58 protein-coding genes and 1 riboswitch (2 of these 59 running past the window's edge) are annotated in these 54,649 nt (G+C 66.8%); of the genes, 34 read left to right on the top strand and 24 right to left on the bottom strand.

Annotated elements, in window-relative coordinates; translation table 11 throughout:
* Positions 1-132: the end of a sulfur oxidation c-type cytochrome SoxA gene (gene soxA / locus EV667_RS10525; RefSeq protein WP_131835310.1), read on the top strand. 645 nt of this gene lie to the left of the window's left edge; the window shows 132 of its 777 coding nt (coding positions 646-777); its start codon lies beyond the left edge, outside the window; it ends in the stop codon at positions 130-132.
* Positions 133-164: 32 nt separating this feature from the next.
* On the opposite strand, the gene EV667_RS10520 is transcribed toward soxA, so the two are convergent.
* Positions 165-1,697: a HAMP domain-containing sensor histidine kinase gene (locus tag EV667_RS10520; RefSeq protein ID WP_131835309.1), complete on the bottom strand. Its 1,533-nt coding sequence runs from the start codon at positions 1,695-1,697 to the stop codon at positions 165-167.
* On the bottom strand, positions 1,694-2,413 hold the full coding sequence (locus tag EV667_RS10515) for a response regulator (protein ID WP_131835308.1): 720 nt from the start codon (positions 2,411-2,413) through the stop codon (positions 1,694-1,696). The genes EV667_RS10520 and EV667_RS10515 overlap by 4 nt, the downstream gene beginning before the upstream one ends.
* A gap of 280 nt (positions 2,414-2,693) precedes the next feature.
* Between EV667_RS10515 and EV667_RS10510 the strand changes: the two genes are divergently transcribed.
* The 8 genes from EV667_RS10510 (at position 2,694) to EV667_RS10475 (ending at position 9,560) form a co-directional block, all read left to right on the top strand.
* The gene (locus EV667_RS10510) at positions 2,694-2,969 is read left to right on the top strand and encodes a hypothetical protein (protein WP_131835307.1); all 276 of its coding nucleotides are present in this window, start codon (positions 2,694-2,696) and stop codon (positions 2,967-2,969) included.
* A gap of 145 nt (positions 2,970-3,114) precedes the next feature.
* Positions 3,115-3,432, top strand: a complete 318-nt coding sequence (locus EV667_RS10505) for a hypothetical protein (protein ID WP_245516101.1) — start codon at positions 3,115-3,117, stop codon at positions 3,430-3,432.
* A 93-nt stretch (positions 3,433-3,525) separates the two neighbouring features.
* Positions 3,526-3,978, top strand: a complete 453-nt coding sequence (locus tag EV667_RS10500) for a cache domain-containing protein (protein WP_131835306.1) — start codon at positions 3,526-3,528, stop codon at positions 3,976-3,978.
* 79 nt (positions 3,979-4,057) lie between these two features.
* Positions 4,058-5,524 carry an amidase gene (locus tag EV667_RS10495; RefSeq protein ID WP_131835305.1) on the top strand — a complete coding sequence of 489 codons (1,467 nt, stop codon included), beginning with the start codon at positions 4,058-4,060 and terminating at the stop codon, positions 5,522-5,524.
* Between the two features lie 121 nt (positions 5,525-5,645).
* Positions 5,646-6,776, top strand: coding sequence for an ABC transporter ATP-binding protein (locus EV667_RS10490; protein ID WP_131835304.1), 1,131 nt, complete (start codon positions 5,646-5,648; stop codon positions 6,774-6,776).
* A gap of 3 nt (positions 6,777-6,779) precedes the next feature.
* Positions 6,780-7,703 carry an ABC transporter permease gene (locus EV667_RS10485; protein WP_131835303.1) on the top strand — a complete coding sequence of 308 codons (924 nt, stop codon included), beginning with the start codon at positions 6,780-6,782 and terminating at the stop codon, positions 7,701-7,703.
* Complete coding sequence (locus EV667_RS10480) at positions 7,696-8,499, top strand: ABC transporter permease (protein WP_165901595.1); 804 nt, start codon at positions 7,696-7,698, stop codon at positions 8,497-8,499. The genes EV667_RS10485 and EV667_RS10480 overlap by 8 nt, the downstream gene beginning before the upstream one ends.
* A gap of 26 nt (positions 8,500-8,525) precedes the next feature.
* On the top strand, positions 8,526-9,560 hold the full coding sequence (locus EV667_RS10475; protein ID WP_131835301.1) for an ABC transporter substrate-binding protein: 1,035 nt from the start codon (positions 8,526-8,528) through the stop codon (positions 9,558-9,560).
* Between the two features lie 210 nt (positions 9,561-9,770).
* On the opposite strand, the gene EV667_RS10470 is transcribed toward EV667_RS10475, so the two are convergent.
* From EV667_RS10470 to EV667_RS10450, 5 genes are read right to left on the bottom strand one after another with little or no spacing between them, the layout of a single operon-like run.
* Positions 9,771-11,285 (bottom strand): ABC transporter substrate-binding protein, encoded by a 1,515-nt coding sequence (locus EV667_RS10470; protein ID WP_131835300.1) that lies wholly within the window; start codon positions 11,283-11,285, stop codon positions 9,771-9,773.
* A 19-nt stretch (positions 11,286-11,304) separates the two neighbouring features.
* Entirely contained in the window at positions 11,305-12,987 is a 1,683-nt protein-coding gene (locus tag EV667_RS10465) for a dipeptide ABC transporter ATP-binding protein (protein WP_131835299.1), read from the bottom strand.
* The gene (locus EV667_RS10460) at positions 12,984-13,781 is read right to left on the bottom strand and encodes an ABC transporter permease (protein ID WP_131836307.1); all 798 of its coding nucleotides are present in this window, start codon (positions 13,779-13,781) and stop codon (positions 12,984-12,986) included. Before EV667_RS10460 ends, EV667_RS10465 begins: the two co-directional genes overlap by 4 nt.
* 23 nt (positions 13,782-13,804) lie before the next feature.
* Positions 13,805-14,743, bottom strand: a complete 939-nt coding sequence (locus tag EV667_RS10455; protein WP_131835298.1) for an ABC transporter permease — start codon at positions 14,741-14,743, stop codon at positions 13,805-13,807.
* Between the two features lie 2 nt (positions 14,744-14,745).
* A complete protein-coding gene (locus EV667_RS10450; RefSeq protein ID WP_131835297.1) occupies positions 14,746-15,633 on the bottom strand; it encodes a proline iminopeptidase-family hydrolase in 888 nt (295 codons plus the stop codon).
* Positions 15,634-15,748: 115 nt separating this feature from the next.
* Between EV667_RS10450 and EV667_RS10445 the strand changes: the two genes are divergently transcribed.
* The 5 genes from EV667_RS10445 to EV667_RS10425 all read left to right on the top strand — a co-directional run bounded on the left by EV667_RS10445 (position 15,749) and on the right by EV667_RS10425 (position 20,084).
* Positions 15,749-16,510 carry a helix-turn-helix transcriptional regulator gene (locus tag EV667_RS10445; protein WP_131835296.1) on the top strand — a complete coding sequence of 254 codons (762 nt, stop codon included), beginning with the start codon at positions 15,749-15,751 and terminating at the stop codon, positions 16,508-16,510.
* Between the two features lie 102 nt (positions 16,511-16,612).
* Positions 16,613-17,551 carry a proline iminopeptidase-family hydrolase gene (locus EV667_RS10440; RefSeq protein WP_131835295.1) on the top strand — a complete coding sequence of 313 codons (939 nt, stop codon included), beginning with the start codon at positions 16,613-16,615 and terminating at the stop codon, positions 17,549-17,551.
* Between the two features lie 96 nt (positions 17,552-17,647).
* Positions 17,648-18,778: an acyl-CoA dehydrogenase family protein gene (locus tag EV667_RS10435; protein WP_131835294.1), complete on the top strand. Its 1,131-nt coding sequence runs from the start codon at positions 17,648-17,650 to the stop codon at positions 18,776-18,778.
* Complete coding sequence (locus tag EV667_RS10430) at positions 18,775-19,512, top strand: PIG-L deacetylase family protein (RefSeq protein WP_131835293.1); 738 nt, start codon at positions 18,775-18,777, stop codon at positions 19,510-19,512. Before EV667_RS10435 ends, EV667_RS10430 begins: the two co-directional genes overlap by 4 nt.
* A complete protein-coding gene (locus tag EV667_RS10425) occupies positions 19,509-20,084 on the top strand; it encodes a class I SAM-dependent DNA methyltransferase (protein WP_131835292.1) in 576 nt (191 codons plus the stop codon). Before EV667_RS10430 ends, EV667_RS10425 begins: the two co-directional genes overlap by 4 nt.
* Here the strand turns inward: EV667_RS10425 and EV667_RS10420 are convergent.
* Together EV667_RS10420 and phnX are read right to left on the bottom strand one after the other, a co-directional pair.
* A complete protein-coding gene (locus EV667_RS10420; RefSeq protein WP_131835291.1) occupies positions 19,974-21,221 on the bottom strand; it encodes a glycosyltransferase family 2 protein in 1,248 nt (415 codons plus the stop codon). The two genes, EV667_RS10425 and EV667_RS10420, sit on opposite strands and share 111 nt — an antisense overlap.
* An 89-nt stretch (positions 21,222-21,310) precedes the next feature.
* A complete protein-coding gene (gene phnX / locus EV667_RS10415) occupies positions 21,311-22,129 on the bottom strand; it encodes a phosphonoacetaldehyde hydrolase (protein ID WP_131835290.1) in 819 nt (272 codons plus the stop codon).
* A gap of 188 nt (positions 22,130-22,317) precedes the next feature.
* On the opposite strand from phnX, the gene EV667_RS10410 reads away from it, so the two are divergent.
* The 4 genes from EV667_RS10410 (at position 22,318) to EV667_RS10395 (ending at position 25,250) form a co-directional block, all read left to right on the top strand.
* Positions 22,318-22,593 carry a metal/formaldehyde-sensitive transcriptional repressor gene (locus EV667_RS10410; RefSeq protein WP_131835289.1) on the top strand — a complete coding sequence of 92 codons (276 nt, stop codon included), beginning with the start codon at positions 22,318-22,320 and terminating at the stop codon, positions 22,591-22,593.
* Positions 22,594-22,602: 9 nt separating this feature from the next.
* Positions 22,603-23,604: a CDF family Co(II)/Ni(II) efflux transporter DmeF gene (gene dmeF / locus EV667_RS10405; protein WP_131835288.1), complete on the top strand. Its 1,002-nt coding sequence runs from the start codon at positions 22,603-22,605 to the stop codon at positions 23,602-23,604.
* 161 nt (positions 23,605-23,765) lie between these two features.
* A complete protein-coding gene (locus EV667_RS10400) occupies positions 23,766-24,794 on the top strand; it encodes a L,D-transpeptidase family protein (protein WP_131835287.1) in 1,029 nt (342 codons plus the stop codon).
* A gap of 72 nt (positions 24,795-24,866) precedes the next feature.
* Entirely contained in the window at positions 24,867-25,250 is a 384-nt protein-coding gene (locus EV667_RS10395; RefSeq protein ID WP_245516099.1) for a hypothetical protein, read from the top strand.
* A gap of 56 nt (positions 25,251-25,306) precedes the next feature.
* Here EV667_RS10395 and eutC read toward each other — a convergent pair whose 3' ends face one another.
* Both eutC and EV667_RS10385 read right to left on the bottom strand, forming a co-directional pair.
* The gene (eutC, locus tag EV667_RS10390) at positions 25,307-26,134 is read right to left on the bottom strand and encodes an ethanolamine ammonia-lyase subunit EutC (protein WP_131835286.1); all 828 of its coding nucleotides are present in this window, start codon (positions 26,132-26,134) and stop codon (positions 25,307-25,309) included.
* Positions 26,131-27,519 (bottom strand): ethanolamine ammonia-lyase subunit EutB, encoded by a 1,389-nt coding sequence (locus EV667_RS10385; RefSeq protein ID WP_131835285.1) that lies wholly within the window; start codon positions 27,517-27,519, stop codon positions 26,131-26,133. Before EV667_RS10385 ends, eutC begins: the two co-directional genes overlap by 4 nt.
* A gap of 178 nt (positions 27,520-27,697) precedes the next feature.
* On the opposite strand from EV667_RS10385, the gene EV667_RS10380 reads away from it, so the two are divergent.
* From EV667_RS10380 to EV667_RS10365, 5 genes are all read left to right on the top strand, one after another.
* Positions 27,698-28,441 (top strand): alpha/beta fold hydrolase, encoded by a 744-nt coding sequence (locus tag EV667_RS10380; RefSeq protein WP_131835284.1) that lies wholly within the window; start codon positions 27,698-27,700, stop codon positions 28,439-28,441.
* 122 nt (positions 28,442-28,563) lie between these two features.
* Positions 28,564-29,619 carry an agmatinase gene (gene speB / locus EV667_RS10375; protein WP_131835283.1) on the top strand — a complete coding sequence of 352 codons (1,056 nt, stop codon included), beginning with the start codon at positions 28,564-28,566 and terminating at the stop codon, positions 29,617-29,619.
* Complete coding sequence (locus tag EV667_RS10370) at positions 29,619-30,419, top strand: carbon-nitrogen hydrolase family protein (protein ID WP_131835282.1); 801 nt, start codon at positions 29,619-29,621, stop codon at positions 30,417-30,419. The genes speB and EV667_RS10370 overlap by 1 nt, the downstream gene beginning before the upstream one ends.
* Positions 30,420-30,530: 111 nt before the next feature.
* Positions 30,531-30,674: a hypothetical protein gene (locus EV667_RS22565; RefSeq protein ID WP_165901594.1), complete on the top strand. Its 144-nt coding sequence runs from the start codon at positions 30,531-30,533 to the stop codon at positions 30,672-30,674.
* Positions 30,675-30,823: 149 nt separating this feature from the next.
* Entirely contained in the window at positions 30,824-32,173 is a 1,350-nt protein-coding gene (locus EV667_RS10365; protein WP_131835281.1) for an MFS transporter, read from the top strand.
* Positions 32,174-32,179: 6 nt separating this feature from the next.
* Here EV667_RS10365 and EV667_RS10360 read toward each other — a convergent pair whose 3' ends face one another.
* From EV667_RS10360 to kdpF, 6 genes are all read right to left on the bottom strand, one after another.
* Positions 32,180-32,863 carry a response regulator gene (locus EV667_RS10360; protein ID WP_131835280.1) on the bottom strand — a complete coding sequence of 228 codons (684 nt, stop codon included), beginning with the start codon at positions 32,861-32,863 and terminating at the stop codon, positions 32,180-32,182.
* Positions 32,860-35,556, bottom strand: a complete 2,697-nt coding sequence (locus tag EV667_RS10355; protein WP_131835279.1) for a sensor histidine kinase — start codon at positions 35,554-35,556, stop codon at positions 32,860-32,862. The genes EV667_RS10360 and EV667_RS10355 overlap by 4 nt, the downstream gene beginning before the upstream one ends.
* A gap of 13 nt (positions 35,557-35,569) precedes the next feature.
* Positions 35,570-36,151 (bottom strand): potassium-transporting ATPase subunit KdpC, encoded by a 582-nt coding sequence (gene kdpC / locus EV667_RS10350; RefSeq protein WP_131835278.1) that lies wholly within the window; start codon positions 36,149-36,151, stop codon positions 35,570-35,572.
* Between the two features lie 123 nt (positions 36,152-36,274).
* The gene (kdpB, locus tag EV667_RS10345; protein ID WP_131835277.1) at positions 36,275-38,341 is read right to left on the bottom strand and encodes a potassium-transporting ATPase subunit KdpB; all 2,067 of its coding nucleotides are present in this window, start codon (positions 38,339-38,341) and stop codon (positions 36,275-36,277) included.
* Positions 38,342-38,379: 38 nt separating this feature from the next.
* Positions 38,380-40,089 carry a potassium-transporting ATPase subunit KdpA gene (gene kdpA, locus EV667_RS10340; RefSeq protein WP_131835276.1) on the bottom strand — a complete coding sequence of 570 codons (1,710 nt, stop codon included), beginning with the start codon at positions 40,087-40,089 and terminating at the stop codon, positions 38,380-38,382.
* Positions 40,090-40,123: 34 nt separating this feature from the next.
* Entirely contained in the window at positions 40,124-40,240 is a 117-nt protein-coding gene (gene kdpF / locus EV667_RS10335) for a K(+)-transporting ATPase subunit F (protein WP_207907734.1), read from the bottom strand.
* A gap of 254 nt (positions 40,241-40,494) precedes the next feature.
* Between kdpF and zigA the strand changes: the two genes are divergently transcribed.
* Positions 40,495-41,709 carry a zinc metallochaperone GTPase ZigA gene (zigA, locus tag EV667_RS10330; protein ID WP_131835275.1) on the top strand — a complete coding sequence of 405 codons (1,215 nt, stop codon included), beginning with the start codon at positions 40,495-40,497 and terminating at the stop codon, positions 41,707-41,709.
* Positions 41,710-41,745: 36 nt separating this feature from the next.
* Here the strand turns inward: zigA and EV667_RS10325 are convergent, their stop codons facing one another.
* From EV667_RS10325 to EV667_RS10315, 3 genes are all read right to left on the bottom strand, one after another.
* A complete protein-coding gene (locus EV667_RS10325) occupies positions 41,746-42,879 on the bottom strand; it encodes a ribonucleotide-diphosphate reductase subunit beta (protein ID WP_131835274.1) in 1,134 nt (377 codons plus the stop codon).
* Positions 42,880-42,902: 23 nt separating this feature from the next.
* A complete protein-coding gene (locus EV667_RS10320; RefSeq protein ID WP_131835273.1) occupies positions 42,903-45,776 on the bottom strand; it encodes a ribonucleoside-diphosphate reductase subunit alpha in 2,874 nt (957 codons plus the stop codon).
* A gap of 109 nt (positions 45,777-45,885) precedes the next feature.
* Positions 45,886-46,099: riboswitch (cobalamin riboswitch) on the bottom strand.
* Between the two features lie 71 nt (positions 46,100-46,170).
* A complete protein-coding gene (locus EV667_RS10315; RefSeq protein WP_131835272.1) occupies positions 46,171-46,539 on the bottom strand; it encodes a response regulator in 369 nt (122 codons plus the stop codon).
* Positions 46,540-46,885: 346 nt separating this feature from the next.
* Here EV667_RS10315 and rpsU point away from each other — a divergent pair, with 346 nt between their 5' ends.
* The 4 genes from rpsU to EV667_RS10295 all read left to right on the top strand — a co-directional run bounded on the left by rpsU (position 46,886) and on the right by EV667_RS10295 (position 48,132).
* Positions 46,886-47,167, top strand: a complete 282-nt coding sequence (gene rpsU, locus EV667_RS10310) for a 30S ribosomal protein S21 (RefSeq protein WP_131836304.1) — start codon at positions 46,886-46,888, stop codon at positions 47,165-47,167.
* A 185-nt stretch (positions 47,168-47,352) separates the two neighbouring features.
* Positions 47,353-47,562, top strand: coding sequence for a cold-shock protein (locus tag EV667_RS10305; protein WP_018390742.1), 210 nt, complete (start codon positions 47,353-47,355; stop codon positions 47,560-47,562).
* 111 nt (positions 47,563-47,673) lie between these two features.
* Entirely contained in the window at positions 47,674-47,901 is a 228-nt protein-coding gene (locus EV667_RS10300) for a hypothetical protein (protein ID WP_131835271.1), read from the top strand.
* A gap of 18 nt (positions 47,902-47,919) precedes the next feature.
* Positions 47,920-48,132, top strand: a complete 213-nt coding sequence (locus EV667_RS10295) for a hypothetical protein (protein WP_245516098.1) — start codon at positions 47,920-47,922, stop codon at positions 48,130-48,132.
* A 28-nt stretch (positions 48,133-48,160) separates the two neighbouring features.
* On the opposite strand, the gene EV667_RS10290 is transcribed toward EV667_RS10295, so the two are convergent.
* Positions 48,161-48,757: a TetR/AcrR family transcriptional regulator gene (locus tag EV667_RS10290; RefSeq protein WP_131835270.1), complete on the bottom strand. Its 597-nt coding sequence runs from the start codon at positions 48,755-48,757 to the stop codon at positions 48,161-48,163.
* 142 nt (positions 48,758-48,899) lie between these two features.
* Here EV667_RS10290 and EV667_RS10285 point away from each other — a divergent pair, with 142 nt between their 5' ends.
* Positions 48,900-49,304 (top strand): RidA family protein, encoded by a 405-nt coding sequence (locus tag EV667_RS10285; protein WP_131835269.1) that lies wholly within the window; start codon positions 48,900-48,902, stop codon positions 49,302-49,304.
* 13 nt (positions 49,305-49,317) lie between these two features.
* Here the strand turns inward: EV667_RS10285 and EV667_RS10280 are convergent, their stop codons facing one another.
* On the bottom strand, positions 49,318-49,617 hold the full coding sequence (locus EV667_RS10280; RefSeq protein ID WP_131835268.1) for a DUF6916 family protein: 300 nt from the start codon (positions 49,615-49,617) through the stop codon (positions 49,318-49,320).
* A 128-nt stretch (positions 49,618-49,745) separates the two neighbouring features.
* Between EV667_RS10280 and EV667_RS10275 the strand changes: the two genes are divergently transcribed.
* From EV667_RS10275 to EV667_RS10265, 3 genes are read left to right on the top strand one after another with little or no spacing between them, the layout of a single operon-like run.
* The gene (locus tag EV667_RS10275; RefSeq protein ID WP_131835267.1) at positions 49,746-50,027 is read left to right on the top strand and encodes a PqqD family protein; all 282 of its coding nucleotides are present in this window, start codon (positions 49,746-49,748) and stop codon (positions 50,025-50,027) included.
* Between the two features lie 14 nt (positions 50,028-50,041).
* Positions 50,042-50,944, top strand: coding sequence for a hypothetical protein (locus EV667_RS10270; RefSeq protein ID WP_131835266.1), 903 nt, complete (start codon positions 50,042-50,044; stop codon positions 50,942-50,944).
* The gene (locus tag EV667_RS10265; RefSeq protein ID WP_131835265.1) at positions 50,941-51,777 is read left to right on the top strand and encodes a sulfotransferase domain-containing protein; all 837 of its coding nucleotides are present in this window, start codon (positions 50,941-50,943) and stop codon (positions 51,775-51,777) included. The genes EV667_RS10270 and EV667_RS10265 overlap by 4 nt, the downstream gene beginning before the upstream one ends.
* Positions 51,778-51,816: 39 nt before the next feature.
* On the opposite strand, the gene EV667_RS10260 is transcribed toward EV667_RS10265, so the two are convergent.
* Both EV667_RS10260 and EV667_RS10255 read right to left on the bottom strand, forming a co-directional pair.
* On the bottom strand, positions 51,817-53,589 hold the full coding sequence (locus EV667_RS10260) for an asparagine synthetase B family protein (RefSeq protein WP_245516097.1): 1,773 nt from the start codon (positions 53,587-53,589) through the stop codon (positions 51,817-51,819).
* Positions 53,590-53,700: 111 nt separating this feature from the next.
* Positions 53,701-54,042 carry a hypothetical protein gene (locus EV667_RS10255; RefSeq protein WP_165901592.1) on the bottom strand — a complete coding sequence of 114 codons (342 nt, stop codon included), beginning with the start codon at positions 54,040-54,042 and terminating at the stop codon, positions 53,701-53,703.
* Between the two features lie 38 nt (positions 54,043-54,080).
* Between EV667_RS10255 and EV667_RS10250 the strand changes: the two genes are divergently transcribed.
* Both EV667_RS10250 and EV667_RS10245 read left to right on the top strand, forming a co-directional pair.
* Positions 54,081-54,632, top strand: coding sequence for a phage tail protein (locus EV667_RS10250; protein ID WP_165901591.1), 552 nt, complete (start codon positions 54,081-54,083; stop codon positions 54,630-54,632).
* Positions 54,633-54,642: 10 nt separating this feature from the next.
* On the top strand, positions 54,643-54,649 hold the 5' end (the start) of the coding sequence (locus EV667_RS10245; RefSeq protein WP_131835261.1) for a phage tail protein. Its footprint extends 545 nt past the window's final position; 7 of the gene's 552 nt are visible here — the first part of the coding sequence; it begins with the start codon at positions 54,643-54,645; its stop codon lies beyond the right edge, outside the window.

Genomic DNA, 54,649 nt, shown 5'->3' with positions numbered 1-54,649 from the left:
ATGCGCAACTGCATGATCGGGGTGCGCGCGGAACCCTTTGCCTCGGGCTCCGAGGAGTTCATCGCGCTGGAGCTCTACCTCATGCAACGCGCCGCCGGCATGGCAATCGAGACGCCGGGCGTGCGCCCGTAAACGCCCGCCACAGGCTCAGGTGCAGGTGCAGCTCACTCCGCCGGAGTCCGAGCGCCGATGGGAAGACCGGCCCGGCGCCGGGCGCGCACCGGCCCTTTCGCTTCCGGGCCGGGACTCTGGGCATGCGGCAGGCTGATGGTGGCGCGCAGCCCCTGCCCGGTATTGGTGAGGGTGATGTCGCCGCCATGATGGCGCACCATGTTGCGCGAGATCGACAAGCCGAGGCCGATGCCCCCCGTCTCGCGGTTGCGCGAGCGCTCCATGCGGAAGAACGGCTCGAAGACCTTCTCGGCGATGTCGGAGGGGATCCCCGGCCCGTCGTCCTCGATCACGATCTCGATCGCCTGAGGTGTCGCGCGCAACGCGACACGGGCACGCTCGCCATAGCGCACCGCGTTCTCCACCAGATTGCGCACCGCGCGCTTCAGCGCGTCCGGCCGGCAGCGATAGCTGATCTTCGGCCCCTCGACGCAGGAGATCTCGTAGCCCAGCTCGACGAGGTCGTCGCACAGGCTGCCCACCAGCGCGGTGAGGTCGACATTGCGCGTGACCTCCTCGGTCGCCTGCTCGCGCGAGAAGGCCAGCGTCGCCTCAGTCATGGCGCGCAGCTCGTCCAGCGTGTCGAACATCTTCTCGCGGGTCTCGTCGTCGGAGACGAACTCCGCTCGCAGCCGCAGCGAGGTGATCGGCGTGCGCAGGTCATGCCCGATCGCCGCCAGCATGCGGGTGCGGTCCTCGACAAAGCGCTGCAGCCGCGACTGCATGAGGTTGAATGCCGCTGCCGTGTGGCGGAGGTCGTCGGGCCCCTTTTCCAGCAAAGGCGCGACGCTCTCGCCCCGGCCCAGCGCCTCGGCCGCCGCCGCGAGGCGCCGCATCGGCTTGGTCATGGTGCGGGCGATGAAGGCCGCGCATAGCGACAAGATGAAGGCCGTCACCCCCAGCGAAATCAACGAGCGGGCGGAGAGCATGCTGTTCGCCATCTTCTTGGAGAAGGCGCTGTTCAGCCAGGACCCGTCCTTCAGCTGCACGGCGAGACCCATGCCGGTGGCATCGCCCCAATACATGAACTTGGCTGCCCGCGAGAGCGGCCAGGCATGCGCCGGCAGGTCGAGCCATGTGGAATAGGGCGCGCCGCTCGAGGGCACCGGCGCGGCGACGGTGATGCTCGCCGGCTGCGGTGCGGGCACCGGGTCTGCCGTCGTCTCCCTCACCCCCTGTTCGGTACCCGCCAGATTGGCCAGAGTCGGCAGGGGCTCGGCGAGCCGGCCCTTGGCGTCCTGCCGCCAGCTCTCGACGTCGCCGGGGAAATTCGGCGTCACCCAGAAGCGCGTATAGCTGGTGCCGCTGGCTTGCAGGATGTCGTGCTGCACGTTGGGCGGGGTGGTTTCGAGCACCTGCGCGACCGATGCGCTCCGGCTGAGGAACTCGACCTTGGCCGCGCGCAGCAGCACGCCGCCCATCTCGTCGGTGAACAGCAGGAAGCTGATGCCCTGCGACACCGCGAGCGCCAGAAGCATCACGGCGACGAAGCGAGCCGTCAGGCTGCGGTTCCATACCCCGATCATTGGCCTTCCACCTCCGACGAGAAGCTGTAGCCGCCGCCCCAATGCGTCTTGATCAATGCCGGCGATTTGGGGTCGGTTTCGATCTTCTTGCGCAACCGGCTCACTTGGTTGTCGATCGCGCGGTCGAACGGCTCGGCGCTGCGCCCTACCGTGAGGTCGAGCAACTGGTCGCGGCTCAGCACCAGCCCGGCATGGTCGAGGAACACGCTCAGCAGCCGGAACTCGGCCGTGCTTAGCGGCACGGTCAGCCCGTCCTGGTCGATCAGCTCGCGCCGCCCGACATTGAGCGCCCAGCGGTCGAAGCGCAGTTCCTTGGCCTTAAGCTGGCCGCGCTGCGGCGGCAGGCTCTGCACCCGCCGCAGCACCGCCTTGATGCGGGCGAGCAGTTCGCGCGGGTTGAACGGCTTGGAGAGATAGTCGTCGGCGCCCAGTTCCAGCCCGACGATGCGGTCCGTCTCCTCCGCCATCGCAGTGAGCATGATGACGGGCAGGCTGGTGGATTCGCGCAGGTACCGGCAGAGCGAGAGTCCGTCCTCGCCCGGCATCATCACGTCGAGCACCACGAGATCGAAGGCGTTGCGCTCCAGCAGGCGACGGAAGGCGGCGGCGCTCTCGGCCAGCGACGTGCGGTAGCCGTGCCGATGCAGATATTTGCCGACCAGATCGCGAATGTCGCGATGGTCGTCGACGATGGCGATGTGCGGTACGGCGTCCATGCGAAAGCTCCCGCCTTTTACATACCGCCATCACCCTTTTCGCGCTGGGAAAAATTGTAACAAAGCGTATTGGGCCAATCTGCTGCGACAGGCAGAGACAATTGCCGCCCTTTCTCGAAGAAGTTTTGCGACAACTCCCCCCTATGTTGGCTCCATCGGACGACGGCAAGCCGACGCCGCGTCAGACACCCGAGTAACCGCAAATACTCGTTCAATCTATATACATTCTCCTGCGCACCGAATTGTCGGAACAGGAGATTACCCAACAGGAGAGACCATTATGACCGCGATCAACTGGAAGATGACCCTCACCGCCGCCGTCCTTTCCCTTTCCGCCGCTGGCCTCGTCAACACCGCGCTGGCCGAAGGACGGGACCCGGTGGAGAAGGCCGGCTATGACGCCGCCGTCCGCAGCGCCAGCGAGGCGCGGGCCAATGGCGGTGCCGGCGCGCCGGTGATCGAGGGCCGCAACACCTATATCCAGCAGCCCTCGACCCAGAATGTCGAGCCCTACATCCAGCGCCAGATCGAGCAGAATGCGCGCTCCACGCGCTGAGAGCTTCCTCGCCTGTGAGAGCAGGGGCGCGGGACGCAAGGTCCGCGCCCCTTCGCGCGTGCGACGCCTTCTCTCCCCCTTGCCTCGGAGTCGCACGTTCCTACATCTCCGGCGCGGGCCGAAATTGGCCGCATGGGGAATGAGTATGTCGTCGCGTTACGTTCGCCTTGATCCGGAAACCGTTCGTCTCCTCGACCGATGTATCGCCCAGGCCCAGGAGGCCGCCGCAAGGCTGAATCGCGACGGGGTCGACGAGGCCATGCGGACGCGACTCGCCTCCGCCCTGATGGAGGCGATCAGTCTTGGCGAGAGGGACGAGGGGCGGCTGGTTGCGTTCGCCCTGCAGGTGCTGCCGGCCTATCGCGAGCGGCTTGCCAGACCCTCCCCGCCACCATTGGCTGAGGCGCCGGGGCGCGCCTTCAGCGATGACCGCGTGCCGAAGCCGGTAACAAATCGCCTTTAGTCGAATTTTCTGACGGCATTTTCCCTCGTCGAAGAGTGATGAAACCCGGTGGAAGGTGGTTTAGACTTGAGGTGTGACGCAGGGGATCCACCGATGTTTCGCACCTCATTTCCGGCGATAATGCTGTCCTTCGCCCTGCTCGGTGCCCATGGCACGATGGCCAAGGCCTCGGGGACGGCTGATGAAGCCCGGTCGATGCTGGAGCGCGCCGTCATTGCCGTGAAGGCCGACCAAGCCCGCGCGCTGGCGGCCTTCAACGCCGGGCTGGACGGCTTTCGCGACCGCGACCTCTATGTGTTCTGCAACAAGCTCGACGGCGTCACCGTTGCCCATGCCCGTCCCGGTATGCTGGGCGCCAATCTCAACGACGAGAAGGACCCCAGCGGCAAGGAGTTCGGCAAGGAAATGCTCAGCCATGCCAGGGAAGGAGAGGTTCATGCCGTCTCCTACGCCGTGCCACGCCCCGGCGGTGGCCAGCCGGTGCCAAAAGAGAGCTATGTGACGCGGATCGGCGATCTGGTCTGCGGCGTCGGCTATTACAAGTAGCCGGCCGCCAGGCGGCCCTTGCATCCCGTGCGGCTAGGAGGCGATACATTCCTGCCCCCGTGGTAGCGGACAGCGCCTCATGAGTCTCAGCGAGCTTTACGACGTGAGCGACGCCGTCGCCCTTGCCGGCCATGTGGCGAAGGGGGACGTGAGCCCCGGAGAATTGCTCGACGAGGCGCTGCGGCGCGTCGCGGCACTCAATCCTGAGATCAACGCCGTAACCATGCTGCAGGAGGATGTAGCGCGCCGTCTGATCGCGCAGGGCCTGCCCGACGGGCCGCTGAAGGGTGTGCCCTTCCTCCTCAAGGACCTCGGCGCCGAGGCCATCGACTTTCCCACCAATAATGGCTCGCGCCTGTTCGCCAACACCCACTACGCCAAGGATTCGGCGATCTATGCCCGGCTCAAGGCGGCGGGCCTCGTCACTTTCGGCCGCACCACCTCGCCGGAGGGCGGCGTCGGCCCGACCACCGAGGCGGCGGTCTATGGCGGGCCGACGCGCAACCCCTGGAGCCTCGCCCACACGCCCGGCGGCTCGTCCGGTGGCGCCGCAGCGGCCGTCGCAGCGGGCATCCTGCCGGCCGCGCACGGCTCGGATGGCGGTGGCTCGGTGCGGATTCCGGCCTCGTCCTGCGGCCTGTTCGGCTTCAAGGCCACCCGCGCCCGCACCCCCGACGGGCCTTATGTCGGCGAGGGCTGGGCCGGCATGGCGATTGACGGCTTTCTGACCCGTTCGGTGCGCGACACGGCCGTTCTGCTCGACGCGACGCAAGGCCCTGACCTCGGCGCCCCCTATGCCGCCCCGCCGCTGGAGGCCTCGTTCGGCGCAGCGCTGGCCCGGCGGGACGGCCCGCTCACCATCGCCTTCACCACGACCACTCTCACCGGAGAGCCGATCGCGCCCGAATGCCGGGCGGCGGTGGAATCGGCGGCGCGGCTGCTGGAGGGTCTCGGCCACCGCTTGGTGGAGGCGCGCCCGGACGCCGACACGGCAGGCATGATGGCTGCCTGGACGAAGATTGTCGGCTGCGGCACGGCTTTGACCATCGAGACCGCGGTGCGCCGGCGCGGCCGGCCGCTGGGCGACGGCGAAATCGAGAGCGTCGCCCGCTCCGCCCTCGACTATGCCCGCACGGTCAGCGGTGCCGACTATCTGGAAGCCGTCAACAAGATGCATGCCTATGGGCGGGAGATGGCGGCGTTCTTCGAGCGTGCCGATATCCTTCTCACCGCCACGCTCGCCGAGCCGCCGGCGCTTCTGGGGCGCTTCGACCATGTCGGCCGCGACTACCTCGACTACCGGATGGGACCGGACGGGGTGTTCGCCTATTCGCCCTTCACCGCCGCCTTCAACGCCTCCGGGCAGCCGGCCGCCTCGCTGCCGCTGCACTGGACGCCGGATGGCCTTCCCGTCGGCATCCATCTCGCTGCCGCCTTCGGCCGTGACGAGGCGCTTCTCGGGCTGTGTGCGCGCATCGAGGAAGCCGCGCCCTGGGCCGGGCGCCGCCCGCCGATTGCCCGCAATCCGGACCGGCCAAAAATTTGATCACATTCGGCGCCGCCCGGCTTGCCGGATGATGGGGGCTCACATAGGCTACTGAAACACAACGCCGCAAGCGTTGTGTTCGCCGCCTTCGTAGGCGTACGGATCTAGCAACGGGTGAATAATGCCGGAGCCTGCCGCTGTACCGGACACCCGCATCGCTGTCGAATGCAGGGGTATCGTCAAGCAGTTTGGTGAGGGTCCCAATGCCTTGCGCGCGCTCGACGATGTCTCCGTTGCCATTCGCGAGAAGGAATTCTTCACGTTGCTGGGGCCTTCCGGTTGCGGAAAGACCACGCTGCTGCGGATGATCGCGGGATTTGAGTATCCCACCGAGGGCTCCATTCGGCTGCATGGCGAGGACATCGCCGGCCTGCCGCCCTTCAAGCGACCCATCAACACCGTCTTCCAGAGCTATGCGCTGTTCCCGCACCTCACCGTCTGGGAGAACGTGGCGTTCGGCCTTCAGATGCTGGGCCGGCCGAAAGCGGAGATCGCCGCGCGTGTCGCCGAGATGCTGAAGCTCGTCCATATGGAGGAGTTGGCGCAGCGGCGCACCGACCAGATTTCCGGCGGGCAGGGCCAGCGCGTCGCGCTCGCCCGCGCCCTCGCCCCGGCCCCCAAGGTGCTGCTGCTGGACGAGCCGCTGTCGGCGCTCGACTACAAGCTGCGCAAGGAAATGCAGATCGAGCTCAAGCGCATGCAGAGCGAGACCGGCATCACCTTCATCTTCGTCACCCACGACCAGGAAGAAGCCCTGACGATGTCCGACCGCATCGCCGTGATGTCGAAGGGCAAGGTGCTGCAGATCGGCACGCCCTGGGACATTTACGACAAGCCGGCCGAGCGTTTCGTCGCCGACTTTATCGGCGAGACCAATTTCCTTGCCACGACCTTGCTCGGCATCGAGGCCGGCATCGCGCGGGTGCGGCTACCCTCGGGGGTCGAGATGTCCGCTACCCTCGCCGAAGGCTATGTGCCTTCAGGTGCGGCGACGCTGGTCGTGCGGCCCGAGCACGCACGGGTGGTTCCGGCGGGCGGGCCGACGGCGGATCAACCGTCCGGCCAACTGTCCGGCACCGTCGAGAATGTGGTCTATTTCGGCACCGACACCCACATCCATGTGCGACTGGACGAAGGCTTTACCTTCATGGTGCGCCAGCAGAATTCGCGCAGCCAGTCCTGTGGCGTTACCGTTGGCGAGCGTGTCGGCATCGTGATTGCGCCAGATGCCGCGCAAGTGCTGCGGGATTGACCCATGGCCAGCGCTGCCGAGAACGCACGCCGGGATCAACAGGGGAAGATCCGCGCGCGCTGGCTGCTGTCGACGCCGGCGCTGCTCATCATCTTCATCGCCGCCATCGGGCCGCTCCTGGTGATGCTGGCCTATTCCTTCATGGCCAAGGGCGATTATGGCGACGTGAAGCCGGGCGAGTTCTCGCTCGACGGCTGGTTCTCGGTCTTTCTCCAGCGCGACATCTTCGACGACACACTCACCCTCGCCGACGCCCATCTGTCGATCCTCTGGCGCTCGCTGCGCCTGTCGGTGATCACGACGGTGCTGACCTTGGCGCTGGGTTTCCCGACCGCCTATTTCATCGCCACGCGGCCGCGCCACACCCGCGAGGTCTGGGTGTTCCTGGTGACGATTCCGTTCTGGACCAACCTGCTGATCCGCACCTTCGCGATGCAGCAGGTGATCCGCAATGAAGGCGTGCTCAACACCCTGCTGATGTGGCTTGGGGTCATCAACGAGCCGCTGCCGATCATGTACACCGACTGGGCGATCCTGTTCGGCATGGTCTATGTCTATCTGCCGCTGATGGTGCTGCCGCTCTATGCCAGCTTGGAAAAACTGGACTTCCGGCTGGTCGAGGCGGGGTACGACCTCTATGCCGGCCGGCTCGCCGTTCTGCGGCGCATCATCATTCCGCTGGTGAAGCCGGGCATCGTCGCCGGCTCGATCCTCGTCTTCATCCCCTCGCTTGGCGCCTATGTCATTCCGCGCGTGCTGGGCGGCGGTAAGAATCTGATGCTTGGCAACCTCATCGAGTTGCAATTCGGCGCCGGTCGCAACTGGCCGCTGGGTGCGGCGCTGTCAATCACGCTAATGGCGCTGGTGATGGTGGCCATGCTGTTCTACGTCCGCAATGCGTCGCGCGCGGGAGGTGGCCATGGCTAGAGCGCGCTTCGATATCCGCTCCCAGCCTGGATTTGGCACCATCGCGCTGTTCACCTTCGCGCTGCTCTATCTGCCGATAGTCACTCTGGTCGTCTACGCCTTCAACGCCAGCGACTCGCTGTCTTCCTGGGGCGGGTTCTCGCTGCACTGGTTCGCCGCCGCCGCACAGAATCAGGCGGTGCAGGACGCGGCGTGGCGCTCGCTCATCATAGCGGCGAGCGCGGCCACCATGGCGACTATTGCCGCGACCATGGCGGCGATCGCCACCACTCGCACCCCACCCTATCCCGGCCTCGGCTTCAAATACGCCTTCATCAACCTGCCCCTGATGGTGCCGGAAATCGTCACCGCCGTGGCGCTGCTGATCGTGTTCGCGCGGGTGAAGGTGTGGACCGGCTATTCGGGCCTCGGCTACCTCATTCTGGCGCACACCGCATTCTGCATCCCCTTCGCCTATCTGCCGATCCGCGCCCGGCTGGAGGGGATGGACCAGTCGCTGGAGCGCGCGGCGGCGGACCTCTACGCCCCGCCCTGGCAGGTGTTCCGCCGGGTGACGCTGCCGCTGCTGCGGCCGGGCATCATCGCCGGCTTCATGCTGGCCTTCGTCATCTCGCTGGACGACGTGGTGATCTCCGAATTCGTAAAGTCGGGCGGGCAGGACACCCTGCCGACCTACATGCTGGGCCAGTTGCGCCGCGCCGTGACCCCCGAGATCAACGCCATCGCCGCCGCCTTCCTGGCGCTTTCGGTGGTGCTGGTGACGATATTCTTCTTCATCAACCGCAAAGAAGCCTGAACCAACAGACCGGACGGAGTGGGACCATGACTTTGAAATCGACGACGCTCGGGGCGGCGCTTGCCCTGTTCGTAAGCGCGGGCGCGGCCTGCGCCGAGGGGCAGCTCAACATTTACAATTGGGGCGACTACACGAGCCCTGAGTTGATCAAGAAGTTCGAGGAGACGCACAAGGTCAAGGTGACGGTCACCGACTATGATTCCAACGACACCGCGCTCGCCAAGGTGCGGGCCGGCGGCCATGGCTTCGACATCGTGGTGCCGTCCGCCAACTACATCCCGATCTGGATCAAGGAAGGCCTACTTCTGGAGGCCCGGCCCGACCAGATGCCCAACTTCAAGAATATGGACGAGCGCTGGGTGAACGTCCCCTGGGACCCGGGCCGGCACTATTCGGTGCCGTGGCAGTGGGGCGTGAGCGGCATCGGCATCAACACGAAGGTGTACAGCGGCGACATCAACACCTCGGCGATCTTCCTGGACCCGCCGAAGGAACTGGTCGGCAAGATCAATGTCGAGCCGGAAATGAACGACGTGCTGTTCGCCACCATCCGCTATCTCGGCGGCGAGTGGTGCACCACGGATAAGGCGCTGCTGAAGCAGGTGCGCGACAAGCTGCTGGAGGCCAAGCCGAAATGGCTGGCCATGGATTATTCCGTCACCGAGAAGCTGCCCTCGGGCGACTATGCGGCGGTATATTACTGGAACGGCGCCATCCTGCGCGCGCGGCTGAAGAACCCGGACATCGCCTTCGGCTACCCGAAAGAGGGTTATCCGGTGTTCATGGACAGCGTGACCATCCTGAAAGACGCCAAGAATGTCGAGAATGCCAAGGCGTTCATGAACTTCATCATGGAGCCGGAGAACGCGGCGCTGATTTCGGCTTTCGCCAAATATGCCAACGGCATCAAGGGCTCGGAAGCCTTCTTCCCCGCCGACATGAAGGGCGCCCCCGAGCTGAACGTGCCGGCGGAATTCGAGAAGGCCGGCCAGTTCCTGGAAACCTGCTCGCCGGAAGTTTCCCAGCTCTATGCCCGCATCTGGACCGACATCAACAAGTGATGGCGGCTGTCCTCGCATGAGGGGAGGGCCAAACGGCCCTCCCCTTTTTTGCGCGGCGCGCCAGGTCGTGCAGAAGCCTGAGGGTCCTCGTGCCCTTAGAGCCTGCTTGGAAAATCGCTTGCGGGATCGTCCAGCAGGCGGGCGACGCGATCCCGGAATGGCCTGCGGCCAATCCAGGATGACGCCGACGGAAGAGTGTCAAACAGGCCTTCAGTTCTTCACCGTCTCCTCAAGGGAGAAGCGGCCGAGCGGGTTCTGGTGGAATTTGTCGATGTTCTTGCCGGTGACGTTGATATAGGGGCTGTAGTAGAGGTCGATCCAGTTGACGTCGCCCTTGGCCAGCTTTTGAAGCATCACATACATTGCCTCGCGCTTGGCCGGGTCGGTTTCGAGCCGCGCGGCTTCCACCAGCGCCTTGACCTCGTCGTTCTTGTAGCGGGTCATGTAGTTCATGTTGGTGTCGTGGCCGAGGACGAAAGTGGTCTTCTGGTCGACGTCGAGAATGTCGTTGGTCCAGTACATGACCGAAATGTCGTAATCGCCGTTCACCAGCATGTCCCAGCTCTGGCTGGGGTCGACCTTCTGCAGCGTCACACCCACGCCGGCCTTGGCCAGCTGCTGCTGCACGAGCACGGCGATCTGCTCGTCCGTCTCCTTGCCGGCATTGACGATGTAGTTCAGCGTGAGGTCGGAAGCGCCGGCGTCGGCCAGCATCTTCTTGGCCTTTGCCGGGTCATAGGGGCGCTGAAGATTTTCGGCGTAGTGATGGAGTGCGCCCTTCGGCACATAGGAATAGGCGACCTCGCCGAGCCCGAAGGTCGCCGCCTCCACGATCGCCTGCTTGTCGATCGCCATGTCCAGCGCCTCGCGGACCTCCTTCTTCGCCAGCGGGCCGTGCTCATGGTTGATGAGCATATGGTCCTCGCGGGTCGAGGGGTCGCTCATGACCTTGAGATCGGGGTTCGTCTTCAGCTCGGCGACGCGCGAGAACGGCACGGTGATGGCGGCATCGACCTCCCCGGCCTGGATCTTCAGCATGCGGGTGTTATCGTCGGGAATGACCAGCCATTCCACGCCGTCGAGGCTGACCTTGCCGGCGTCCCAGTAATTCGGGTTTTTCTTGAGGATGACCCGGTCGCCGCGCCGCCACTCGACCAGGCTGAAGGCGCCCGAGCCCACCGGCTTCTCGGCGAAGCTGTCGGCAGCCGCGCCTTCCACCAGCTTCTTCGGCAGCACCGAGGCGTTGGGCAGCGCCATCATCGACAGGAACGGCACCGACTTGCCCGTCAGCTTCACTACCAGCGTCTTGGGGTCGGCGGCGGTCGCGGTGTCGATGACCTTGAAGCTGTCGGACCAGAGCGAACCCTTGTCGTCGCGGATTCGGATCAGCGAGAAGGCGGCATCCTCGGCGGTGACGGGGGCGCCATCGGAGAATTTCGCGTCGCGCAGCTTGAAGGTGTAGGTCAGCCCGTCATCGGAAATGGTCCAGCTCTCGGCAAGGCCGGGCACCAACTTGGTGCCGCTGGCATCCACCCGCACCAGAACGTCGAACACGTTCGAGAACACCCAGTTATCGACATTCTGCGCCGACTTGATCGGGTCGAAAGTGGTGGAATCCTCGTTGCGGGCGATGGTGAGCACGCCGGCCGCGTGCGCGTAGCTCGCTGAGAGCGAAAGAAGCGCGGCAAAAGCCGCGAGGCGGGATTTGCGGAGAGCGGTTTTCACGGGTTTCTTCCTCTGGTTGTTAGCTTGCAAGCAGCCCAGGCGGCGCCAGCAGGCGCCGGTCCGGGTCGATATCGGGAATGGCGGCGATGAGCGCGGCGGTGTAGGCCTCGCGCGGTCGCTCGAAGACCTCGGCGCAGGGCCCCTCCTCGACGATGCGGCCGTGGTGCATCACCACCACCCGTTCGCAGAGATTGCGGACGATGGCGAGGTCATGGGCGATGAAGACCAGCGTGAGGTCCATGGTTCTCACCAGCCGCTGGAACAGCGCGACGATCTGCGCCTGGATGGTGACATCGAGCGCAGCGACGCATTCATCGGCGACGATCAGGCGGGGATCGACCGCCAGCGCCCGCGCGATGCCGGCGCGCTGGCACTGGCCGCCGGAAAGCTGGCGCGGGCGGCGTCCGGCATAGTCGGGATCGAGTTCGACCAGCCGCAGCAACTCGTCCACCCGTTTAGGGATGGCGGCGGGCGCCACCTTGCCCTGCACGCGCAGCACCTCGGCCAGCGTCTGGCCGATGGTGAGGCGCGGATTGAGCGAATTGAACGGGTCCTGAAACACCATGGCGGCCTGCTGCCGCATCTTCGTCAGCGTTGCCTCGCGCTGAAGGCGAAGGCTGGCGCCGTCGAAGGTGACATGCCCGTCGGAAATCGGGATGAGGCCGAGCATCGCCCGTGCAAGGGTCGACTTGCCCGAGCCGCTCTCGCCGACAATTCCCACCGTTTCGCCCGCCCGGATCTGCAGCGATACGCCGGCGACCGCGCTAAAGCTGCGGCGGCGCCCGAACACGCCGCCGGAGAGCGGGTAGCGGATGTGCAGATCGTCGATTTCCACCAGCGGACGGGCTGGGCCTGCGGGAAGGCGGGCCGCATCGACCTTGTCGTCCACCACATCGTTTGCCTCATCCGTCGGCATGGAGGGATGGCTTGATATGAGCGCCTTCGTGTAGCGGTGCTGGGGCCGGGCGAGGATGTCGCGCTTGTCCCCCACCTCCACCACCCGCCCCTGCCGCATCACCGCTATGCGGTCGCAGGTCTGGGCGACCACGCCGAGGTCATGGGTGATGAGGATGATGGACAGACCGCGACGCTCGCGTAGCTCCATGAGAAGACGCAGGATCTGCGCCTGGATAGTGACATCGAGCGCAGTGGTGGGCTCGTCGGCGATCAGCACTTTGGGATCGCAGGAGAGTGCCACCGCGATCATCGCGCGCTGTCGCATGCCGCCGGAGAATTCGTGGGGGTAGGCCGCGAACTGACGCGCCGGGTCGGTGAAACCTACCTGCCCCATCAGCGCGATTGCTTCTTCCTGTGCCGCGGCCCGGTTCAGCTTGCGGTGGAAGCGCAGCCCCTCGACGATCTGGTCGCCAACCCGCATCACCGGGTCGAGATGGCTCGACGGGTTCTGGAAGATCATGCCTATCTCGGCGCCGCGCACCGCCTGTATCTGCGCGTCGCCCAGTGCGAGGAGGTCGCGCCCGCCCATCCACACCTCGCCCCGGGTGACGGAAATGGCGCGTGACGGCAGAAGCTGCACCAATGAGCGGCAGAGCAGGCTCTTGCCCGATCCGCTCTCGCCGACGAGGCCGAGGATATCGCCCGGCGCGAGATCGAGCGATACGCGGTCGAGCAGGGTCTGCTCCCCCTCGCCATTGCGCACGACGACGGAGAGGTCGCGGACAGAAAGCAGCGGGGCGCTCATTCATGCACCCCCATGGCTTCGCCCAGCGCATCGCCGATCATCGAAAAGCCGAAGGCCAGCAGCACGATGGACAGGCCGGGAAACAGGGTGATCCACCATGCCTGCGACAGGAACGCCTGCCCTTCCGCCACCATGATCCCCCACTCGGCCGTGGGAGGCTGGACGCCGAGGCCGAGATAGGAGATCGCCGCCCCCGACAGCAGCACCAGCACTGCGTCCGACATGCAGAACACCAGCGATCCCGCCACCGAATTGGGCAGCAGATGACGGAACAGCACGCGCCTCCACGAAAAACCGAGGCTCACCGCCGCCACCGCATAGTCGGCGTTCTTCAGGACGAGAATCTGCGCCCGTATGAGCCGCGCATAGGATACCCAGCCGACCAACGCCATGGCGATGTAGAAGCTGGAAAGCCCCGGCCCGAGAATGGCGATGATGGAGAGCATCAACACGAGGAAGGGAAAGGCGAGGATGATGTCGATCAGCCGCATGAGTACCGCATCGACAACGCCGCCGAAGAAGCCGGCAATCGCGCCGATCACGGTGCCGATCACCAGCGGGAAGAACACCCCGATCACCGCCATCTGCAGGTCCACCCGCGCGCCGTAAATGATGCGCGAAAGGATGTCCCGGCCGAAATTGTCCGTGCCAAACGGGTGGGTCAGCGAGGGCGGCTGGATGCGGGCCGTGCCATCTTGGAAAATGGGGTCGTAGGGGGCGATCAGCGGCGCGGCGAGCGCGGCCAGCGCAAAGCCGCCGACAAGGACGAGCCCGGCGATGAGCGTGCGGTTCACCCGCTTGGCGCGCGCGCGCCCGCTCACAGCTTCACCCGCGGATCAACTGCCACGGTGGCGATGTCGGCGAGGAAATTGACCAGCACGGTGGCGCAGGCGAACACCATGGCGACGCCCTGCACCACCATGTAGTCGCGCGAAAAAATGGCGCGCACCAGCAGTTGCCCCATCCCCGGCAGGGCGAAGATGCTCTCGATCACCACCGTGCCGCCGATCAGCCAGCCGATATTCACCGCGAGAAGATTGATGGAGGGGGCGATGGAGTTTGGCAGCACATGGCGCCAGAACACGATGGACTCGGGCATGCCGCGCGCGCGCGCGGCTGTCGTCACATCTGATTTCAGCCAGTCCACCATGGCGGCGCGAAGTGAGCGGAGCAGCACGGTGGAAAGCGAGAGCGCGATGGTGAGCGAGGGCAGCGCCAGATGCGCCAGCTTGTCCCCCAGCGTCTCGCCATAGCCCGAGACGGGGAAGATGGGGTACTTCACCGCCAGCAGCATCATCAGCATCAGCCCGAGCCAGAAAGGCGGAAAGCCGATGCCGAAGGTCGAGGCGAAGCGGATCGCGTGGTCGATCGACCGGCCTTGGTTGCGGGCGGCGAGCGCGGCGAGCGGCACGGCGATGAGGATGGAGAGCAGCACGCTGCATAGGATGAGCGCGAAGGTCGGCTCGATGCGGGTCCCGATCAGCCGCAGCACGTCGATCCGGTAGACGATCGACATGCCCATCTCGCCATTGGCGAGGTTGCGCAGAAAATACAGATATTGCAGCCACAAAGGCTCATCGAGACCGAACTGGGCGCGGATATTGGCAATGGCGGTCGGCGTCGCGCGGGCGCCCAGCAGCACCCGCGCCGGATCGCCGGGGATCATCCGCACCAGGATGAAGGTGATGAGACTGACGCCGAACACGACCGGCACGAACTGCAGCGGCCGCATCAGGATGAAGGAATAGCGGTGCATTTCTAGCGCGATACGCTGGCGAGGAAGTCAAGCAGAGGCGGGTAATAGCCCGCCGGGTTCTCGTAGAACGGCATGTGGCTGGCATTCGCGACAACATTGATCCGCGCCTGCGGCAGGGCATTCTTCATCCGCATGGCGCAGGCGGGGGTGAGTTCGTCGCGCTCGCCCACGACGATTAGGGTCGGCGCGCCGATCTTCGGCAGGTCCGGGATGCGGTTCCAGTCCTTCAGATTGCCGGTGTAGAGAAACTCGTTCGGCCCCTGCATGGCGACATAGGGGCCCATGTTCCAGTCCGACAGCGAGCGCTGCACCGGCGCCGGCCATTCCGGCAGGCGGCAGACATGGCGGTAATTCAGGAGCGTGATCGCCGCCTGATATTCGGGATGATCGAAGGTGCCGGCGGCCTCGTGCTTCTGCATCATCGCCACGGTTTCCGGCCCCAGTGCCGCGCGCAGCTTCTCAAGCTCGCTCACCAGATGCGGCATGTCGGCCACCGTGTCGGCGAGGATCAGGCTTTTGAGCGCCTGCGGGTAGGCCAGCGCGTAGTCGATGGCGAGCCACCCGCCCCAGCTATGGCCGAGCAGATGCACCTTGCCGAGGCCCAGCGCGGTACGCACCGTCTCGGTCTCCTCGACATAGCGGCCGATGGTCCAAAGTGCCGGGTCCGTCGGCCGGTCGGCGGCGCCGGTGCCGAGCTGGTCGAAAGCGACGACCCGGTAGCCCTCGTCGATCAGGCAAGAATGCGCCTCGCGCAGATAATCGCAGGGGAGCCCCGGCCCGCCATTAAGGAGGAAGACGGTTTCCGTGCCCATGCCGAAGGAGTAGGCCACCACCCGGTGTTCGCCGACCTGCACCTCATGCCGCTCATGCGGCTCGATCTCCCGCCACATCGTCCGGCCCGTCCCTGCTCAACAAAAAGGCATGCTTAATTCGTAGAGAAAACGGGAGTCCAAACCAGCTATCAGAAGTGATAGGTTTGCCCCTACAGGCGGGGGACGCTCGGCGATGAGTGCCGACATCGGATTGATCGAACAGCGGCTGGACGCGGCCACCACTTTGGGCGCGCAGGTCGATCTGTTGTTTGAGGCCATGCGCGATTTTGGCTTCGACGCGCTGATTTACGACTACACCCCGGCACGCTTCGACCTCGACGGTGAGCAGATGCTGCCGTCTGTGCTGGAGCTGCGCAATGTCGACGAGTCCATGCGCGACTACTGGTTCGGCCAAGGCTATTTCCGCCTCGATCCGGTGCAGAAGGTGGCGCTGGGCACCACAAGGCCCTTCGTCTGGAACTATGATCCCCGCGCCGAAACCCTGATCCGCGGCTTCATGAACGAAGACAGCGCGCCGGTGGCCGACTTCCTCGTCGCGCGTGGCATGAGTGCCGGCGTCACCGTGCCGGTGCACATGCCCGGCGGCGACTACGCCACCGTTACCGGCATACGCTGCGGCGACGGCCGTTTCGCCGAACGAGAGGCCAAGCACTGCCTGGGCGAATTCGGGCTGCTGGCGCATCTCTTCCAGCACGCCGCCGCCAGCGGGTTGCGCGAGGACCGCCGTCTCAGCGGCCTGCCGCATCTGACCGCCCGCGAGCGCGAATGCCTGCGACACGCGGCCGAGGGGCTTTCCGCCAAGGAAATCTCCCGCGCACTCGGTCGCTCCGTGCCCACCGTGGTGATGCACCTCAACGCCGCGATGCGCAAATTGCAGGCGAAGAACCGCACGCAGGCGGCCGTGCGGGCAGCACGGCTGCGCCTGCTCGATTGAACCTGTTTCATCGCCCCCCGCCTATCACTTCTGATAGCTGCCGCCCCCTGTGCCGACTGCCTATTTTCCTCCCCATCAAAATGGGCGGCAGGAGGATCGGGCATGAGCGCAGCGGGCGGCGTGGAAGGGTTTATGCCCTTCCGGGGATATCGCACCTGGTACCGCGTGACGGGTGATCTCTCCGGTCCCCGTTTGCCTTTGGTGGTGGCGCATGGCGGGCCCGGCTGCACCCATGATTATGTCGATTCCTTCAAGGACATCAGCGCGCTCGATGGCCGCGCCGTCATCCACTACGACCAGCTCGGCAATGGCCATTCCACGCATCTGCCGGAGAAGGGGCCGGAGTTCTGGACCGTCGACCTCTTCCTCGCCGAACTCGACGCGCTGCTCGCACATCTGGGAATAGCGGAACGCTACGCCTTTCTCGGACAGTCCTGGGGCGGCATGCTGGGCGCCGAGCACGCGGTGCGCCGGCCGCAGGGGCTCAAGGCGCTGGTCATCGCCAATTCCCCCGCCAACATGCACACTTGGGTCAGCGAGGCCATCAGGCTGCGCCGTGACCTGCCGGTCGAGGTGCAGGAGACGCTGCACCGGCACGAGGCCGCCGGCACGCTTACCCACCCGGACTACATCAAGGCCTCGATGGCCTTTTACGACAGGCACGTCTGCCGCGTCACCCCGTGGCCGGCCGAGGTCGCCCGTACCTTCGCGGCGATGGACGCGGACAACACGGTCTATAGCCACATGAATGGGCCGACCGAATTCCACGTCATCGGCACGATGAAGGACTGGACCATCGAGGATCGGCTGTCGCAGATCGCCGTGCCGACCCTGCTGATCTCCGGTGCCTATGACGAGGCCACTCACGAGGTGGTGCGGCCCTATGTCGAGAAAGTGCCGGACATTCGCTGGGTGCTGTTTCCCGACTCCAGCCACATGCCGCATGTCGAAGAAAAGGAAGCCTGCCTGAAGGCGGTCTCCGACTTCCTCCGGCAGCAGGACGCGAGTGAGCGGGCCACCGCCGGCACTGTGAGCGCGTGATCTCGCTCCCCAAGCGGGTTTCGGCGCCTTCCGGCACATCCGCCGGAACCTCGGGTCGCTGCCGCTACTTGTCCCCGGCCAAAAGGGGACTCTCCTATGCTCGACATCGCGGACGACCACACACGGGGACATGAGTCGCTGCTCGGCGATCTGCGCCGCCTCGTCCGCCATACGGCGGCGCTCGACGAGGACGGCAGCTTCCCGTCGCAGGACATTGCCCGCCTCGCCGCCATCGGTGCCCTTACCGCGCCTTTCGGCACCAACGACGCGGCGGGCATAGCCATCGGTGCGCCAGACGAACTGGCGGAGGTGCTCCGCCTCATCGGCCATGGCGGCCTGCCGCTCGGCCGGCTTTATGAGGGGCATGTCAACGCGGCGGCTCTGATCCTCCGTTATGGCACCCGCGATCAGGTACTGCGCGCCCGCACGCAAGCGGCCGCGGGTGCGCTGTTCGGCGTGTGGAACACCGAGGGCAGCGACGGGGTGCGGCTGATGCGTGAAGGCGGGGCGCTGCGCCTCGTCGGCAGCAAGACCTTCGCCTCTGGTGCCGGCCATGTCGCTTGCCCGCTGATCACCGCCCGCGACGTGGACGGTGCGTGGCGGATGGTGCTGCCGCAGCTTGACGACGCTGCGCGTGCCGACCTCTCCGACTGGCGGGCCCACGGCATGCGGGCCTCGGCTACCGGCAGCTTCCGTTTCACTGGCCTTACCGTGGCGCCGGAGGATCTTCTGGGCGGCGCTGGCGACTATCACCGGCAGCCGCATTTCTCCGCCGGCGCCTGGCGCTTCTGCGCCGTCCAACTCGGCGGCATCGAGCGGCTGGTCGACGAGGCGAAGGACTTCCTCCGTGCCGGCGGGCGGCATGAGGACCCCCACCAGCTCGCGCGCATGGGGGAAACGCTCATCGCAGCGGAGACTGCCCGGTTGTGGGTCGGCAGCGCCGCCCGTCTGGCCGAGGCGGCAGGGGTGGCCGACACGCCGGAAGCCGCAGAGCGCGCCATAGCCTATGTGAACCTGGCCCGCTCGGCGGTGGAGCGCTGCGGGCTGGAGACGCTTGAGCGGGTGCAGCGCTCCGTCGGCCTGGCGGGGTTCTTGCGCCCCAATCCGCTGGAGCGCGTGAGCCGCGATCTGGCGACTTATCTGCGCCAGCCGGCGCCGGATCGTGCCCTGTGCGCCGGAGGCGCCTATGCCTTCCGCGACGAGGCCGCCGGGGACCTCTGGCGATGACCGTGACTCTCGGCGACGCATTGGACGCCATGGCTGGCTTCCCCGAGGTGGAACCGGCGGATTTCGTGCGGCGTGGGCTGCTCGTCATCGCGCCGCATCCCGACGACGAGAGCCTGGGCTGTGGGGGACTCATCGCGACCTGCCGGGCAGCCGGCCTTCCGGTTTCCATTCTCATCGTCAGCGACGGGGCAGGCTCACACCCCGGCTCGACGCTTTTTCCACCCATGGTTCTGGCGGCGTTGCGCCAGCAGGAGGCGATCCTGGCAGCGGCGGCACTCGGTGTCGGGCCATCGCATGTCCATTTCGCCGGCCTGCCGGACCGCTCCGTGCCGATATCGGGCTATGAGGCGGAACGAGCCTGCGATCGCATCGCCGCTCTTGCCGCCACTGCGGACGTGGTGGCCGTCACCTGGCGGCACGACCCGCATGGCGACCACAAGGCCTGCTTCGCACTGGCGCGGGCGGCGGTGCGGCGCGTCCCCGGCGCGACACTTTGGGAGTACCCGATCTGGGGCCTCACCCTGCCGCCGCACATGCCGCTTCCGGGCGAGCGCCCGCGCGGCGTGCGGGTCCGCGTCTCCGATCACCTGCCGGCGAAGCGGCGCGCCATCGCCGCCCATGCCTCGCAGACCACGGCGCTCATCGTCGACGATCCCAAGGGATTCCGCCTCACGCCGGACATGCTGGCCCGCTTCGACACGCCTTGGGAAACCTTCATCGAGTCCCCACCATGAGCCCCTCGCTCCCCACGGCCTATTTCGACACGCTGTATGCCCGCTCACCCGATCCCTGGTCCTTCGAGTCCAGCCCATACGAGCAGGCAAAATACGCGGCGACGCTCGCCGCCTTGCCCCGTCCGCGCTACGGGCGGGCGCTTGAGATCGGGTGCTCCATCGGCGTGCTGACGGAGCGCCTGGCCCCCCGCTGCGATGCGCTGATCGCGATGGAACCCGCCGCCGCGGCTCTGGAGCGGGCGCGTGAGCACTGTCGGGGGCTCGCGCAGGTCGAGTTCCTGCAGGCCAGCGTTCCCGATGACTGGCCGGAGGGAACATTCGACCTCATTCTGCTGTCGGAAGTCGTCTATTACCTCGCACCGGCCGACGTCTCGCGCCTCGCCGCGCGGGTGACGGCGGCTCTCCGCCCCGGAGCGCATGTCGAGCTGGTCCATTGGGTGCGGGAAACGGACTATCCGCTCTCAGGCAATGAGGCTGCCGAGTTCTTCATCGCGGCCACCGCCGACACCCTGAGGCTGGTGACGCAGCAGCGCACCGAGGATTATCGGCTCGACCTTCTCGTTGCCGCGTGAGGCGCGATCCAGCGCCCGCAGCAGCTGGTGGGCGGCGACGAGATGGCGCTCCATTTGCGAGGGCCGCAATGGGCGCGGCGCCAGCAGCGGGCTGAGCCGCTCCACCGTCGCCCAGACCTCACCGAACCGAACGCGCGCCACACCCTGCAGTGCACCCACCGGCACGCCCAGCCGGCGCTCCCACGCGGTCGCGTCGAGACCCCGGTCGAAGGCCTGCCGCAGGCGACGGCGCAGCACCATGCGACGCAGGGCAACCGGCAGCGCTTCAAGCTTCTCATCGCCGGGAAGGTCGTGGTTCTCCAGCCTCTGGCGCAGCGTCGCGGCACAGCCCCCGCTCGCCCGCCCCTCAAGCCGCGCCGAAGTGGTGACGACGATGGCGGGGTCGTGACGAATCGGGATGTCGTGGCGCGCCAGCGCCGCTGCGAGCGCCCTGTCTTCGCCGACCTCCACGTTCGGCTGGCCGCCAATCTGACGATAGGCGGCCAGGCTCACGGCGAAGCTGGCGCCGGAGGCGGTCCAATGGTTCGGCCAGGGGTCATGCGGCACCGGGTCAAGCCGGCCCGCCAGCGCCAGCAGCGCCGCCTCATAGGCGGCCTCGATCCGGCGACGCCTCCGAAGCGCCGATGGCAGCGCCGCCGCTTCGACCGGGTCGAGCTCGAAACGGCCCGCGACCGCGCCGCATCCCGCCGAAAGCCCGGCAAGGTTGCGCGCAAGCCAGTCCGGCGCCACCACCGTATCGGCATCGGTCGTCAGCAGCGCCCCATGCACGCCGCCGTGCTCGATCCAGGTGCTGGCAAGGTCGAGCGCCAGCCCGCGTGCAAAACCGGCATTGGCGTAGGCCGGCGGAACATCCAGCCGCAGAACCCGGTGCGGCAGGCCGGCGGCCGCGAGCACCCGGCGGGCCTTGGGAACTGTCTCGTCGCGGCAATTATTCGCGAGCACCAGCACCCCGAAGGCGCCGACATCGCTCTCCGCCCGGCGTTGCCCGACAAGTGCAGTGAGGCAGCGCTCGATCCGCGCTTCTTCATCGCGGGCGGGCACGGCGACGACCACGCGTGGCGCAAACCGCGAGAAGCCGGCCTGCCGTTCGAGCAAGCTCGCGAAACCGAGACGTGGCGGGGAAAGGGATGCGGACACGGGAGACCTCTGAAGCACAGCGCGAACGCCCGTGCCGGCCTTCCGGTTCCGTTATCTGCCTCTTCCGAACAATCCCGGCGCTTCGGCGCTCAGGGTCGCTCGCCCCGCGCGAGACGACCATTGATGGTGGCAAGCACCGGCAAAAGGTCGGCTACGCCATCAATGACATAATGCGCCCCGGCCGCCGCTAGCTTTTCCGCCGCGCGACGGCGGCGAAGCGCAAATTCCTGCGCCGAAAGCGCCGCCGTATCTGCCTGCGAGAGGCCGAAGACATTGCCGGTGACGGCCACGCCCACGGTCCAGGCGCCGCAATTGAGCCCCTCGCTGATGCCGACTTCCGTATCGTCAACCTTGACCACCGCCCACGGCGGATAGACTTCCAGCTCGGTCAGCACCTTCCACATCAGGAACGGCGTCGGGCGCCCGTCCGGCACGTCGCCGGTGCAGGCCATGGCGTCGGCGGTAAAACCCTGTGCGGTGGCAATCGGGGTGATCTTCGCCATGATCTCGCGGGTGTAGCCAGTGGTGCTGCCGATCTTCAGCCCTTGCGCGCGCACCGCCGCCGCCGTCGCCGCCGCGCCGGGAATGAGATCGGCATAGCTTGCCGCCACGGCGATGTTCTTTGGCACGAACACCGCATAGACGGCATCGATATCGGCCTCGGTCGGGGCGTGGCCATGCACCCGCTGCCATTCGCCGGCGATGCGCGGCATGGCGAGCAAGGCCGCCACATGCGGGCGCTTGGCCATGCCCATCGGCACGCGCGCCTCGTCGATGCTGATCGCGACATCGAACGCGGCGAAGGCGTCGACAAAAGCACCCATCGGTGCGAGCGAGCCGAAATCGACGACGGTGCCGGCCCAGTCGAAGACGACGGCCTTGAGGCGAGACAGTGACATGGCGCTCATCCGGTTGAAGGCATCCGCTCCAGCGCCCGACGACCCGGGCCGAACGCGCGGCGCTACGCTATCCCGCTGTTTCCTGTCACGTGCAAGGGTCTGCCGACCGAGCGCGGGCACGTCCCTCGCCCGCCTCGACGCCGAGAGGCGACGCGTTCCCTTGCCGGCACGCCAAATATAGGGTACCCCCCTATCCTATGTCGCATCTCTCAACGCCCAATCCTGCTTTGCTTGCCCGTGTCCAGCGCATCGCCGGACAGGTGGCGGCGATCGAACGCGGCCTCGCCGCTGGCGCGGACTGCACCGCCCTTCTCCACCTGGTTGCCGCCACCAAGGGCGCCGTCAGCGGCCTGATGGAGAAGATCGTGGAGGAGCACCTCCATTCCCATGTCGCCGATCCCGACCTCTCGCCCGCCGCGCGGGCCGAGGGCGCGCGCGAGCTGATGGAAGCCATTCGCCGCTACTCAAAATAGGTCACGATCATGAACCCGCTGCCGGATACGCAGGCCTTCACGCACCCGCACCAGTTCCTCAGTGCCAGCCATGACGAGAGTTCGCGGCGCACCCTTCTTGTTGCGATCCTGACGGCGGTCATGATGGTTGGCGAGATCGCCGCCGGCTTCTACACCGGCTCGATGGCGCTGCTGGCCGATGGTTTCCACATGGCCACCCATGCCGGCGCCCTCGGCATCGCCGCTCTCGCCTATGGCTATGCCCGCCGGCACGCCGGGGACGCCCGGTTCAGCTTCGGCACGGGAAAGGTGGGCGACCTTGCCGGCTTCGCCTCGGCGGCCATACTCGCCATCGTGGCAGTCGTCATGGCGTTCGAGTCCGTGCTGCGCCTGTATGACCCCGTCGAGGTGGCGTTTGGCGACGCCACGCTGGTGGCCGTGCTCGGCCTCGGGGTCAACCTGGTCAGCGCCTTCCTGCTGGGCGGCGGCCATTCGCACGGGCATGGACATGAGCACAAGCCCCACGCTCATGCGCCCCACGCTCACGACCACCCATCCCACGATCACGAACACCCGCACACTGACCACGCGCACCGGGGCGGCGCGCATGCCCGCGACAACAACCTCCGCGGCGCCTATCTGCATGTGCTCGCCGATGCGCTGACCTCGGTTCTGGCCATTGTCGCCCTCATCGCCGGTGGCCTGCTCGGCTGGGTGTGGCTCGACCCGGTTATGGGTATCGTGGGCGGCCTTGTCATCGCCCGCTGGGCCTGGAGCCTGATGCGCGACACGTCCTCCGTCTTGCTCGACCAGACCGACATCCAGCTCGCCGGGGAGGTCACGCAGGTGGTCGAGGGGCCCGGCGATGTCCGCATTGCTGATCTTCACGTCTGGCGGATCGGCCCCGATTCGCACGCGGCCATCATCAGCGTGGTGGCGCCGTTCGGCCTGACCTGCGACGCCATCCGCGCCCGGCTAGCGCCCGTGCATGAGCTCAAGCACATCACCGTCGAGTGCCGCCACGCCGCCTGAGCCGCGAGGCCAGGGTTTGCCGATCACAGCCTCGCGAAGGCGGTTCATCCTAACGATCTGGAAACCATGGCGGCATTAATCGGGGGTGGCCGGTGGGGTAGAACGCCCCTCGCCGTGCGTCTGCCGTCGATCCGCCTTGTTGCGACGCTAGCCGAGCTGACATGAACCTGTTGCGCACCGTCTTGATGTTCTGCCTCGCCGCCTTCCTTGCGGGTTGCGCGTCCATGGATGGCGACGATCGCGGCTCGATCCCGATTCCGCAGAAGCTGATGCAGGAGATGGCCGCCAAGGGCATGAGCCCGGACGACCCGATCATGGTGAGGATCTACAAGCAGGAGAGCGAGCTGGAGGTGTGGAAGCGCACCACGTCCGGCCGCTACGCCCTGCTCAAGACCTACCCGCTCTGCCGCTGGTCGGGCAAGCTCGGTCCCAAGACCCGCGAGGGCGATCGCCAGGCGCCGGAAGGCTTCTACACGATCTCCCGTGGCCAGCTGAACCCGCGCTCGCAATACTACCTCTCCTTCAATCTCGGCTATCCCAATGCGCTGGAGCGGGCGCTCGGCTACAGCGGCAGCGCGCTGATGGTGCATGGCGCCTGCACGTCGGCCGGCTGCTACGCCATGACCAATGACGGCGTGGGCGAGGTCTATGCGCTGGCGCGCGAGGCACTGGCCGGCGGCCAGCCGGGCTTCCAGGTGCAATCCCTGCCCTTCCGCATGACCCCCGGCAACATGGCCGAGCACCGCGCCAACCCGAACATGCCCTATTGGCGCAACCTCAAGGAAGGCACCGACCTGTTCGCCGTCACCCGCGTGCCGCCTAATGTCTCGGCCTGCGGAGGACGCTACAGCTTCACGCCGGGCACCCAGCCGGCGCAGCCCATGGCCGATCCGCTGGCGCCCTGCCCGATGCCCCTGCCCGACGCCGCGCTGATGGCGGCGACGAACAAGCAGATGCAGGATGAGCACAGCATCGCGATGCTGGCGGCAACCCGCCCGCCCGCCAACGCGACCTATGTCGATGGCGGCATGCATCCCAGCTTCCGCGACATTCTGCGCCGCTCCGGCCCGCAGAAGCTGGCGGCGATGACCTCGGGCGGCAAGATCCCTGTCAGCGAGCCCACCGCCGCCCTTGCCGACCCCTATAAGGGGGCTGAGCAGCACTATGAGGAAGGCGACAGCGCCAATTAGCGCGGCCGCGAGGTCTTCCCCCTGCCGCCGCTTTGCGGCAGATAGGCGTCTCATCCCATTGTATGAGGCGACATGGCGACCCGAATGACCCCGAACGAGATGCTGGCCATCGCCCGCGATCTCCCGCGCCTGCCCTTCACGGAAGCGGACCTGGCCCTCATCCGCTCCGGCACGCCGGATGTGGCGCCAAAGCTTTCGGCCAAATACGCGCCCTCGGAAGGCTTCTATTACCTAGCCGCGCCCTCGCTCCACATGGAGTTCGTTGTGGTGAAGTGGGAGCGGATGCGCCTGCCCTTCCTCACCTTGCCGCGTTACACCATCATGATGGGCTTCGAGCATGGCGACGTCTGGGAGAAGGGGCCGGTAGTGAATCGCCTGCGGGCCGTGCCCTTCATTTTCAAGCGGATGACGCTGGCCGACAACTGGCTCGACGACGAGTTCGGCCGCAAGAAATAGCGCCGGTCGTTCACTCCGGCTGTGAGGGACCACCCGTAACGGCTTGAACGATACGCCTAACCGATCCGCGCGGGCGGCGGGTGGCCGCCGATGAGCAAAAGGTCGCTCTCGTCCTTCAGCGCTACGCCGGTGAGCCGCCGCGCAAGCGCCTCCTTGAGCAGCCAGGAGAGCTTGAAGGCGGCGTGGTCGTGCGAGAGGCCCTCACCGCGCACATTGGAGATGCAGTTGCGTTCGGCGTCCGAGCGCCCGGCGCGGGGGGCGAAGGTGAGGTAAAGGCCGAGGCTGTCCGGCGAGGACAGGCCCGGCCGCTCGCCGATGAGGACGATGACGGCCTGCGCCTTCAGTAGCTCGCCCACCTCGTCACCGAGAGCCACACGCGCCTGAGACGCCACGCACACCGGACCGACGCTCCAGCCCGCCTCGGCGATCCGCGCCTTGAAGGCGGTAAGGAACGGCACCGCCTGCGCATGGATGGCGGTGGAGGACAGCCCATCGGCGACCACGATGGCGATATCTGCCGGCGCCCCGCCTAATTCGCCAAGCAATCCAACGCTTTCCTCCGATAGCCGGCGGCCAAGATCGGGGCGGCGCAGATAGGAATCGCGCGCCGGGGCGGCAGATTTCACCTCCACGGTCTCGAAGCCGAGCGCGGCAATCTCCGCCGCCACGCGGGCGGAATCGAAGGGCAGATGAACCGCATCGCGCGCCTGCGCATGCGCCAGAGCGAACCGCAGCACTTCGCGGGTCGGAAGCCCGGTGCCGGCCCGGCCCAGGGCGATGCGGGCCGGGGTGATGCTGGCCAGCCGGCGCCAGCTATCCTCGATCACCGCATTCCCGATCCCCTTATCTGCCGGAAGATCGCCATCCTCAGCCGGATCGCTCATGCCGCCAGCCCCGGTGCGGCGGCCAGCAGCGGGTGCGTGCCGTGCTGCTTCCTCAAGCTGCCGTCCGGCTCGGTGATGCCCATGCGCTGCAGCCACGCCTCGAATTCCGGCGCCCGCTTCAGGCCCAGCACCTGGCGCAGGTAGAGCTGGTCGTGGAACGAGGTGGACTGGTAGTTCAGCATCACATCGTCGGAGCCGGGAATGCCCATGATGTAGGTGACGCCCGCCGCGCCGAGCAGCGTCATCAGCGTGTCCATGTCGTCCTGGTCGGCCTCGGCGTGGTTGGTGTAGCAGACGTCGCAGCCGAGCGGCACGCCCATCAGCTTGCCGCAGAAATGGTCCTCAAGTCCGGCGCGGATGATCTGCTTGCCGTCATAGAGATATTCCGGCCCGATGAATCCGACGACCGTGTTCACCAGCAGTGGCTTGAACGGCCGGCATACCGCATAGGCGCGCGCCTCCAGCGTCTGCTGGTCGACGCCGTGATGGGCGTTGGCGGAGAGTGCCGAGCCTTGCCCGGTCTCGAAATACATCACGTTGTCGCCGAGCGTGCCGCGGTTGAGCGACAGCGCCGCCTCGCGCCCCTCTTTCAGCGTGGCGAGGCTGATGCCAAAGGAGGCGTTCGCCCCTTCCGTGCCGGCCACCGACTGGAACACCAGATCGACCGGCACGCCGCGATTGATCACCTCGGTGGCGGTCGTCACATGGGTGAGCACGCAGGCCTGCGTCGGAATGTCGAAGCGCTGGATGATGCCGTCGATCAGCTTCAGCAATTCGCTGAGCACCGGGACGCTGTCGGATGCTGGGTTGATGCCGATCACCGCGTCGCCGCAGCCATAAAGCAACCCGTCGAGGATCGAGGCGGTGACGCCCGCCGGGTCGTCGGTAGGGTGGTTGGGCTGAAGCCGCACCGCCATGGTGCCGGGCAGGCCGATGGTGTTGCGGAACTTCGTCACCACCCGGCACTTCCTGGCGACGGCGATCAGGTCCTGGTTGCGCATCAGCTTGGACACCGCCGCCGCCATTTCCGGCGTCACGCCGGGCGCAATGGCGGCCAGAACCTCGCTGGTGGCGATGCCGGACAGCAGGAAGTCGCGGAAATCGCCGACCGTCATGTGCGAGAGGGTGCGGAAGGCGAGCGCGTCATGCGTGTCGATGATGAGCCGGGTGACCTCGTCTTCCTCATAGGGCACCAGCGCCTCGTTGAGGAAGGCGGTGAGCGGTACGTCGGCGAGGCACATGCGGGCGGCGACATTCTCTTCCGCCGTGGCGGCGGCGATGCCGGCCAGCATGTCGCCGGAGCGCAGCGGCGTCGCCTTCGCCATCAGGTCCTTCAGATCGGCGAAGGCGTAAGTCTGCGATCCGGCGACGGTGCGATAGGCCATGTGTGCGGTCCCTGGGGCGCCCACTGCTCAACGCGGCGCCATGGTCAAAATGTACCCTGCCGCCGCGAAGGGGCAAAGCGCAACTTCGGTCGGGGTCTCCTGCCGCCCCTGGCATGCCACGCTGGACGTAGCCCGCGCCGGCCGCTACCACGCGCCACGCGTTTTCGGAGGAAAAGCCATGGCCACCTTCATTCTCATCCACGGCTCCTGGCACTGGGGCGGCTGCTTTCAGAAGGTGGCGAACATGCTTGGCGCCGCCGGGCATGCGGTGATCGCCCCCGACCTCGCCAGCCACGGCTTCGACACAACGCCGACCGCCGCCGTCACCGACATCGCGATCTATGCCGCCCCGGTGCGCGCGGCGCTGGAAGAGATCGAGGGCAAGGCCATTCTTGTCGGCCATTCCGTCGGCGGGGCGACGTGCACCTGGCTGGGCGAGGAAATGCCCGAGCGCGTCGAGGCGCTGGTCTACCTCACCGGCTTCATGGCGCCGAACGGCAAGTCGGCCCGCGATTTCGTCATGACGCCGAGCTATCTCAAGGACCCGGCCATCGTGGAGACGCAGGGCATGCTGCGCCTCGGCAAGGAAGGGCTGGGGCTCGACCTCGCGCGCCGCGACCTCATCGCCCGCTCGCTCTATTCCGATTGCACCGAGCACGACATCGACCGCGCTTTGCCCAACCTCGTGCGCGTCACCCCGCACGCGCCGTTCGCCACCGTCTCCGCCATCACGCCTCACCGCTTCGGCAAACTGCGCCGGCACTATATCGAGTGCTTGCAGGACCGGGGCCTGCCGCTCGCCGTGCAGCGGGACATGCAGGCGGCGGTGCCGGGGGCAACGGTCCACCAACTCGACACCGGACATTCGCCCTTCTTGAGTGCGCCGGAGGAGGTGGCGGACATCTTATTGAACATCCGCTGAGCCCGCCGCGCCACACCTCGCGGCAACCGGCAGGGGAAAGGCCCGTGCCCCCTCCCCGGCCCGGCCGGCACAGGCTAGCCTGACCGGACTTCCAGAAGCCAAAGGCTCACAAAGAGGCGCGAATGTCCGATCAGGAAAAGCTCGACAAGCTGCGGGCCAAATATGCCGGCGTCGGTGGCGGCGTGGTCTATGACGAGACCTTCAAGCGCGTCGCCGAACTGCAGTTCAAGGATGGCGAAAAGCGCGTCTGGCCATGGGCCGGTGCCGCCACGCTGCTGGATGCGCCCTATCGCCCGGAGGCGCAGGAACGCGCCGATTTCGGTGGGCTCGACGTGGCGCTGATCGGCGTGCCGATGGACCTTGGCGTTACCAACCGCGCCGGTGCCCGCCTCGGCCCACGCGCGGTGCGCGCCATCGAGCGCATCGGCCCCTATGAGCATGTGCTGGGCATGGTGCCGGCCGCCGAGGCCAAGGTGGCAGATATCGGCGACGTGCCGTTCCGCTCGCGCTTCAGCCTCGATTCCTGCCATGAGGACATAGAGGCGTTTTACAAGAAGATCGTCGCGGCCGGCGTCATCCCGCTTTCGGTCGGCGGCGATCATTCCATCACCGGCTCGATCCTCAAGGCGGTGGGCGAGACGCGCCCGGTCGGCATGCTGCACATCGACGCCCATTGCGACACGTCGGGCACCTATGAGGGCGCCAAGTTTCACCATGGCGGCCCCTTCCGCAACGCCGTGCTGGACGGGGTGCTCGACCCCACCCGCACCATCCAGATTGGCATTCGCGGCGGAGCGGAATTCCTCTGGGAGTTCTCCTATGAGAGCGGCATGACGGTGATCCATGCCGAGGACGTCACCGGCATGGGCGTGCCCGCCATCATCGCCAAGGCGAAGCAGGTGCTGGGCGACGGGCCGGTCTATGTCTCCTTCGACGTCGACAGCCTCGACCCCGCCTTCGCGCCGGGCACTGGCACACCGGAAATCGGCGGCCTCACGTCGCGGGAGGTGCTGGAAATCCTGCGCGGACTGAACGGCCTCGACGTGATCGGCGGCGACGTGGTGGAGGTCGCGCCGCAATATGATCCCACCTCGAACACCCCGCATGCGGCAGCGCAGGTTCTGTTTGAAATCTTCTGCATGTCGGTGACGGCGCTGAAGGCGCGGAAGGGCTCCTGATGCGCCTTGCCCTGTTGCAGACGGCGGGCGACCCGTCGAACGAGCCCACCGCCAATCTCGACCTTCTCGACGCGGCAGCGGCCAAGGCGGTGGCCGGTGGCGCCGACCTTCTGCTGGCGCCCGAGATGTTTCTCACCGGCTACAATATCGGCCGCGAGGCAGCGCTGGCGAAAGCCGAGCCGGCCGATGGCCCCAGCGCCTGGCGTGCCGGCGAGATTGCCCGCACCCTTGGCGTCGGGCTTTGCTACGGCTATCCCGAGCTGGGCGATGGCGGCGCGATCTACAATTCCTGCCTGCTCATCGGCAAGGATGGGGCGCCGCTGCTCAATTTCCGCAAGACCCATCTGTTCGGCGATCTCGACCGGGCGATGTTCGCGCCCGGCGAGGGCTCGGCAGAGCTTGCGAGCTTCGAGGGCTACAGGGTCGGCATGCTCATCTGCTACGACGTGGAGTTCCCCGAAGCCGTGCGCGCGCTGGCGCTGGCGGGCGCCGACCTCGTGCTGGTGCCAACCGCCAACATGAAGCCCTATGACGCGGTCTCGCATGTCGTCGTGCCGGCGCGCGCCTTCGAGAACGAACTCTTCGTCGCCTACGCCAATCGCTGCGGTGTGGAGGGCGAACTCGACTATATGGGCCTGAGCTGCGTCGGCGATCCCCATGGCACCAACCTGATGCTGGGAGGCGATGGCGAGGAACTTCTCTTCGCCGATCTCGATCCCGCGCGTCTGAAGGCGGCGCGGGCGATCAACACCCATGTCCCCGACCGACGCCCCGAAGTGTATCGTCGCCTGATCCCCTGAACGCGCCAGACAGCCGCACCGAAACGGGCGGAACTCGATCCGCCCGTGCCGCGTTCTGTTACCGCTCGGCTTTCCGCGCGTGGCGGCGGGCCGAGGCAAACGGGGAAAACCATGAATCGAAATGTCCTGATCGTCGCCGTCATCGTGCTCGCCTGCGTGGCCGGATTCTTCGCCTATCGCGCCTATGAGCAGGACCAGAACTCGCTGCAGATCGAAGTCGGGCCGGAAGGGGTGAAGGTCGATCCCCCGGGCTGATCACAGCCATCAGATCGGGGGATGCCGCCGGCACGAATATCCGGCGCCCCCCGGCTGCTTTTCCCGACCCGATACTTTAAAACCGCCTCCGACATCCAACCGGCCGCGCCATGAGGGCGCGCATCCGGCTGCCGTTGCGGAGCGCCTTCATGTCGTCCACCCTCGCCGCCGGGCATGCCGGTGCCGTCGCCAATCCCCGCTCGCGCGTCATACTGGCGAGCCTGATCGGCACCACCATCGAGTTCTACGATTTCTACGTGTATGCCACGGCCGCCGTACTGGTGTTCCCGCATCTGTTCTTCCCGGCGGGCAATGACACGACGGCGCTGCTGGCCTCCTTCGCCATCTTCGGCGCGGCCATGGTCGCCCGGCCGCTCGGCGCCATCTTCTTCGGCCATCTCGGCGACAAGCGCGGGCGCAAGGTAACGCTGGTCGGCGCTTTGCTCACCATGGGCGTCGCCACCTTCCTCATCGGCCTGCTGCCGACGTTCCATCAGGTCGGCTGGCTGGCGCCGGCGCTTCTGGTGGTGATGCGCCTTGCGCAGGGTTTCGCCATCGGCGGCGAATGGAGCGGCGCGGCGCTGGTGGCGACCGAGAACGCCCCGCCCGGCAAACGCGCTGTCTATGGCACCTTCCCGCAACTCGGCGCGCCGTTGGGCTTTATTCTCGCCAACGGCCTGTTCCTCCTCATCGCCGCGATCCTGCCCTCGGAAGACCCGACCCGCCCGTCCGACGCCTTCCTTGAATGGGGCTGGCGCATTCCCTTCCTGTTTTCCATCATCATGGTGGCCGTCGGCCTGTGGGTGCGTCTCCATCTCGTGGAAAGCACGGCCTTCACGAAAACGGTGTCGGACGGCAAGGTGCACAAGCTGCCGCTGGCCTCGGTGTTCCGCACCCATAGGCGCCAGCTGGTGCTCGGCACCTTCTACATGCTGGCGACCTATGTGCTGTTCTACCTGATGACGACCTTCTCGCTCAGCTATGGCCGCGCCGGCACCGGCGCCGCCCTGCCCGGGCTCGGCTACGACTACACGACCTTCGTGCTGATGATGATCATTGGCGTGGTGTTCTTCGGCATCTTCACCATGCTGTCCGGCCCGTGGGCCGACCGCTGGGGCCGGCGGCGCACGCTGATCGCGGTGACGCTTGCCATCATCGCCTTCGGACTGACCTGGGTGCCGATGCTCGCGGCCGGCCCGGTGGGCGTGATGGCCTGGCTCATTCTCGGCTTCAGCCTGATGGGCATGACCTTTGGCCCGATGGGCGCGCTGCTGCCGGAGCTGTTCCCGGCCAATGTGCGCTACACCGGCTCGGGCATCGCCTACAATGTCTCGTCCATCCTCGGCGCGGCGGTTGCGCCCTTCATCGCCATCGCGCTGTGGTCCTGGGGCGGGGGCAGTCCGTTCTGGGTCGGGGTGTACCTGTCGGCGATGGCCGGCCTGACCCTGATCGCCCTGCTGATAGGCAAAGAGACCCGCGACGTCGACATCGAGGCGTAGCGCAAGTCACTCCCCAGCCCGGTAGCCGACCCCCGGCTCGGTGACGATCAGCACCGGATTGGCCGGGTCCGGCTCCAGTTTGGCGCGCAGTTGACCGACATAGACGCGCAGATATTGCGTGTCGTGCTCATGCGCCGGGCCCCACACCTCACGCAGGATGTGGCGATGGGTCAGCACCTTGCCGGCATGGCGCGAGAGGAAGGCGACGAGCTCGAACTCCTTTGGCGTCAGCTTGATCTCCTCGCCCTCGCGCAGCACACGATGGCGGGGAATGTCGATCTCTACCGCTCCCAGCCGCAGCACCGGAATTTCGCCCTTGCCCTGCATCCGGTGCCGCAGCGCGGCGCGCAGGCGCGCCATCAACTCGCCCATGCCGAACGGCTTGTTGATGAAATCGTCGGCCCCAAGGTCCAGCGCCTCGATCTTCTCGACCTCGCGGTCGCGCGCCGAGAGCACGAGGATCGGCACGTCCGACCATTCGCGCAGGCGGCGGATCACCTCCTTGCCGTCCATGTCGGGCAGGCCGAGATCGAGAATCACGACATCCGGCCGGCGATTGGCGACCAGCGCCAGCGCCTGCGCGCCGGTGTCCGCCCGCAGCGCCTCGTAGCCGTTGGCGGCGAGCGCCGGCGCCATGAAGCGATGGATCGCCGGCTCGTCGTCGACCACCAGCACCGTGCCCGCGCTCATGGCTCGTCCTCCGGCGTCGCGGCCTGCGGGGAAAGTGGCAACCGCATCGCGATACGGGCGCCGTTGGTCTGGCCGGGCGCGGGACTGCGCGCCGAGACCGACCCCCCATGGGCCTCGACAATACCACGGGTGATGGCGAGGCCGAGCCCCGAGCCGTCGCCACCATCGCCCGCGCCGCGTGGGGCGCGCACGAATTTCTCGAACACATGCGGCAGCGTCTCGGCCGGAATGCCCGGCCCGTCATCGGTCACGGCGACCACAAGCTGGCCGTCGATGACGGTGGCGGAGAGGCGGATGTGCGCGCCCACGCCGGCATAGCGCACGGCATTGGCGACGACATTGCCAAGCGCCTGGTCCATCAGGCTCGGGTCGGCCTCGATCAGCGGCAGGCCGGGCGCGCTGGTGACGACGAAGCGCTGGGTGGCGCCGCGCTTCTTCACCGTGGCAACGGCGCGGTGCATCAGCTCCACCACGTCCACCCAGTCGCGTCGCATGTCGAGCGCGCCAGCTTCAAGCCGGGTCATCGAGAGCAGGTTGCGTACCATCAGGTCGAGATTCTCGGCCTCCTCGCGCATCTGCGCCAGCAGGTCGCGGCGCGCCTCTTCGGGGATGCCGGGGCCGTAGTCGAGCAGGCTGGTGGCCGCGCCGAGAATGGAGGCGAGCGGGGTGCGAAAATCATGGCTGATCGAGGCCAGGAGGATGTTGCGCACCCGTTCCGTCTCGGCGGCGGTGCGCACGCGCGTCACCTCGGCGGAAAGCTGCGTGCGCAGCAGCGCCGCTGCCGTCTGCTCGGCGAGCGTACCGAGAAGGCCCTCGCTTTCCGTGTCCAAAGGCGCCGCGCCGTCATGCTCGATCCCGACGACGCCGATGCGGGCGCCCCTCTCGAGGCCGCCGAGCGGCAGGAACAACCAGGGCGCTCGCGGCAGGGTGCCGGTGCCCGCCCCCGCCGCCTCGCCATGCTCGAACGCCCACCCTGCCGCCGTCATCGAGGCGGTGTCGAGCCGGTCCTCCGGTGGCCAGGCGGCGGCGAGTGCGAGGGTACCCTCCTGCGCCAGCAGGATCACGCTCGCCCGTCCGAGAGCCGCGTGCAGTTCCACCACCGCAGCCTCCGCCACCGAGGCCCGGTCCGGCAAGGCGGAGAGCTTTCGGGTGAAATCATAGAGCCGCCGGGTCGCCCGCATGCGCCGGGCGGCGAGCCGGGCCTGCTCGCGCGCCCGGCCGGCGATCGCCGAGATGATGACCGCCACGATGAGGAACACCAGCAGCGCCAGCAATTCGTGCGGCCGGGCGACGGTGAAGGTTTCTACCGGGTCGATGAAGAAGAAATTATAGGCGAGAAAGGACATGGCCGAGGCGAGGATCGCCGGCCAGACGCCGTGCAGCAGCGCCGGCAGCAGCACGGCGAGCAGATAGAGCATCGACACGTTCGGCAAGGCGACGAAGCGGGTCAGCACCAGGCCGAGCAGCGTCGCCGTCGCCACGCCGAGCCCGGCGGTGACATAGCCGGCGAGTGGACCGGCCGGCGCCAGCCGGGAGCGCCAGCCCGCGCGCCCCTCGCTCGCCTGCGCGGTGACGACATGGATGGCGATGCCGTTCGCCGTGCGCACCAGCGCATCCGCAAGCGGCCGACGCAGCGCACCGAACGGCCAGCGGCGCCGGGCCTTGCCAATGATGATCTGCGTCACATTCTCGAAGCGCGCGAAGCGCAGCAGCTCGGCCGCGACATCCCCGGCCACCAGCGCGCGCACCTCGGCGCCGAGGCTCTCGGCAAGGCGCAGGCCGGCGTCGAGCTTCTGGCGGTCGGGGGTCGCCATCACCTGGCCGGGGCGCTCCACCGTCACCGCGAACCACGCGGCGTCCATGAGGTCGGCGAGGCGCTTGGCCTCGCGCACCACGCGCTCCGCCGCCATGTCCGGCCCGACGCAGACCAGCAGCCGCTCGCCCGCCGCCCATGGCCCCTCGATCGCCGCGCCCTGCATGCGCTCGACCAGATCGCTGTCGACCTGCGCGGCGACCCGGCGCAGAGCGAGCTCGCGCAGGGCTGTGAGATTGCTCGGCTTGAAGAAGCTCTGCACCGCACGGCTGGCGGTGTCCTCGACATAGACCTTGCCGTCCGCAAGACGCTTCAGCAACTCATCCGAGGGCAGGTCGACAAGGATGATCTCGTCGGCCTTGCGCAGCGCCGCGTCCGGCACCGTCTCGCGCACCCGCACGCCGGTGATGCGCTGCACCACGTCGTTGAGGCTCTCGACATGCTGGATGTTGAGCGTCGTCCACACGTCGATGCCGGCGGCGAGCAGGTCCTGCACATCCTGCCAGCGTTTGGGGTGGCGCGAGCCCTCGACATTGGAGTGGGCGTATTCGTCAACCAGCAGCAGCGCCGGCCGCCGGGCAAGCGCCGCCTCCAGGTCGAATTCCGGCACCAGCCGGCCACGGTATGCGATGCCCTTGCGCGGGAGCATCTCCAAACCGGCGGTCAGCGCTTCGGTCTCGGCCCGTGCATGGGTCTCGACAAGGCCCACCACCACATCGCGTCCGCCGGCCTGCGTCGCGCGAGCGGCGGAAAGCATCGCATAGGTCTTGCCGACCCCCGGCGCGGCGCCGAGGAAAATGCGCAGCTTGCCGCGCGCCTCGCGTTCGGCGGCGGCAAGCAGGGCGTCCGGGTCGGCGCGAGGGGCCTCCTCGGCGCTCATTCTCATCTCCGTCTCACGAGCGCGGCGCATCCTTGGCGAGGGCATCCAGCGCAAGATTGAGCGCCAGCACATTGACGCGCGGCTCGCCGAAGACGCCAAGTTGCGGGCGCTCTATGTGGACCTCGACAAGGGCACGCACAACTGCCGCGTCGATCGCGCGGGCGGCGGCGACGCGCGGCACCTGTGCCAGCGCATTCGCCGGAGAAATATGCGGGTCGAGGCCGCTGGCGGAGGTGGTCACCGCGTCGGCAGGAACCGGCCCGGTGAACCCCGCCGCCCGCAGCGCTTCGGAATCGGTCTTCAGCCGCTCCGCCAGCCTGGCGCTGGTGGGACCGAGGTTCGTTCCTGACGAGGCGGACGCGTCATAGCCGGTGCCCGCAGCCGAAGGGCGCGGGTGGAAATAACCGGCGCCGGTCGTGGCCTGGCCGATCAGTGCCGAGCCGACCACCGTCCCGTCGCGGGTGATCAACGATCCGCTGGCCTGCCGGGGAAACAGCACCTGCGCGGCTTCGGTGATGGCCAGCGGATAGGCGAGACCGGCGAGCAGGGTGAAGGCAATGAGCAACGTCACCGCCGGGCGGAGATAAGTGAGCATGTGAGAATTCCTTGAGTTCGTCGCGTCGTCCCGGACGGTTGCAGGCCGATCCGGGATCGTTTGAAAATCGGCGGGCGATTCCCGCGCCGCGGCTTTCGCTTTCGGCCGGGATGACGCCGGGTGTCACGCCAGCCCCACCGCCACCAAGGCGAGGTCGATGAGCTTGATGCCGATGAAAGGCAGTGCCAGCCCGCCCAGCCCGTAAATGGCGAGGTTGCGCGCCAGCACCGTTCCGGCCTCGCCCGGCCGATAGGCCACGCCGCGCAAAGCGAGCGGGATCAGCGCGACGATGATCAGCGCGTTGAAGATGACCGCCGAGAGGATGGCGCTCTGCGGTGAGGCCAGCCCCATCACGTTCAACAGCCCCAGTTCGGGAATGGCGGCGATGAACAGCGCCGGGATGATGGCGAAATACTTCGCTACGTCGTTGGCGATGGAAAAGGTGGTGAGCGCGCCGCGCGTCATCAGCAATTGCTTGCCGATGCCGACAATCTCGATGAGCTTGGTCGGGTCGCTGTCGAGGTCCACCATGTTGCCCGCCTCGCGCGCCGCCTGCGTGCCACTCTGCATGGCAACGCCGACATCGGCCTGCGCCAGAGCCGGGGCGTCATTGGTGCCGTCGCCGCACATGGCGACCAGCCGCCCCTGGCGTTGCTCCGTGCGGATATAGGCCAGCTTGTCCTGCGGCGTGGCCTCGGCGATGAAATCATCGACGCCAGCCTCGGAGGCGATGGCGGCGGCGGTGACGGGATTGTCGCCCGTCACCATCACCGTGCGGATTCCCATGCGGCGCAGTTCCGCGAAGCGTTCCTTGATGCCGGGCTTCACCACATCCTTCAGGTGGATCACGCCCAGCAGCCGGCCATTCTCGGCAAGGCCGAGCGGTGTGCCGCCGGAGCGGGCTATCCGCTCCACCGCCGCATCGAACGCGGTGATGCCGGTGGCGGCGTGCGGATCAACCGAATGCACGAAGCGCTTGATGGCATCGACCGCCCCCTTGCGGAGGCGCCGGTCGTCGACGTCGACGCCCGAGAGCCGGCTGGCTGCCGAGAAGGCAACGAAGCTCGCGCCGTCAAGCGCCGCCGTCTCGGGCGTGATGCCATGGGTCTCGCGAGCGAGCGCGAGAATGGAGCGCCCCTCGGCGGTTTCGTCGGCAAGGCTCGCCTGCACGGCGATCAGCGCCGCTTCATGCTCACTGACGCCGGGCACCGGGATGATCTCGCTCGCCATGCGGTTGCCGAAAGTGATGGTGCCGGTCTTGTCGAGCAGCAGCGTGTCGACATCGCCCGCCGCTTCCACCGCGCGGCCGGACATGGCGAGCACGTTGTGGCGGATCAGCCGGTCCATGCCGGCAATGCCGATGGCCGAGAGCAGCCCGCCAATGGTGGTCGGGATCAGTGTAACCAGCAGCGCCACCAGCACCGGCACGGGAACGTCCGCCGCCGCATAGCGCCCCAGCCCGGCCAGCGAGACGACCGCGATGAGGAAGATCAATGTCATGCCGACCAGCAGCACGGAGAGCGCCAGCTCGTTCGGCGTTTTTTGCCGCTCGGCGCCTTCCACCAGAGCGATCATCCGGTCGAGGAACGAAGAGCCGGGCGCGGCGGTGATGCGCACCACCAGCCAGTCGGAGATCACGGTGGTGCCGCCGGTGACGGCGGAACGGTCGCCGCCGGATTCGCGGATAACCGGCGCGCTCTCGCCTGTTATGGCGGCCTCGTTGACCGAGGCGATGCCCTCGACGATTTCGCCATCGCCGGGGATGAGGTCGCCGGCCTCGACCACCACATGGTCGCCGATCCCGAGGTCCAGCGCCGAGACGGTGTCAAAGGCGGCGCGGTTGGCGGGGTCGCGCAGGCGCTTGGCCACCGTGTCGGTGCGCGCCCGGCGCAGGCTGTCGGCCTGGGCACGCCCCCTGCCCTCGGCCAGAGCCTCGGCGAACGTGGCGAACAGCACGGTGAACCAGAGCCACGCCATGATCTGGCCGGTGAAGGCCAGCGGATTGCCGACCAGGACGTCACGGACGAAAAGCACGGTCACGAGCGCGGCGACGATTTCGGTGACGAAAATCACCGGGTTGCGCATCAGTGCCACCGGGTTGAGCTTGGTCACGGCATCGCGTGCCGCCCGCCCGATCAGCTCGGGCGAGGCGAAGGCGGAGCCGGACGTCGCCTTGGTGTGCGTGGACATGGATGTGTCTCCGAAGCGGCGGGGTCAGAAGGTCTTGCTCAAAAGGTCTTGCCGGCCAGCATCTGCACCTGCTCGGCAATCGGGCCGAGGGCGAGAGCGGGGAAGAACTGCAAGCCGCCGAGAATGAGGATGATGCCGACCATCAGCCCCACGAAGAGCGGGCCATGGGTCGGGAAGGTGCCTGTCGAGGCCGTGAGCCGCGTCTTGGCGGCAAGCGAGCCGGCGATCGCCATCATCGGCACGATATAGGCGAAGCGGCCAAGCAGCATGGCGAGGCCGAGCGTGGTGTTCCACCATGGCGAATTCGCCGACAGCCCGCCAAACGCCGAGCCATTGTTTCCCGCCGCCGAGGAATAGGCGTAGAGGATTTCCGACAGTCCATGCGGGCCGGCATTGCCGAGGCCGGCGAGCGCCGTGGGCAGCACCGCCGCGACGCCTGAGAAACCAAGAATGGCGGTCGGCAGGATGAGGATGGCGAGCATGGCCATCTTGACCTCCTTCGCCTCGATCTTCTTGCCGAGATATTCCGGCGTGCGCCCGACCATCAGCCCGGCCACGAAGACGGCGAGGATCGCCATGACCAGCAGGCCATAAAGCCCCGAGCCGACGCCGCCCGGCAGAATCTCGCCAAGCTGGATCAGGAACAGCGGCACCATGCCGCCGAGCGGGGTGAAGGAGCCGTGCATGGCGTTGACGCCGCCATCGGACAGGCCGGTGGTGACGGCGGCGAACATGGCGGAGGCGGCGAGGCCGAAGCGGACCTCCTTGCCCTCCATGTTGCCGCCGGCGGGGTCGATGCCGGCGGCCACCAGCGAGGGTGTGCCGGCCGCTTCCGCCCAATAGGTGATGGCGATGCCGGCGACGAGGATGAGGCCTATGGCCGCCACCAGCGCCCGCGCCTGCCGCCGGTCGCCGATCAACCGGCCGAAGGCGAAGATGAGCGCGGTGGAGATGACCAGCATCTGCCAGATCTCCAGCGCATTGGAGAGCGGGCTCGGATTTTCGAACGGGTGCGCCGCATTGACGTTGAAGAACCCGCCGCCATTGGTGCCGAGCTGCTTGATCGCCATCTGGCTGGCCACCGGCCCCATGGCGATGACCTGCTGCGCGCCTTCCAGCGTCGTCGCCGAGGTGGCCGCGCCGAGCGTCTGCGGCACGCCCATCGCCACCTGCACCAGCGCGGTGACGACCGCCAGAGGCAGCAGCACATAGAGCACCGAGCGGGTCATATCGACGAAGAAATTGCCGACCGTGACCGCCCCGGAGCGAGCGAACGCCCGCACCAGCGCCACGGCCAGAGCCAGCCCGGTGGCGGCGGAGAGGAAGTTCTGCACGGTGAGCCCGGCCATCTGGCTGAACAGGCTCATCGTCGTCTCGCCGCCATAGGCCTGCCAGTTGGTGTTGGTGACGAAGCTCACCGCCGTGTTGAAGGCAAGGTCGGGAGCCACGCCGGCAAAGCCGAGCGGATTGAACGGCAGCAGGCCCTGCAGGCGCAGTAGCGCATAAAGCAGCACCACGCCGGCCGCGTTGAAGGCGAGCATGGCGAGGGTGTAGCCGAGCGCGCCCTGCTCGCGGGCGGGGTCGACGCCGGCGAGACGGTAGAGCACCCGCTCCACGGGTGCGAGCAGCGCCGAGAGCATCGTGCGCTCGCCGGCAAAGACGCGCGCCATATAGGCGCCGAGCGGCACCGCCGCGACGAGCACGAGCGCGAGGATGATGGCTATCTGGAGCCAGCCTTGAACGGTCATGGCATTTGGACTTTCGCGAAGATGGGGGGGCGCGTCAGAATTTCTCGGGCCGCAGCAGGGCGGTCACGAGATAGACGGCGAGAGCGAGGGCGACGGTGCCACCAAGCAGAAGATCGACCATGGCCTCACCCCAGCGACGTGAAGCGGGCATAGGCGGCCATCAGCAGGAAGAAGCCGACGGCGATGGCGAGATAAAAAAGATCCAGCATGATTCCAGCTTCCTGGTTGAGCTGGCATTTCATCTAGGCCGGGCTGGATAAGGGTTCGATCTGGATTGCGGCGCGCCACCGTAAAGACGGCATAAAGACGCCGCAGCACGCGCCCCCTGCCAGCCGCGGGCGGCTTGCGCAACGGGCCCCCCTATGCAAATGATACATTATATCACTTTGTATGTGGAGCCTTCCTATGTCCGACAGCCGCCTTCCGGTCACGGTGCTTTCCGGCTTCCTCGGGGCCGGCAAGACCACCCTGCTCAACCATGTGCTGGCGAACCGCGAGGGGCTGCGCGTCGCTGTCATCGTCAACGACATGTCGGAAGTGAACATTGATGCCGAGCTGGTGCGGGCGGGCGACGCCAACCTGTCCCACACGCAGGAAAAGCTGGTCGAAATGACCAATGGCTGCATCTGCTGCACGCTGCGCGACGACCTGCTCGCCGAGGTCAAGCGCCTCGCCGATGAGGGCCGCTTCGACTATCTCCTCATCGAATCCACGGGGATCGCCGAGCCGCTCCCGGTAGCCGCCACCTTCGAGTTCCGCGACGAGGACGGCTTCTCGCTCTCGGACGTTGCCCGGCTCGACACCATGGTTACCGTGGTCGACGCCGCCAACCTCTTGAGGGATTTCGGCTCCCGCGACTTTCTGCGCGACCGTGGCGAGGTGGCGGGCGAGGAGGACGCCCGCACGCTGGTCGACCTGCTCACCGACCAGATCGAGTTCGCCGATGTCATCGTGCTCAACAAGGTCTCGGACGTCGCCCCGGCGCGGCGGCGCGAGGTCCGCGCCGTGGTGAAGGCGCTGAACCCGGACGCGCTCATCATCGAGACCGACCAGGCCAATGTGCCGATGAAGGACATTCTGGGCACCGGCCGCTTCGACTTCGAGCAGGCGCACGAGCACCCGACCTGGTTCAAGGAGCTGAACGGCTTCAAGGACCATGTGCCGGAGACGGAGGAATACGGCGTTTCCAGCTTCGTCTACCGCGCCCGCCGGCCGTTCCACCCGGAGAAGTTCGACGCCTTCCTCGCCCGCACCTGGCCGGGCCTCGTCCGCGCCAAGGGGCTGTTCTGGCTGGCCACCCGCCCGCGCCGGGTCGGCGAGATGTCGCTCGCCGGCGCCATCTGCCGCACGGGTTCCATCGGCCAGTGGTGGGCGGCTATCCCGACCGAGCACTGGCCGACGCAGGCCGACTGGCGAAGCTGGCTGCGCCAGCACTGGACGCCGGGCTATGGCGACCGACGGCAGGAGCTGGTGTTCATCGGCGTCAACATGGACGAGGCCGCCATCCGCGCCGCGCTCGACGACTGCCTTATCGGCCCGCTCAAGCCCATGCTGTTCGACCCCGAGCCGCTGAAGCACCTGCCGGACCCGTTCCCGGACTGGGAGCGCGTGCCGGCCTGAGAAGACGGCCGGCGGCGAAACCCGCCGCCGGCCCGCTCAATCCCAGGCGAGTGCGCCGCCGTTCTGGTACTCGATGACGCGGGTCTCGAAGAAGTTCTTCTCCTTCTTCAGGTCTATCGACTCGCTCATCCACGGGAACGGGTTCTCGGCCTCGGCGAACACGGGCGCGAGCCCGAGCTGGGCGCAGCGGCGATTGGCGATGACGTGCATGTACTGTTCGCACAGGCCCGCGTTCAGCCCGAGCAGCCCGCGCGGCATGGTGTCCCTGCTATAGGCGGCTTCCAGTTCCGCAGCATCTTTCAGCATGCCGCGCACCTCGTCCTGGAACGCGGGCGTCCACAGATCGGGGTTCTCGGCCTTGATCTGGTTGATCACGTCGATGCCGAAGTTCAGGTGCAGGCTCTCGTCGCGCAGGATGTACTGGTACTGCTCGGCGATGCCGACCATCTTGTTGCGCCGGCCGAGCGAGAGAATCTGCGCGAAGCCGGTGTAGAACCACATGCCCTCGAACACGACATAGAACGCCACGAGATCCCGCAGGAACTGCTGGTCGGCCTCCGGCGTGCCGGTAGCAAAGGCAGGGTCGTCGAGGCTCTGCGTGTGCTTGAGCGCCCACGCGGCCTTGTCGGTGATGGAAGGCACCTCGCGGTACATGTTGAACAGTTCGCCCTCATCCAGGCCCAGGCTCTCCACGATGTACTGGAAGGTATGGGTGTGCACCGCCTCCTCGAAGGCCTGACGCAGCAGATATTGCCGGCATTCCGGGTTGGTGAGGTGGCGGTAGATCGCCAGCACGATGTTGTTCGCCACCAGCGATTCCGAGGCGGCGAAGAAGCCGAGATTGCGCTTCAACATGCGGCGCTCGTCCTCGGTGAGGCCGTCGCGCGACTTCCACAACGCGATGTCGGCCTGCATCGACACCTCCGTTGGCATCCAGTGATTGTTGCAGCCGGCGAGGTACTTTTCCCACGCCCATTTATATTTGAGCGGCAGAAGCTGGTTCACGTCGGCGCGGGCGTTGATCATCCGCTTCTCGTCCACGCTCACGCGCGCAGCGCCACGCGCAATGGCGCCGAGGCCGGTGGCGTCGGCGGTGGCATCGGTGGACGCCGGTGCGAAGGCGGGGTGGATCTGTGCGCGCGCAGGCTTGGTCTCGGACCAGTCGAGCATGTTGTTGGTTCCCTGTTCTCTGCTCACTGGCAGGCTTCGCAGTCGGGATCGTTGATCGAGCAGGCCTGACCGAATGCCGTCTCCGGCACCGCGATGGACGTCGCCGCGAGGACGGCCGAGACCGCGTTGAGCTTGCCGTCCGTGCCCTTCAGCGTCGATTTCTCGACATGGGTGGCCGAGCGCGAGCGCAGGTAGTAGGTGGTCTTCAGGCCGCGCTTCCACGCCAGCCGATAGGTCTCGTCGAGCTTGCGTCCGCTCGGATTGGCGACATAGAGGTTCAGCGACTGCGCCTGGTCGATCCATTTCTGCCGGCGCGCCGCCGCCTCTATGAGCCAGGCTGTGTCGATCTCGAAAGCGGTGGCGTAGAGCGCCTTGAGGTCGTCCGGGACGCGGTCGATCGGCCCGACGCTGCCGTCGTAATATTTGAGGTCGGACACCATCACCTCGTCCCACAGGCCGCGCGCCTTCAGGTCGCGCACGAGAGCCGCGTTCACCACGGTGAAGTCGCCGGACATGTTCGATTTCACGAACAGGTTCTGGTAGGCCGGCTCGATCGACTGCGACACGCCGCAGATGTTGGAAATCGTCGCGGTGGGCGCGATCGCCATGGTGTTGGAATTGCGCAGGCCGGTGATCGTCACCCGCTGGCGCAGGCTTTCCCAGTCGAGCGTCGCGGAACGGTCGAACGCCGCCCGGCCGCGCGCCGCGCTCAGCAGTTCAAGGCTGTCGATGGGAAGCACCCCCCTCGACCACAGCGAGCCCTCGAAGGAGGGGTAGCGCCCGCGCTCCGTTGCGAGGTCGCAAGAGGCGGAAATCGCGTGGAAGCTCACCGCCTCCATGCTCTCATCGGCAAAACGCACGGCCGCGTCGCAACCATAGGGGATGCGCAGCACCTGCAGCGCGTCCTGGAAGCCCATGATGCCGAGCCCGACCGGACGGTGCCGCAGATTGGAGCGGCGCGCCTCGGGGATGGTGTAGAAATTGATGTCGATGACATTGTCGAGCATGCGCATCGCGGTGGTCACGGTGCGCGCCAGCCGCGCCCGGTCGAGCCCCTCCGGCGTGACATGCGCCAGCAGATTCACCGAGCCGAGATTGCACACCGCCACTTCATCATTGGAGGTGTTGAGCGTGATCTCGGTGCACAGGTTCGAGGAGTGCACCACGCCAACATGGCCCTGCGGCGAGCGAATGTTGCAGGGGTCCTTGAAGGTGATCCAGGGGTGGCCGGTCTCGAACAGCAGGGTCAACATGCGTCGCCAGAGGTCGATGGCCCGCAGCTGCCGCGACACTTTCATTTCGCCACGCGCGGCCTTCGCTTCATAGGCCTCATAGGCGGCTCTGAAGGCCGGGCCGGTGAGATCGTGCAGCTCCGGCGTCTCGTCGGGCGAGAACAGCGTCCACGGCCCGTCCGCCTCCACCCTCTCCATGAACAGGTCCGGCACCCAGTTGGCGGTGTTCATGTCGTGGGTGCGGCGGCGGTCGTCGCCTGTGTTCTTGCGCAAATCGAGGAATTCCTCGATGTCGACATGCCAGGTTTCGAGATAGGCGCAGACCGCGCCCTTGCGCTTGCCGCCCTGGTTGACGGCGATTGCGGTGTCGTTCGCCACCTTGAGGAACGGCACCACGCCCTGGCTCTCGCCATTGGTGCCCTTGATATGGGCACCAAGGCCGCGCACACGCGTCCAGTCATTGCCGAGCCCGCCGGAATATTTCGCCAGCAGGGCGTTGTCCTTGATGCCCTTGAAGATGCCGTCGAGATCGTCCGGCACGGTGGTCAGGAAGCAGGAGGACAGCTGCGGCCGCAGCGTGCCGGCGTTGAACAGGGTCGGCGTCGAGGCCATGAAGTCGAAGGAGGAGAGCAGAAGGTAGAACTCGATCGCCCGCGCCTCGCGGTCCACCTCGCGCAAGGCAAGCCCCATGGCGACGCGCATGAAGAAGGCCTGGGGCAGCTCGAAGCGGTTGCCGCGCGCGTGCAGGAAATAGCGGTCATAGAGGGTCTGCAGGCCGAGATAGTCGAATTGGAGGTCGCGCTCGGGCAGAAGCGCGGCGGCGATGCGGGCCAGATCGAAGCCGCCGAGTTCCGGGTCGATCAGTTCCTCGGCGATACCGCGCTGGAGATAGGCGCGGAAATAGTCGGGATAGCGCGCCGCCATCTCGGTCTGCGTCGCCTGCACCGGCCGGCCGTCGAGGAAGCTCAGCGCTTCGCGGCGCAGCTTGTCGCCGAGCAGCCGGGCGGACACCCTGGCGTAATTCGGCTCGGTCTCGATCAAAGTGCGGGCCGCGAGAATCGGGGCGAGGCCCAGCTCCTCGACGCTGATGCCGTCATAGAGATTGCGGCGGGTCTCGAGGAGGATGGCGGCGGCGGAGACATCGGCAAGCCCCTCGGTCGCCTCCGCCAGCACCGCCTCCAGCCGGGCGGCGTCGAGCGGCACTCGGACCCCATCGGCTGTGGTCATCGACAGCGCCGCAGTCGCAGCGGGAAGCGCGGTGGAGGCCGCCGCAGCCCGCTCGCGGGCACGTTCCGCGCGATAGATCACATAGGCGCGCGCCACCTTGTGGTGTTCGCCGCGCATCAGGGCGAGCTCGACCTGGTCCTGCACGTCCTCGATATGGAAGGTGCGCCCCACATCTGCGCGGCGGGTGAGGCCGGCGACAATCTGGTCGGTCAATTCGGCCACGATGTCGTGCACGCGTCGGGAGGCAGCGGCGGAAGAACCCTCGACCGCGAGAAACGCCTTGGTCAGCGCCACCACGATCTTGGACGCATCGAATAGCGTCACCGCGCCGTTGCGACGGATGAGCTGATAGCCGGGCGTGCTGGACGGGGCGGCCGCCGGCGCAGCGGAAACCGGCTCATGGCCGGGCGGATGCTTGGCGTCGAGAGAAGGATACATCGGCGAACCCCACATTCTTTGGGGGCAAAGGCCGAGCGGACGCAGGCGCGGGCAACGGCGCATTGAGCCGGCGGACGCGCGAACGCACCACCGGGACACCCCGCCCAGGGACGATTATGTTGCTACGGCAGGTCTCCTGGCTCGCGGGTCAACGCCTTTCGCCCGGCCTTCCCGAGGCGCATAGCCTCAGTGACTCGGTATGGACGACAGGCTCGCCGCTGACAGTTGCGGGGGCAGCGCCGGCCTTGCCCCGAAAGGCTCACCGGCTTCCCTCTTAGCCTTCTCGTCTCGCGACTCAAAGGACCGTAACGCCTACATATAGGCAACGCACATGTACCGACGTCAAGATGTTGGGTAGCGCCCACCCCCCAGATGCCGGAGCGCACCCGGTCCGTCAGGTGCTTCCGGAGGCCAGCAGCCCTTGCATGGAGCGGGCGATGTCGGCGGGCGTGTAGGGCTTGGAAAAGAACAGGCTGCCAGGGGGGAGTTCGGCCGTCGCGGCGATCCTGTTGCCGGACGTGACGATGATCTGCACCGGCGGCCAGCGCTTGCGCACCGCTGCCGACAACTTCAGCCCGTCCATGCTGCCGGGCATGTCGATATCGGTGAACAGCAGCCGGATTTCCGGGATGGCTTCAAGGATCTTCAGCGCCTGATCGGCACTTGCCGCCTCATGCACCTCGAAGCCTTGTTCGGCAAGGTAGTCGGCGATGTCGAAGCGCACCAGCGCTTCGTCTTCGACCACCAGCACTGCGATTGGCATACTCAAAACCCCGGGTGCCAGCGCACATTTCACCACGTCAATGACAGCCAACGCGGCATGCGGAAGAACGATCCCGGTTATTTTTCCAAACCACATTTATTTGACGCGGCGCATCTACGCGAGAATGCCCCCGGCTGCGCGGGCGGCGCCTTCGCTCGTCGCAGCCGCCGGAAATCGACCGCGCCGCTTGTCGGCCATGGCGTGATGGCGCTATGTAGGTTCCGACGATGTCGCGTCCCGCCGGGCCGCACTTCCCATCGCTGCGTCTTGCTCTTATGAGATGCGGCCGCGTCGGTTCCAACGAACCGCCCAACCAGCAGCCGTGCTGCATGTGATCGGACAAGAATTGCAGGTCCTCGTTCGCGACAACAATGTCGAACAAGCCATGAGGGTTTTGAAGAAGAAGATGCAGCGCGAAGGCATCTTCCGCGAGATGAAGGCGCGTCGCTCTTACGAGAAGCCCTCCGAACGGCGCAATCGTGAGGACGCCGAAGCCATCCGCCGGACCAAGAAGGCCGCGCGCAAGCAGGCTATCCGTGACGGGCTCATCGCCGCGCCGAAAAAGAAGCCGCTGATCGGCCGCGGATTGCCGCGCCCCGGCGCCCCAAGCGCCCCGGCCGCCGAGTAAAAATAAATCTTGCAGGGGTTGTGAGAACACCACATCCTCTGTACGATAAAGGCATCGATCTTGGACGTTGAACTTTGTTTTGCGCACACTTGCGCCGTAGCGAACTTCCTCTCAAATCGATGTCAACGTGATGCCTGCGTAAATGTGGGTGATCAGATCTCTATGTCGACTGAAAGGATTTAGTCATGGCGACAGGTACTGTGAAGTGGTTCAATGGTCAGAAGGGCTTCGGCTTCATTCAGCCGGACAATGGCGGGCCGGACGTGTTCGTTCACATCTCTGCGGTTGAGCGCGCGGGCCTGATGGGCCTGAACGAAGGCCAGAAGGTGTCCTACGAGCTCGAGACCGACCGCCGTAGCGGCAAGAGCTCGGCCGGTAGCCTCAAGGCTGCGTGACAACATTGCTTCCGGTCTTTGACCACGGATGTACTGGCAACGACCGTTGAGGCAGTAGTGGGAAGGCCGGGGAAACCCGGCCTTTTTTGCGTTTACGAAGGGAAGTTCAGTATGCCCAAACGAGCGCAGGAGACACCCTTCAAGCCGAAGCTGTCTCAATCGGAGAGCAAGGCCGATTCGGTCTCCCGGATCGCCATGTCGATGATCGAGCACGAATCGGTGGCCCGCGAAGCCAAGATCGCCCGCCTGCGGGAGGCGCGGCTGGCCAAGGAGGCCGCCGAGCGCAGCCTCGCCGCCACTGCGGCACCCAAGCCCACCCGCCGCGCCGTCAAGCGCTAGTCTCCCGCGAAAGCTGTCATGCCTGCTGACCCGAACGATTTCATGACCCTGAAGCTCAAGACTCTCCGAAACCGGCTACTGACCGAGCAGCGCGATCTGATTTCCATCGCCGCCGAGATCAATGCCCTTCCCTCGGACAAGACGATCCAGAAGATCGCCAGTCTCGAAGTCGCCATCGGCGCCGTCGAGTCGATGCTCGACGAGGAAGCCGGGGAGCGACCCGCGAAGTAGCCGCGGGCGAGATAACAGCCGGGCCTGTTCAGCCCGGCGTTTCCAGAAGCCCCTGCGCCAGGCAGCGAAACGCCTCGATCGCCTTGGGTAGCGCGTTCTCCGGCGTAGGGCTCGCGGCGATCCACAGCGCCGCGTTCAGTGCCGCGCCATTGATCAGCCAGGCCGCCGCTTCCGGGTCCACCGGCTTCAGCACCTTCCCGGTGATCAGCCTTTCCACTGTCCGTCGCGTCGTCTCCAGGCAGGCATTCTGGCTCGGCCATTGCGAGGGGTCGCCGAGCACGGCGGGACCGTCGCGCAGCACGATTCGCTGCACCTCCGGCTCCAGCGCCATCTCGATGTAAGCCGCCCCCTCGGCGAGAAGCGCCTCCCATGGCGTGGTGGCGTCGGAAGCGATCGCCTGCGCGCGGGCCGCCATTTCAGCATCAATCTGGTGCACCACCGCCGCCAGAAGCCCCCGCTTGTCGCCGAAATTATGATAGAGCGCGCCGCGCGTCAGCCCTGCCGCCGCCGTCAGATCATCCATCGAGGCGTCGGCATAGCCCTTTTCGGCGAAGGCCTTGCGCGCCGCCGCGACCAGTCTGGCGCGCGTCGCCTCCATCTTTTCCGCCCGTCGTCCCACGGCCATTTCGCGCTCTCATTCCCTCATTGGCACACGCGCCCATTGACATACGCGACGTATGCCAGCACTCTCACATACGAAACGTATATCAGAAGAAGTCGCCATCGGGAACGCCGGTGGCGGCCTTCTCAACCTTGAGGATGCGATCATGCGCGACGCCGTTTTCCCTGCCGGCAGGCACGCACTCTATGAGACCCATGGCTATTCCGCCGCCATTCGCTCGGGGGACCTGCTGTTCGTATCGGGACAGGTGGGCAGCCGCCCGGATGGCAGCCGCGAGCCCGAGTTCGCCCGCCAAGTCGAGCAGGCCTTCGCCAATCTGCGGGCGACCCTCGCCGCTGCCGGCTGCACCTTCGATGACGTTATCGAGGTGACGACCTTCCATACCGATCCCGAGAATCAGTTCGACACGGTCCTGGCGGCCAAGGCGCAGGCCTTCCCAGCGGCGCCCTATCCCGCATGGACAGCCGTCGGGGTGAACTGGCTTGCCGGGTTCGATTTCGAGATCAAGGTGATCGCGCGCCTGCCCGAAAAGGCTGCGGTAGCCGGTTGATCGGCGCGGCGCCTCAGCTGAAGATCGCTTGGTAGGTGAAGCGGTTCCCATCGCCGGCTATGGGCACGAGGAACATTTCCAGCTCCCCCAGCGCGTCATGGTGCAAGCGGTGGGTGAGCTGGGCCAGGCAATAAGGCCCCTCGCCTTCAAACAGCAGCTGGAAACCGTCGCGCCCGTCCGGCCGGCCGCGCGCGGAGAGCACCGCGGCTTCCCGCAGCACAATCCGCAACGGCCCGGGTTGGCCGGTCTCAACCGCGAAACTCTCGCCGACGCGCGGCGCAAAGTGCTGGATGGTCAACGCGGCGATGTCCATTTGCTTGCCCTCTCCTGCCTTGCCGGGTTCCCCGGCGCCGCCTCACGCGCTTCCCGGTAGCATCCTCTGGACGATACCACCTTGCCGGGCTAGGTGTAGAGGCAATGGTGACAACTCACGCGTGATCCATGGCCCTTTCATCCAGCTCCGAGATCGTTCGGCGGCCTCATCCGCTTGAGGCCGCCATCGGTGACACGCGGGTTCTGCTCGATGTCGAGCAGGGCCTTTATTTCGGGCTGAACGGCATAGCCACCAGCATCTGGCAGCGTCTGGAGCAGCCCGTCCGGGTCAGCGACCTCTGCTGTTCGCTCAAGGCCGAATATGAGGGCGAGGCGGCGCGCATCGAAGCGGAGGTGCTTGCCTTTCTGGCCCTGCTCGACGCCCGGAAGCTCATCGAAATTCGCGCGTGACAGCGGCGGTGCCCATGACCGACGGCCTACTCTGCGGCTGGCGCATCCGCTCCGACATTGCGCTGCCCGAGCTCCTCGACTGGCAGGGCGACGACAGGATTCCCGACCTCGTCGTCCGGCTCGGCGAGGTTGACGAACGCCTGCCCGAGGGGCGGGAAATCAGCCCGCTCTTGCAGATCGACGGTACCGGCGCAGGTTTGCTGCAGGTGCCGATGGTAGGGCGGTTCCTCGTGCGGCCGTCGGGCGGCATCACCATTGCCCCGCAGCCCGAGGCGAGCGAGGCCGAGATTCGGCTTTTCCTGCTCGGCTCGGTGCTCGGCATGGTGTGCCATCAACGCGCCCTGCTGCCGCTGCACGCGTCCAGTGTGGCGATCGACGGTGGCGCGGTCGCCTTTTGCGGTCCGTCGGGCATGGGCAAGTCCACCCTCGCGCTGCGGTTCGCCCAACACGGCCATTCGGTGGTCTCCGACGATATCTGCGTGATCGAGACGTGCGAGCCGCCCCGGGTGCGTCCTTGCTTCCCCCGGCTGAAGCTCTGGCGCGACACCATGGAAGATGCGGCGCTGTCGCCGGAAGGGTTGGAGCGCAACCGGCGCGGACAGGAGAAATTCCATTTTCGCGCGCCTCACGCCGGCGTGCGCGAGCCCCTCCCGCTGCGGGCGATCTTCCTCCTTCGCCGCGCTGGTTCTGGTGAGGGAGAAGGTATCCAGCGGCTGGCGGCGCCGCTCGACATCATGGCCGCGCTGGAGGCCGAGACGTTCCGGCTGCAGGTCGGGCACGCGCTGGGGCGTGCCGAAACGTTGTTCCAGGCGCGCGCCCTGATCGCCAATGACGTGCCTGTCTACCGGCTGACGCGCCGGGCAGACGCGCAGCCCGACCGCTGGCTCGACGCCATCGCGGCGACGATACGGGGATGAGCGGGCTCACCCTCATCGCCTCCTATCCCAAGTCCGGCAACACCTGGCTGCGCGCCTTCCTCGCCAGCCATCTGCGCGACGGCCGGCCGATCGACCTTAATGCGGACCTGTCAGAGGTTCCGAACCTCACCTCGCGCAGCCTGCAGGATTGCCATGCGGGGCTGGAGCATTCGGACCTCAGTCGGCAGGAGGTCGCCCTGCTTCGGCCGCTCACCAGCCGCCGCATCGCAAGGGAGCAGCCCGGATTCTACAAGACGCACGATTCCAATCTCGTCCCGCCCGGTGCGCGCGAGCCGGCGATCCCGCCCGATGCCATAGATCGTGTCGTCTGCATCGTCCGCGACCCGCGCGATGTCGCGGTTTCAGCAGCCGCCCATTTCGGCTGGTCGCTCGATGACAGCGTCGACCGGATGGCCGACACCGCATTTTGCATCGGTCACTCGCCGAGACGCCTCAACGCGAATGTTGAGCAGTGGATCTCGTCCTGGAGCGCCCATGTCGAGAGCTGGCTCGACGCGGGCGGCGTGCAACTCCTGATGCTGCGCTATGAGGATTTGCTGGCCGACCCGCTTGAGAGCTTCACGCAGCTGTGCCGGTTTCTCGACCTGGACGACACGCGCCACGCCGTCTCCCGCAGCCTGGAAGAGAGCCGCTTCAGCGCGCTCGCCGGTCAGGAGGCGCGCGGCGGTTTTCGCGAACGCTCCCGGACATCCACGGCGCCGTTCTTCCGCGCGGGGAAAGCCGGCGAATGGCGCACGGCACTGCCGGCCGTTCTGGCAGAGCGTGTCGTCGGGACGCATTCACGGGTCATGGCCCGTGTAGGTTACGGCTGACCCTGCGCGCAGACGAATCCCACAACGACAAGGCGGCGGCTACCCGTTGCCACCCTCGACCCGGCGGATGAACCGGCCGGCGGTGAGCGCGCGGCTGAAGGTGCAGAGATAGTCATAGGTCGCCTTCTCGCTGGAGTCTCCGATGCCGGGCCAGCTATCGAGAAGGGCGTCCATTCGATCGAGGTCGAGGCATTCGCTGGCGAAGGAGCTGTTGCGCAGGCGCGCCACCTCGGCCCGCAGGCCCGGCAGCGCCTCCTGGAAGCTGGCCCGCCAGTCCGCCGCCTGAAGTCCCTTGCGCCGCTCGTCGAGCACCACATCCGGCACGACGCCCCGCATCGCGCGCCGGATCAGCGAGCGCGGCACCCCGCCGAGCGCGAACTGCTCGTCCGGAATGGAGAGGCACAGCTCGATGACCCGCCGGTCACTGGTCGGATCGCGCACGTCGATGCCGAAGAGCCGGCGGGTCGACATGGCGGTATGGCCGCGATGATCGGAACGGTCGAACACCGCGAGCCGCAGCGCGCGGCTGTCGCCTCGGGCAAGGTTGCCGAGGCTTCCGCCCAGCTCGATGGCGCGCTCTTCCAGCCCGGAGCGCTTGAGAAACTCCGGGCGGATCGCCGAGTAGTCGTAGAGCTCGATTTCCTTTTTGCCGAGGGCGGCCCTGAGTCGCCGGCGCATCGGCGCGGGCAGCACGCTGTCGGCCGCCTGCCCGGCGATACCCAGCCATGAGCGCCCGCCCCCCCGGCGCAGGTCCAGGGCCGTCCGCAACGCCCCGCCCAGATCGCCGCCGCGCAGGCGGCCCGCCAGAAGGTCGCCGCCGGCATAGCTGATGGTCATGTTGCCCATCGCGCCTTGCAACACCACGTCGAGCCGCCGGCGGCGGGCCTCGCGATAGATGCCGGTGATCCAGACATTGTTGACAGCGTTCAGCAACGGCCAGTCATGGCCGGCCTCGCGCCGATCCAGCGCATCGAGAAGCGGCTCGGCATCGTTGTCGATCCGTACATGCTCGACATTGGCGTAACGCGCCGCCACCTCGGCGGCATGCGGCCATTCATCGGTAAAGCGGTTGCGACTGGCGGGTTGCGGATGGCGCGGCGCCGCCGTGAAGGCGATCAGTCCCCGCCCCTGCGCCGCCAGTTCCCGCGCCGCCATCGCCGTGACGGTCGAACTGTCGAGCCCACCGGAGAGGTGGCTGCCGATGCGCTCACCGGGCCGGATGCGGGCCCGCACCGCCTCGCTGAGCGCCTCGCGCAGCGCTTCCTCATAATCCTCGTCACGCGGCAGATGCAGCGTCGGCACGTCCTCGGGCCGCCACCAGCGCTCCACGGTGAAATTCCCTGCCGACCAGCGGATGAAATGGCCGGGAGGCACCCGGTTGACGCCGCGAAAGAAGGTGCGCAGCGGCTCGCGGGGCAGCATGCAGAGCCACGCCGCCATCTGGTCCTGGTCGATCTCGCGCGGCACGTCGGGACATGCGAACAAGCCGCGCTGCTCGGTGGCGAACAGCAGGCGGCTTTGATCGGACCAGAAGAACAGGGTGCGCAGGGCGCCGGGGTCGGTCGCCAGGAGGAATTCCCGGCTGTTGCCGTCCCAGACGGCGCAGGCATAGTCGCCGATCAGGCGATGGAAGCAGCCGCTTCCCCATTTGGCATAGGCCGCGCCGAGGAACGCACTGTCCGTGACGCGGCCGATATCGCTCAGCCCGAGTTGGCGCGCGAGATCGCTGCGGTTGTCGAGACGACCGTCGAAGGCGGCAACGACGCCAGGCTCCACCGCCAGCCCGGCGGGTGATTGGCTCCCCACGGCCATGGGAGGCTCATTGTGGAGAGAGGCAGCGCGATCACCCCCGCTCAGAACGGAAATGCACCGCCGGACGATGTCCAGCGATACCTGCCCGCCGCAGAAGGCCATGCCGAAGGCTCAGGACGTGCCGTCGTCGTCACCCGGCTGATTTGCCGTCAGCCTCGCATCAGCGGCCGGCGTCACGGTCAATTCCGGCGTTTCCCATTTGGGTCGCGCAGGAGCCATTTCGCCGCTGGTTACGCAGTTCGCCGCCTCGACGCCCCGTGCCTCGCCCATCTTTGCCTCCGGAATATCGCGATACAACCATTGATCGACATAGAGGATGCTGCACCCCTTCCTTGCCGTCAACGTGCTCCCGACGGCCGCCGATGCGCCTGCAGGAATTATTTGTTGCGGAACACAGTCATTGATTGACGATAGATTATAATACTCGTTATGGTTGTAATTGTAGCAGGGCACCGCCATGTTCCGAGGTGGTGGGTCAGGGGAGGCTTACTGTGACCGACAGCTTTATCGGCGAGATCCGCGCCTTTGCGTACAACCGCGTACCGAACGGCTGGGTGCCGGCGGATGGCCGAATTCTCCCGACACGGCAGTACCAAGCGCTTTACGGACTGCTGGGACACAGTTTCGGCGGCAATGGGGACACCGACTTCGCCCTCCCGGATCTACGGGGAAGGGTGCCGCTCGGGATGGGCCAGGATGCAGACCCTCCGAACACTCCCCGCCCCTTCGCCAGCAAAGGCGGGGCCGAGAGTGTCGCGCTGACCGCCGAGACGATGCCGCCTCACACACACCCCCTGCGTGCGTCCACGGCTCCCGGCACCACCGTTAGCTCGAAAGACGCATGCCTCGCGACAATCGGCCCGGATTCGGAGGCCCACAAAGAGCGCTTTCTCTACAGGCCGCTTTTGGGAAGCAACCTTATCGCCCTGAACGAGGCAATGGTCGGGCCCAAGGGAGCAGGTGCGGCACACAACAACATGCAGCCCTTCGCCGTCGTGACGTACTGCATATGCGTTACCGGCGTGTGGCCCTCTAAAGAGTAACGAGGCGAAAATGGTCG

Origin of the sequence: Ancylobacter aquaticus (assembly GCF_004339465.1) — a bacterium.
Lineage (GTDB): Bacteria > Pseudomonadota > Alphaproteobacteria > Rhizobiales > Xanthobacteraceae > Ancylobacter > Ancylobacter aquaticus.
This window is presented reverse-complemented; position numbering and strand designations above follow the sequence as displayed.

Excerpts from the sequence above, each read along its gene's own strand:
- EV667_RS10520 (WP_131835309.1), bottom strand. The coding sequence starts at position 1,697 with ATGATCGGGGTATGGAACCGCAGCCTGACGGCTCGCTTCGTCGCCGTG.
- EV667_RS10515 (WP_131835308.1), bottom strand. The coding sequence starts at position 2,413 with ATGGACGCCGTACCGCACATCGCCATCGTCGACGACCATCGCGACATT.
- EV667_RS10510 (WP_131835307.1), top strand. The coding sequence starts at position 2,694 with ATGACCGCGATCAACTGGAAGATGACCCTCACCGCCGCCGTCCTTTCC.
- EV667_RS10505 (WP_245516101.1), top strand. The coding sequence starts at position 3,115 with ATGTCGTCGCGTTACGTTCGCCTTGATCCGGAAACCGTTCGTCTCCTC.
- EV667_RS10500 (WP_131835306.1), top strand. The coding sequence starts at position 3,526 with ATGTTTCGCACCTCATTTCCGGCGATAATGCTGTCCTTCGCCCTGCTC.
- EV667_RS10495 (WP_131835305.1), top strand. The coding sequence starts at position 4,058 with ATGAGTCTCAGCGAGCTTTACGACGTGAGCGACGCCGTCGCCCTTGCC.
- EV667_RS10490 (WP_131835304.1), top strand. The coding sequence starts at position 5,646 with ATGCCGGAGCCTGCCGCTGTACCGGACACCCGCATCGCTGTCGAATGC.
- EV667_RS10485 (WP_131835303.1), top strand. The coding sequence starts at position 6,780 with ATGGCCAGCGCTGCCGAGAACGCACGCCGGGATCAACAGGGGAAGATC.
- EV667_RS10480 (WP_165901595.1), top strand. The coding sequence starts at position 7,696 with ATGGCTAGAGCGCGCTTCGATATCCGCTCCCAGCCTGGATTTGGCACC.
- EV667_RS10475 (WP_131835301.1), top strand. The coding sequence starts at position 8,526 with ATGACTTTGAAATCGACGACGCTCGGGGCGGCGCTTGCCCTGTTCGTA.
- EV667_RS10465 (WP_131835299.1), bottom strand. The coding sequence starts at position 12,987 with ATGAGCGCCCCGCTGCTTTCTGTCCGCGACCTCTCCGTCGTCGTGCGC.
- EV667_RS10455 (WP_131835298.1), bottom strand. The coding sequence starts at position 14,743 with ATGCACCGCTATTCCTTCATCCTGATGCGGCCGCTGCAGTTCGTGCCG.
- EV667_RS10450 (WP_131835297.1), bottom strand. The coding sequence starts at position 15,633 with ATGTGGCGGGAGATCGAGCCGCATGAGCGGCATGAGGTGCAGGTCGGC.
- EV667_RS10445 (WP_131835296.1), top strand. The coding sequence starts at position 15,749 with ATGAGTGCCGACATCGGATTGATCGAACAGCGGCTGGACGCGGCCACC.
- EV667_RS10440 (WP_131835295.1), top strand. The coding sequence starts at position 16,613 with ATGAGCGCAGCGGGCGGCGTGGAAGGGTTTATGCCCTTCCGGGGATAT.
- EV667_RS10435 (WP_131835294.1), top strand. The coding sequence starts at position 17,648 with ATGCTCGACATCGCGGACGACCACACACGGGGACATGAGTCGCTGCTC.
- EV667_RS10430 (WP_131835293.1), top strand. The coding sequence starts at position 18,775 with ATGACCGTGACTCTCGGCGACGCATTGGACGCCATGGCTGGCTTCCCC.
- EV667_RS10425 (WP_131835292.1), top strand. The coding sequence starts at position 19,509 with ATGAGCCCCTCGCTCCCCACGGCCTATTTCGACACGCTGTATGCCCGC.
- phnX (WP_131835290.1), bottom strand. The coding sequence starts at position 22,129 with ATGAGCGCCATGTCACTGTCTCGCCTCAAGGCCGTCGTCTTCGACTGG.
- EV667_RS10410 (WP_131835289.1), top strand. The coding sequence starts at position 22,318 with ATGTCGCATCTCTCAACGCCCAATCCTGCTTTGCTTGCCCGTGTCCAG.
- dmeF (WP_131835288.1), top strand. The coding sequence starts at position 22,603 with ATGAACCCGCTGCCGGATACGCAGGCCTTCACGCACCCGCACCAGTTC.
- EV667_RS10400 (WP_131835287.1), top strand. The coding sequence starts at position 23,766 with ATGAACCTGTTGCGCACCGTCTTGATGTTCTGCCTCGCCGCCTTCCTT.
- EV667_RS10395 (WP_245516099.1), top strand. The coding sequence starts at position 24,867 with ATGGCGACCCGAATGACCCCGAACGAGATGCTGGCCATCGCCCGCGAT.
- eutC (WP_131835286.1), bottom strand. The coding sequence starts at position 26,134 with ATGAGCGATCCGGCTGAGGATGGCGATCTTCCGGCAGATAAGGGGATC.
- EV667_RS10385 (WP_131835285.1), bottom strand. The coding sequence starts at position 27,519 with ATGGCCTATCGCACCGTCGCCGGATCGCAGACTTACGCCTTCGCCGAT.
- EV667_RS10380 (WP_131835284.1), top strand. The coding sequence starts at position 27,698 with ATGGCCACCTTCATTCTCATCCACGGCTCCTGGCACTGGGGCGGCTGC.
- speB (WP_131835283.1), top strand. The coding sequence starts at position 28,564 with ATGTCCGATCAGGAAAAGCTCGACAAGCTGCGGGCCAAATATGCCGGC.
- EV667_RS10370 (WP_131835282.1), top strand. The coding sequence starts at position 29,619 with ATGCGCCTTGCCCTGTTGCAGACGGCGGGCGACCCGTCGAACGAGCCC.
- EV667_RS22565 (WP_165901594.1), top strand. The coding sequence starts at position 30,531 with ATGAATCGAAATGTCCTGATCGTCGCCGTCATCGTGCTCGCCTGCGTG.
- EV667_RS10365 (WP_131835281.1), top strand. The coding sequence starts at position 30,824 with ATGTCGTCCACCCTCGCCGCCGGGCATGCCGGTGCCGTCGCCAATCCC.
- EV667_RS10360 (WP_131835280.1), bottom strand. The coding sequence starts at position 32,863 with ATGAGCGCGGGCACGGTGCTGGTGGTCGACGACGAGCCGGCGATCCAT.
- EV667_RS10355 (WP_131835279.1), bottom strand. The coding sequence starts at position 35,556 with ATGAGCGCCGAGGAGGCCCCTCGCGCCGACCCGGACGCCCTGCTTGCC.
- kdpC (WP_131835278.1), bottom strand. The coding sequence starts at position 36,151 with ATGCTCACTTATCTCCGCCCGGCGGTGACGTTGCTCATTGCCTTCACC.
- kdpB (WP_131835277.1), bottom strand. The coding sequence starts at position 38,341 with ATGTCCACGCACACCAAGGCGACGTCCGGCTCCGCCTTCGCCTCGCCC.
- kdpA (WP_131835276.1), bottom strand. The coding sequence starts at position 40,089 with ATGACCGTTCAAGGCTGGCTCCAGATAGCCATCATCCTCGCGCTCGTG.
- kdpF (WP_207907734.1), bottom strand. The coding sequence starts at position 40,240 with ATGCCCGCTTCACGTCGCTGGGGTGAGGCCATGGTCGATCTTCTGCTT.
- zigA (WP_131835275.1), top strand. The coding sequence starts at position 40,495 with ATGTCCGACAGCCGCCTTCCGGTCACGGTGCTTTCCGGCTTCCTCGGG.
- EV667_RS10325 (WP_131835274.1), bottom strand. The coding sequence starts at position 42,879 with ATGCTCGACTGGTCCGAGACCAAGCCTGCGCGCGCACAGATCCACCCC.
- EV667_RS10320 (WP_131835273.1), bottom strand. The coding sequence starts at position 45,776 with ATGTATCCTTCTCTCGACGCCAAGCATCCGCCCGGCCATGAGCCGGTT.
- EV667_RS10315 (WP_131835272.1), bottom strand. The coding sequence starts at position 46,539 with ATGCCAATCGCAGTGCTGGTGGTCGAAGACGAAGCGCTGGTGCGCTTC.
- EV667_RS10305 (WP_018390742.1), top strand. The coding sequence starts at position 47,353 with ATGGCGACAGGTACTGTGAAGTGGTTCAATGGTCAGAAGGGCTTCGGC.
- EV667_RS10300 (WP_131835271.1), top strand. The coding sequence starts at position 47,674 with ATGCCCAAACGAGCGCAGGAGACACCCTTCAAGCCGAAGCTGTCTCAA.
- EV667_RS10295 (WP_245516098.1), top strand. The coding sequence starts at position 47,920 with ATGCCTGCTGACCCGAACGATTTCATGACCCTGAAGCTCAAGACTCTC.
- EV667_RS10290 (WP_131835270.1), bottom strand. The coding sequence starts at position 48,757 with ATGGCCGTGGGACGACGGGCGGAAAAGATGGAGGCGACGCGCGCCAGA.
- EV667_RS10285 (WP_131835269.1), top strand. The coding sequence starts at position 48,900 with ATGCGCGACGCCGTTTTCCCTGCCGGCAGGCACGCACTCTATGAGACC.
- EV667_RS10280 (WP_131835268.1), bottom strand. The coding sequence starts at position 49,617 with ATGGACATCGCCGCGTTGACCATCCAGCACTTTGCGCCGCGCGTCGGC.
- EV667_RS10275 (WP_131835267.1), top strand. The coding sequence starts at position 49,746 with ATGGCCCTTTCATCCAGCTCCGAGATCGTTCGGCGGCCTCATCCGCTT.
- EV667_RS10270 (WP_131835266.1), top strand. The coding sequence starts at position 50,042 with ATGACCGACGGCCTACTCTGCGGCTGGCGCATCCGCTCCGACATTGCG.
- EV667_RS10265 (WP_131835265.1), top strand. The coding sequence starts at position 50,941 with ATGAGCGGGCTCACCCTCATCGCCTCCTATCCCAAGTCCGGCAACACC.
- EV667_RS10260 (WP_245516097.1), bottom strand. The coding sequence starts at position 53,589 with ATGGCCGTGGGGAGCCAATCACCCGCCGGGCTGGCGGTGGAGCCTGGC.